Source organism: Zobellia sp. 1_MG-2023, assembly GCF_030549125.1.
GTDB lineage: Bacteria > Bacteroidota > Bacteroidia > Flavobacteriales > Flavobacteriaceae > Zobellia > Zobellia russellii.
Genome location: NZ_JAUOSY010000012.1, coordinates 57,672 through 115,342 on the forward strand (window position 1 = coordinate 57,672; position 57,671 = coordinate 115,342).

The following is a 57,671-nucleotide window of genomic DNA, read 5'->3' on the forward strand; positions in this document are numbered from 1 at the left end:
GTGCTTTAACTATATAAAAATATATTTTATTACTATTTATAATTAATCTAAATAAAAATACTACTTTTGAAATGAGACTTAAGGCACTAAAGTTTTGAATATTTTATCATAGAATTGTTTAACCCCAAATGAATTAGCACATATTATGGAAGACATTAACCCTATTTACCACAACCCTTTTGGCGTAGCTTTTCAATGGAAAAGAAACTCAACAAAAGATTTTAGAAAAATACAGATTGTTTTTAGGGATACCGGGTTGTTATTGTCCCAAAACGAACTGGAACAGTTTAAAAAGAATATTGAATGCACAAAGAACAGTAATGCCATGTGCAGCGAGTGTGGCCAACACGAAACCTGCAGGTCTTAACTCTTAGACACTCCGGCTCCGCAAATAACCCTTGCCATGAACAAAAAAGAATTGGATGCCGTACATGATTTGGTAGATGGCACCTTGTTTCAATTAAACTTGAACAACTATCTGGACAAAATGTGTGGTGGGCAATAGAATTAATGATAGGCAGTAAACAGTTCGGTAGCTTTGTTATAAGCAGCCTCGAACACCATCCAATTAACTCCTGAATCTGCCTTTTCCGCAGTAAAATAAGAGAGCATTTTTTCCGTAGGCATATTACCGGTCAACTCGTCTTTTGCCATAGGGCACCCCCCGAAACCTTGAACGGCCCCATCAAACCTACGGCAACCGGATTTGTATGCAGCATCTACCTTTTCGTGCCATTTGGTAGGTGTTGTATGCAAATGCGCTCCAAACTCTATTTCTGGGTACCTTGGTATTAATTGCGAGAAGAGATATTGAATAACTTCTGGTGTTGAAGACCCTACCGTATCCGATAGAGATAAAATTTTAGCTCCCATTGCACTCAATTTCTCTGTCCATTCACCTACAATATCCACATCCCAGGGGTCACCGTACGGGTTTCCGAAACCCATAGAAATATAGGTTACCACTTCCTTGCCCGAAGCATCCGCAATATTCAGTATTTCTTGAAGTATTCCTACGGATTGGTCTATGGTTTTATGTGTATTACGCATCTGAAAATTTTCGGAAATAGAAAAAGGATATCCCAGATACTGAATTTCAGGATGGCGAGAAGCATCTTCAGCCCCTCTAACATTGGCTACGATGCTCAAAAGTTTACTTGTTGTTTTTGACAGGTCAAGTTGTGAAAGCACTTCGGCAGTATCCACCATCTGCGGAATAGCCTTGGGAGAAACAAAACTTCCAAAATCTATGGTATCAAAACCACAACCCAATAAAGCCTGAATGTACCTTACCTTTTCCTTGGTTGGAATAAAAGGTTTGATGCCTTGCATGGCATCTCTGGGACATTCAATAACTTTCACCTTTTCCATCATGCGTATTCCTTTCTAATGGGCCGGCCATGCCAACCCTTAAACCTACTCAAAATTAGCATTAATTATCCGATACTAAAATATAGACGGCAATACCAATGAACACAATGATTTGAAGCCATTTTAGATACAGGCCCACTTTAGAATTTTCTGTAAAATAAGACGATATACTACCGGAAAGCACCGCTATTAAACTAAAAACGATAGAAGATATGAACATAAAAATAAGACCCAGCACATAAAACTGTACCGTAGTACTTATTTCTTCACTAAAGAGAAAACCAGGAAAAAACGCCAAAAAGAAAATTGTGACCTTAGGGTTTAACACATTCATTATAAACCCTTGCTTAAACAATTGCCAAAGTCCTTTTTTAGGTACGGAACCTTCCGTCAGCTCCAAGGTACTGCTGCTTTTAAATACTTTATAGGCCAAGTAAAATAGGTATATGGCCCCCAGTAATTTTATACCAAAAAACAGCGTTTCACTTTCTTTTATTAGAACAGATACTCCAAAGGCTAACAAACTTGTATGAATCAAACAACCGGAAATAAGCCCGGCCGTAGTTGCCAATCCATACTTTTTGCCGTTTACCAAACTCTGCATCAACACATAAATATTATCGGGCCCCGGCGAAACGGACAAGGCTGCCGTAGCCAACATAAACGCATAAAGAGTTTCGTAATTCATGGTAATCTAATTCCTGCTTAAATTTAATACAAATCTTAGCCATCCCAGTTTTAGACTGGAAACCTTGTTATTTACGCTAAAGTAACTACTCTTTTTTATATCTTGTGTGAAATCTGGAGTTCAAAAAAATGTGCTTGGATTGTATTTTTTTAGTTGGTCGCAATTCCCCTTATGCTGGACCATAACCGTTATTGCATCTTAAAACTAAGGCCATGAAACAAAGTCAGATTACCTTTACCCTAAGTTTAGTTCTAGTAGCGTTGCTTTTAGTGGCGTTTGAAATCAGGAACGAAGCAAAACCCGCAGCCGAAACCGTTATGCAAAAAGATAGTTTATTACGCCATGTAGTATTGTTTAAATTCAAACCCGAAACTTCTAAGGAAGATATTAAAAAAGTGGAGGACGCCTTTACCGCATTACCCTCAAAAATTCCACAAATTGTAGGCTACGAATGGGGGTTGAACAATAGCCCCGAAGGTCTGAACGACGGTTTTACCCATTGTTTTTTCTTAACTTTTAATAGCGAAGAAGACCGTGCCACTTATTTACCACACCCAGACCACAAAGCTTTTGCAGATGCTCTAGGCCCATACCTAGATGGTGTTTTAGTGGTTGATTATTGGACAAAGTAAAACCGAGGACAATCTAACTAAAACTATATCCTTAGGTTTTTAGGACTGCTTTAGTATAGCCTTATTAATGCGCTTTATCAATGCTGGGCCTTCGTATATAAAACCCGTGTACAGCTGAACCAAATCTGCACCGGCTTCCAATTTTTCCAAAGCATCTTTTTCGGAGTGAATTCCGCCTACACCAATTATAGGGAAAGCTTTATTGCTTTTTTCCGATAAGAAACGGATTACCTCGGTACTTCTTTGCGTTAGTGGTTTTCCGCTTAGTCCGCCCATTTCCTTCGTGAGCGATTCTTCGGATTTTAAATTTTTCCTTTCTATAGTCGTATTAGTAGCTATAACACCATCAATCTTTGTATCGGCCACAATAGCAATAATATCCAGCAATTGGTCGTCAGTTAGGTCTGGTGCTATTTTTAAAAGAATAGGTTTTTCTTTTTGCTGCTTCTGCGAAGCTAATTTTGAGTTTTCTTTTTTAAGTTCCAGTAAAAGAGCTGTTAAAGGTTCTTTATCCTGAAGCTCACGCAAGCCTGGCGTATTGGGAGAACTTACATTAACCACAAAATAATCTACATGGTCAAAAAGCGCATTAAAACAAATAAGATAATCTGAAACGGCGTCCTCATTAGGAGTTATTTTATTCTTACCTATGTTGCCCCCAATAAGAACTTTATGTTCTTTTTTTAATCGTTCTACAGCATCTACGACCCCCATATTATTGAACCCCATTCGGTTTACTATGGCTTGGTCCGGCTTTAACCTGAATAATCTTGTTTTAGGGTTTCCTTCCTGTGGTTTTGGAGTTAATGTACCTATTTCAACAAAACCAAAACCAAAGTTGGACAATTCATTGTAAAGTTTGGCGTCTTTATCAAAACCAGCGGCCAGTCCCACTGGGTTTTTAAACCTAATCCCAAAAACTTCCTTTTCCAAGCGCGGGTCCTCAATCTTATAAATAGCCCTGAACAAACCGGAAAAACCGATTTTACAAAGAAAACGAACTAATGAAAAGGTAACGTGATGGGCTTTTTCTGCATCTAGCGAGAAAAGTAACGGCTGAAGAAAGGTCTTATACATGAAGCTGTGTAGTGTTTGCGCAAAAATACAAACTTAGCCTAGTATAGACACAACTTATTACAATTTTAAAATCCTAAGTACTGAATTGAAATAGGTCATCACGGCCTAACCGGCAACTCTTTACTCCTCCTCTACAGGTATTTCGTAACTCTTTGGTACCACTTTTATAGGAAGCCTTATAGCTTCGTTACAGAGCTGAAGATAACGCTCATATTGTTTAGTGTTGAAAGCAGATAGCAATTTTTTATCACTATCATAAGCTGCCTGTACCAATTGCTGCTGCAGCCCTTTATATTTTTCGGCCAGTTTTATAAGATCTTCCTGCGTACTTTGCGGATGTTGCGCGAGTAGCTTTTCAATTTGCTCCTCAACACTTTTTGTAGTCACTGCCAATTCTCCTTGAAGCGCCTCCATGAGAACTATCTGCTCCTCGTTCAGTTGAAAAATCGTTTTAATGGTTTCACTGTTTTTTCCACCTATATCCAATGTACAACTTTGTGCATATCCCACAGAAAAAAACATCATGAATGCTATAAAACCATATATTTTATGATACATATAATCTTGATTAAAATTCAACTTCGTTTATATAAACAACTATTTAACCAAAAAATTATATTTCTCCTGTGTATGATTCATTTACATAAAAAAAGGCTGCCCCACTGGGGCAGCCTTTCCGAACTAATTTTTCTCTTTAAAGTCTTACTTTAATGTAAAGTTTACCCTAGCAAATAAGAAGCGACCTCCAATACCAAATTGTTGCGCTCTACGGGACCAATCAAAACGACCTGAACTACGGTTATTAAACTGCTCTTCCGCTCTATCTGGATAGATATCAAATAAATTGTTGGCTCCTACCGTAAGTGTTAAAGCATCCGTGGCTTTGTAACCAATGGAAAGATCGGTCACCAACTTGGTGCCAAAAACCTGCTGATTTTCCACAACCGTAGTGGCTTCCGTTACTTCTCCAAAATATACGTTTCTTAAGAACATAATCCATTTATCGGAAGTTAAACTATTAGATAGGTTGATTTTTGTACGTGGCACGGCCTCTTCCAAATACACCCTGCTATCCTCTGGAAAATACGTATCAACTAAACCAGCATCCTCTAGGACCTGCGATGCGTTAATATCACCTATTTGATTGGTTTTAGAAAAAGTACCGGCTAAATCCGATTTTAACCTCCAATTATCGCTTAAGTTAGCTTGATGAGTAAGTACTACATCCAACCCACGAGACTCTGTATTAATAGCGTTCGCAAAGAAGGAGGCTGCGGTAGCATTGGCCTGGCGGAGCAAATTGTCCAATTCAGTTCCTGTACCTGGACCGCTAAACTGCCCGGTATACACTACTCTGTCGTTAATTTCCACATAGTAACCATCTACCGTCAATGTAAGATTTGCATCTGGAATTTTCGCTGTGAATCCAACACTAACACTACTTGAAGTTTCTTCCTTTAACTCAGGAATTCCCAAAAGCTTTGCTGCTCTACTGTTATTTGCAAAAGTTCCCACTTCTTGCGGATCTCCGTTCTGATCAAAAATTGTAGACGTAGAATTAAAGTTTATCTGATGTAAAGAGGGCGCTCTAAAACCTGTATTGGCTGCTGCCCTAATATTTAAGTTGTCATTGATTTTGTAACGCGTGGCCAATTTAAAATTGATGGTAGAACCAAAATCGCTATAATTCTCAAAACGCGTGGCAAAACTGGCCAAGAATTTTTCAGAGAAATCTGCCTCTATATCTATATAACCTGCAACACTACTCCTACCTCTAGATAATTCATTATTAGGACTAAACCCAGGGAACACCTGAGAACCTCCCGGTCTTGCATTTCCAAAGAAATCCGTTGGTACACGTACATCAGAATTTGGATTTGGTATTGTATTTTCATCATCATCCAACAAAGGCACACCAGCAGCATCCCTAACAATATCATCATAAGGATTGTTTATATTTCCGGTACCATCATATTGTCCATACGAAGCTGGTTCCCCCGCGACTATATCATAATTTTCAACACGATATTCCGCTCCAAAAGCCACATTCAATCCAGACAACGCATCTTCAAAAAAACGAGAAACATCCAAATTGGCCGTATTCTGAGCAAATGAGAATCCACCTGCATCAAAAATTGTTGGCGAAGCATTTTGCATGGAAGCATTAAAAGTATTTCCTATAGTATATAGAAAAGAGTTTTTTCCATAGGTGTTACTTAAATCAACATCCCACTCATTAATTTTTCCTTTAATCCCTACAGATAAAGACCTGTCTTTAATCGTGGAATTAATTTCAGGTAAAAATCCGTTATTATATGCAGGTGTAAATGTCCTGCTTTGGTTGGGTAATCTGTAAAAACCTGCAGAATTACCAGTTCTAGAACTGATACCCGCAAAAGAATATACCTCCGTTCCATTATCATCTAAAGGCATAGAAAAGTTGGCAAAAATTCGACCACCACGTAATGCAGACTGACCTACTCTCATGTTATAATCGCTACGCTGCTGGTTTCTTTCGGTAAGTTCGGAATCGGTAACATCATTAGAAAGTGGATTATAAAATATAATATTATTATTTTCATCTCTCTTTGTTGGGGTATGCAATTCTGATGAAGAGAATCCACTTATGATATCTCTATCGTTTTGGTCAAAAAAAGGTAAGTTTTGAGATAATCTAACTACATCTGCATCTTGTAGATTAGCAATATCTAAATTTTCACCTAGCGCTAGCCTTTCTATTGAGTTATACGCATTAAAAATTCCACCATCCCACTCATTCATTCTACCATAAGGCTGACGAACATCAAAATCACCAGAAAGATTTAACAAACCTCCATCTTTACCTAGAGGAACACCGTAACTAGCCGCAATATTGGTTGTTGCTCCATCTACACCTCCTGTTTGATCATTGGCATTCTTAGAAAAATTAGCACCACTAGTAACGGACATATTCAATTCGTTTACACTCTTGTTCAAGACTATATTAATTACACCTGCTATGGCATCAGAGCCATACTGGGCAGCTGCACCGTCTCTTAAAACTTCTATACGTTGAATTGCTGCCGCTGGTATAGCATTTAAATCCGTACCAACACTACCTCGTCCAAAGGTACCGTTAACGTTTATAAGGGAAGAGGTGTGCCTTCTTTTACCATTGATCAACACCAAAACCTGATCAGGCCCTAAACCTCTTAAAGAAGCTGGATCAATGTGATCCGTACCATCTGAAATGGTCTGGGTATTTGAAGTAAACGAGGGAGCTACATAATTTAAAATTTGGTTCAGGTTTACCTGAGGCGCAACGCTATTCAGTTCCTTCATACTGATTACATCTACCGGAACCATACTCTCTGTAGCCGTCCTGTTAGGATTACGGGAACCAATAATCACAACTTCGGACAACGCTACTCCTGAAGATAATTGCACACTCATGCCACCGGCCGCAGCGGTTACTTCTTTGGTTTCATAACCAATGTAGGAAATGACCAGCTTGTCCCCCACTTCTGCATCAATAGAAAATAAACCATCAAAATCCGTAGTAGATCCTGTAGTTGTACCCTTCACAACTACCGAAGCTCCGGGCAGAGGTTCACCATCTTCGTCTAATACCGTACCCGTTATCTGGGCACTAGCAATTCCTATGATACTCATAAAGAGCACATAGCACATTAAATACTGCTTTTTCATAATTAGTTATTTGAGTTAATTCATTGAAAAGTTAAGTATTTTTTATTTTTAACGTAAGAAAAACACTAAAAACATAATCTTAAAAAAAGTTTCTATTGTTTCTAGTACCCCCAATTTTGTACTTTTGGTTTAAAAATATACCAATGCAAAATATCATTGATCGCTTTCTAAAGTATGTAAAAATAGATACCCAAAGCGACCCCAATTCCAGCACCACCCCAAGCACCGAAAAACAATGGTATTTAGCAGATTTGCTCGTTGAGGAGTTATTGGAAATTGGAATGGAGGAAGTCTCTATTGACAATAAGGCCTACATTACAGCTACCTTGCCCAGCAACCTTAATATAGAGGTACCCACTATTGGTTTTATTTCTCATTTTGACACATCTCCAGACTTTTCCGGAGCCAATGTGAACCCTCAAATTATTGAGAATTATGATGGAAAGGACATTGTTCTAAACCATATGGAAAACATTGTTCTTTCTCCTGATTATTTTGAAGATTTACTACAATATAAGGGCCAGACGTTGATTACTACAGATGGCACTACCCTACTTGGCGCAGATGACAAGGCCGGAATTACGGAAATAATCACCGCGATGGAATATCTTATTAATCATCCCGAAATAAAACACGGTAAGATTAGAATAGGTTTTACTCCTGACGAGGAAATAGGTAGAGGGGCACATCATTTTGATGTTGAAAAATTTGGCGCAGATTGGGCCTACACTATGGACGGAAGCCAAGTTGGTGAGTTGGAGTATGAAAATTTTAATGCAGCTAGCGCCAAAGTAATCATCAAAGGAAAAAGTGTTCACCCGGGATATGCCAAGAACAAAATGGTAAATGCCATAAGCATTGCCAGCGAATTTTTAGAAATCCTGCCCCCGGAAGAAACACCCCAGAATACCTCGGGTAGAGAAGGGTTCTTTCATGTACACCATATAAAGGGCGAAATAGAACATGCCGAATTTGAATTGATTGTAAGGGACCATGATAAAACGCACTTTGAAAACAGGAAGCAACTGCTTCGTGATATCACCGAAAAACTGAACCACATTCACGGCAATTGTATTAGCTTGGAAATTAAAGACCAGTATTTTAACATGCGCGAAAAGGTAGAACCTGTTTTTCATATTGTGGAACTGGCAAAAGAAGCTATGGAAGCCATGCGTGTTACCCCAATCATAAAACCCATACGTGGCGGAACAGATGGTTCGCAATTAAGCTATATGGGGCTACCATGTCCTAATATCTTTGCCGGAGGACATAATTTTCATGGTAAATACGAGTACGTTCCCGTGGAAAGTATGATAAAAGCTACTGAAGTCATTATTAAAATATGTGAGCTTGTAGCCAAAAAAGCGGTGTAAAGACAAATGCTTACCTTTAAGAGAGAATCTTAAAAGTCCATAAACACATGGATACATCCGAAAAAATTGAGGCCTATTTTGCCGAAGAACATCACTTTAAAAAAGCCATTGGCCAATTGCGAGATCTGGTTTTAAAAACCGATGTTGTTGAGACCTATAAGTGGAATTTTCCAACCTATACTATCACTAAGAAAAATGTATTGGCTATTTGTAAATTCAAGAATCATTTTGGTATTTGGTTCTTTAACGGTGTCTTTTTAAGCGACCCCGGAAACATTCTTGAAAATGCCCAAGAAGGAAAGACCCAAGCCATGCGCCACTGGAAATTTTTCTCAGAAAAAGATATTGACCCCATTAAAGTTTCGGCATATATAAACGAAGCTATTGAAAACCAAAAGAAAGGTATTGAACTGGCCAGAAGTCCTAAAAGCAAAATTACCCGCGTAACCGTTCCTCCTGAACTGGAAAATGTATTCAAAGCTCAGCCCAAAGTAAAGAGATGTTTTAAAAAACTATCGCCATATAAACAGAAAGAATATGCGGAATACATTGCAAACGCCAAGCGAGAACAAACGAAAGCAAGTAGAATGGAAAAGATTTTACCTATGATAATCGAAGGCAAAGGCCTTAACGATTTATACCGATAAATAATGCTCCCAAACCTAAATAGATGTTAGGTTTGGGAGCATTTTTCTCTACAACATTGGTAATTTCCAGCCGTTTTGATAATTGACGGTAATAAGTTTATTTGCCTCTTCTTCTTTAAATTTTCCGGAAGTACCGTCCCAATAGATACGGTTGCCCGTTTTAAATGCCACATTGCCCATGTGAGAAACCAAAGCGGCATCATACCCGACTTTAATGGGTGCATTTAGTTTAGAATTATCCCTGGTTTTTACCGCTTCAATAAAATTCTTGGTGTGTAAGTCCAATCCGCTTGCATTTCCTTTATCATACGAAACAGCTTCCATTTTAGGGGTTCCTTTTTTACCCCATCCGGCAAACTCTTCCTCAGGTATTACTTCCCACCCGTTCCGATCCACGACCAGTGTACCGTTATTACCTATAAAGGCTATGCCGTGGTTACGCCCATAATTACCGCCATCAATGCCAGTGGCATGTTCCCAAAGAATTGAAAAACCATCATATTCAAAAACGGTCTGTAACGTATCCGGTGTTTCGGAAGCATCTTCCGGGTAAGCAAACTTCCCCCCTAATGCCATAACCGATTTTGGAGTTCCCGCTTTCATTCCATACAAGGCATAATCCAATAAATGTACTCCCCAGTCCGTCATTAATCCGCCAGCATAATCCCAAAACCACCTAAAGTTAAAATGGAATCGGTTTGCATTAAAAGGACGTTCCGGAGCGGGACCTAGCCACATTTTATAATCTACACCTTCTGGAACAGCAGAATCCGAAACAACGGGAACAGGTTTCATCCAACCTTGATAAGCCCATGCTTTTGCCAGACGTATATTTCCTAATTTACCCGAATGCACAAAATTAATAGCATCCACAAAGTGCGGCTGACTACGTTGCCATTGGCCAATCTGTACCATGCGATCACTCGCACCTACATAATTAAGCATGATATTGGATTCCTGTATTGAATTTGCTATTGGTTTTTCACAATATACGTCCTTACCTGCCATAAGGGCATCTGTTAACTGAAGACAATGCCAATGATCGGGAGTACCAATAATGACCACATCAATATCTTTGTTTTCTAAAAGCTTCCGATAGTCACGATACCATAGCGGCTTCTTAATTCCCGCTTTTTCAAGGTCAGCAGTTCTAGTCTTTAGAACGGCTTCGTCTACATCGCAAAGTGCAATCACATTAATTTCGCTAATCTTCAGCATAGAGGTTAGGTCACTAAAACCCATACCCTTACAACCAATAAGCCCAACATTGATTTGGTCATTGGGCCCTACCTTTTTTCTTAAAGTAGCCAAAAGCTCCATTGGAAATAAAAATGCGGCACTAGAGCCTGCTAAGGCCAAAGTACTTTTTTTGATAAAGTTTCGTCTATTATGGTACATCATTCCGGTTTGTTTGTTCAGAACATGAATATACTAATTTACCTTAGCACAAGACCAAAAAAAACACCGCTACTAATAGCGGTGTTTCTTAACATACATTAAAGTGTACGCTTATTTCTTTTCGGGTGCGTTCAGTTTTTTGCTCATTTCCATAGAAATAGCAGAACGGTCAAATTTTAATTTACCGGCCATAGTTTCAAGAATGCAAGAAAAGTCATTGTCATTCAAATCCATGATTTTACCGTGTAAACCACTTTTAGTAATTACCCTATCGCCTCTTTTTAATTCAGCTGCGAATTTCTTTTCATCCTTTTGACGTTTCATTTGTGGGCGTATCATAAAGAAATACGCAACCACAAAAATCAAGATCATTGGAAGAAACTGTCCTATATCACCCATAATTTTATTATCTGATCTATTATTATTTTGTTGGTCCTACCGGAGCAGCTCCTTTAGGATTTACAAACGCTTTAATACGTAATTGCTCTGTACCTTTCTCGGTATTTGCGTTTACAGTAATGGTTTTAGTTACTTGGTTCTGTCCTGATCCATTAAACTTAACTACCAACTCACCTGTTTCTCCTGGTGCAATAGGGTCTTTTGGAGGATTAGGAACCGTACAACCACAAGAACTAGTTGCGTTTGTAATTATCAAAGGTGCGTTACCCGTGTTTTTAAAAGTAAAAACAGTTTCTTGGGGCGTACCTTGCTCAATAGTACCAAAGTCATGTTCTGCTTTTTCAAATTCCATTACCGGAATTTGCTTACCAGCCTCATCACGTTGTGCAGCTTCTACAACGTTATCCGTTTTTACTTTGCTCGACGCATTTTCTTTACAGGAAGCGAACGCGATAAGCGAACATAAACTCAGGGCAAAAAATGTTTTTCTCATATCTCTAACTTTAATTTGAGGTAAAATTAATCAATTATTTTAAATCAGCCCCCTACCTATTTTGTTAAGCTTTCCTTCCTTTTTGTATTCTTTTACAAGGTTATCCAAAATACCGTTAATGAAAATACTACTCTTTGGAGTAGAATACTCCTTGGCTATTTCCAAAAACTCATTAATGGTAACTTTTTCGGGTATTGACGGAAAGTTCAATAGTTCGCAAATGGCCATCTTTAAAAGAATTGCATCCATATCGGCAATCCGATCTTTGTCCCAATTAGGTGTTTTACCCTCTATTTCTTTGGTAAGCTCCCCATCTTTTAACAATGTTTTCCTAAGAAGTTTTTGGGCAAACTCCATATCTTCTTTATCCTTTAATAAACGAGGCAGAAAGAAAGATGTAGATTGATCGTTCTTTACCTTCTTGAACATTTTTAAGATATAGGTATTTACGATAGGAATATCATCTACCCAAGTAAGGTTATTATCTTCAAAATAATCGTAGATTTTTTCGTCTGGAGCAATGACCTCTTTGAACAACGTAATTATAAACTCTTTGTCCGCCGTATATGTGCTGCCCTCAGTGGACATATATTTTTGGTAAGCATCACTTGCAACAATGTTGTTGTAGATAATTTTTACATATTCTTCGTTCAAATACCAATTATCCAACTTTCGCTTCTTAAGCTCAGCTTTTAAAGGCTCATTGTGCACCAACTGAAGTAATAGTTTGTTGTTTACAAATTTTGCCTTATCCGGAAAATCATCCGATGCGTTAGCCAAATACTTTTTAGAGGAAATCCGTAATTGGTCCGATCCTCGTTGCTGAATTTCTATAATCAAGCTCAGCATTAAGAGGTAGAGCGTATACATATTGTCTATGCTAAACCGCAGAAATTTTTCTTGTTTCTCTAAAGATTCGTCTTTAGATTGGGTAATTGCATAAATACATTGCATTACTTTTACCCGTATATGTCTTCGTGTTAGCATTTTAAAGAACTTTTTTGGAATAGTATTGGTTTGACTTTCACGTGGCAAAAATAAGAATAAAGCCCAAAAGACTACTATACAAAACGATGAAACAACGGCTACTTTTTCCAATCCCCACCCACCAACAGGCCAAAGCCTTGTTTTTAAGCCTTTTGAGGCTTGATAAAATATAAAATGTTACCGTAAATTTAACTTTCGGAAATCGTTGAATCGAATTTAAGACTAATTAAGTCTCCTAACATCTTATGGTATTTATAACATATCGTTTATCACCAAACCCTTATCTTTGATTCATTAAAAATAGCTCTAGCCTAAACCTTTCATGAAGGAACTTGCACACCTAAACAAATACTTTAAAAAATATTGGTCTAAATTATTGATCGGGGTAGTCATAACCATTGTTGCGCGTGTGCTACAATTGGTAATGCCCAGATACGTAAAAGAATCTATCCAAGTCATTGAAAACTTTATGGATGGGCAGGTTGGTGAATCGGCAGCAAAAACACTACTGTTAGAGTACATTCTTATAATTGTTGGTGCCGCACTGCTTTCCGGATTTTTCACCTTCTTGATGCGCCAGACTATAATTAACGTATCTAGATATATTGAATACGACCTTAAGAATGAAATATTTGATCACTACCAGTTTTTAAGCCTCAATTTTTATAAAAAAAATAGGACCGGTGATTTAATGAACCGTATTAGCGAAGACGTAAATCAGGTTCGAATGTACACAGGCCCGGCGTTAATGTACGGTATAAACACTATTACACTGTTTGCCTGCATTATTCCTATTATGTTTATGACGGCCCCCACATTGGCCGCATATACACTAATTCCATTGCCTATTTTATCCGTACTTATTTATTACATAAGTAAAGTTATTCATGAACGCAGTACCATTGTTCAGCAATACCTCTCCAATTTATCAACCTTCACCCAAGAAATATTTTCCGGTGTTTCCGTAATAAAGGCATACGCTTTGGAACCGCAAACAAATAACGACCTAAGTGCCTTGGCAATTGAAGGAAAAGACAAAAGCATGGACCTAGCCAAAGTAAATGCATGGTTCTTTCCCCTAATGATCTTATTGATAGGTATTAGCAATATATTCGTTATTTATATAGGCGGAAAACAATATATAAATGGCGAAATAGCTTCCGCCGGTGTCATTGCCGAATTTGTTCTTTATGTGAATATGCTAACGTGGCCGGTAGCTATAATTGGTTGGTTAACCTCCATTGTACAGCGCGCCGAAGCTTCTCAAAAACGTATAAACGAATTCTTGAACGAAACACCGGATATTAGGAACACCGTTCTTGAAGAAACACCGATCAAGGGAAAAATAGAGTTCAGAAATGTAACCTTTACCTATGAGGATACAGAAATAACCGCCCTTAAGAACATTTCCTTTACTATTAATGAAGGGGAAACTGTGGCAATTCTGGGCAAAACCGGCTCCGGAAAATCTACAATCCTAGACCTTATTGCCAGATTGTACGATGTAACTTCCGGAGAAATCTTAATTGATGACATCCCCATAAAGCAATTGAACATTGACAGCCTCCGAAAATCTATTGGTGCCGTTCCTCAAGATGCTTTCTTGTTCTCGGACTCCATCAAGAACAACATAAAGTTCGGTAAGGAAAATGCTACTGAAGAAGAAGTTATGGAAGCTGCCAAAAATGCTGTAGTACACCAAAACATAAGTGGTTTTCAAAAAGGATATGAAACTGTTTTGGGAGAAAGGGGAATTACCTTAAGTGGAGGACAAAAACAGCGAGTTTCCATTGCAAGGGCCCTACTTAAAAAACCAGAGGTTTATTTATTTGATGATTGCCTATCTGCGGTAGATACCGAAACCGAAGAAGAAATCCTCAACAATCTTAAAAACGCCTCCAAAAACCGCACCACACTCATCGTTAGCCACAGGGTATCATCGGCTAAAAATGCAGACAAGGTACTGGTTCTCTCCAATGGAGAACTTCTTCAAGAAGGCAACCACACTGATTTAAACGGTGTTGAAGGGTATTACAAAGAGTTGTACTACACGCAACTGTCAGAGAAAGAAAACTAAAAAATTGTTGTCGTATTGGCTTTTTTTTTACATTTTTGAAAGATTAACAACTATTAACTAGACACTAAACGCGATGAACGAAAAAGATTCAATGGACCAGGAGGAAATTCATTCCAAAGTATTACGGGCAGGAAGACGAACCTATTTCTTTGATGTACGAAGTACAAAGGCAGGCGATTATTATTTGACTATTACCGAGAGCAAAAAATTTACACATGATGACGGCTCTTTTCATTACAAAAAACATAAAATTTACCTCTACAAAGAAGATTTTGAGGCTTTTAGGGAAAACGTAGAGGAAATGATGAACTTTATTATTGAGGAAAAAGGTTCTGAAGTTATCTCTGAACGTCACCAAAAAGATTTCAAGAAAGAAGAAGAAATCCCAACTAACGGAGAGTTGAAATCTACCGAAACAGGAAGCTTTACAGATGTTAGTTTTGACGATATCTAAAGCTCATAAAATTAATATAAAAACGACCCTTAAAGGGTCGTTTTTTATTTTATAAAGTCTTGTTCCGTCATCAAAAATCAGTTGTTACGAACATACGCCCAGTTGTAAATAAATAGGAACAATATTACCATTAGTCCTACAAGACCACTGCACAGTAAAGCAATTACGGTAAACAAAAGTGCATAGTATACCGGATAGGCCAATAGCGCAAATCCAAAACGTAACGTTCCCATAAATTCAGGTTCCCAAACTTTAGGCTTGGCCCATTTTCGCCATATAAAAAGTATGGGGAAATTTAGAATTGCAAAAAGAGCATTAGCCAAGATTCCTAGAATTCCTTTTTTCTTTTTTACAGGCTCCACAGATATAGAGCTATCTAAGGTTCCTACGACCTTATTGGTCTCAAAAGGATTCAAAAAATCTACATCCAAAGCATTTAGTTGCCCAGAAATGTTTTCATAGGCCTTTTCATCTTCAATATGTGTTGTAAGTTGCTTCAACCTATCGGATACCAGCCCTTTTACATTATTTACAGAACCTTGCACGTCATCAGCATCATACATGGTATTCACCAAAATACTTTTATCAAAGTATATGGCCACTTGATCCGGAAAGCCCGAATTGCTCTTATAATTAAGTCCTACGGGTACAATATGTATTTCCGTATCCGGCAATCTCTCTACGGCATTAAAAAGAATACGTGTAAAACCTTTACTCAAGGGGCGTACGCGGCGCTTAATATTATGATTGGCTTCGGGAAACATTACAATAGCATGCCCGTTCCCGAAAATTTCCGCACATTGATCAAAAACCGCTTGGTTGTTCTTTAAGGCTTCCCTCCCATCCCTAATCCTATAAATGGGAATCATTCGCAAATAGGCAAAAAATTTCTTCAGCGTAGGTTTTGTAAACACATCTGATCGCGTTAGAAAGAAAGGTTTCCTATTGCAATCTACCGCAATTAAGAGTACATCTAATAATGCGCTTTGGTGGTTTGGCAAAAAGAGTACTGGTTTATTTTTTGGCACATTTTCCAGTCCTGAGACCTGTATTTTACCGTAGTAGAGATACAATCCGGTCTTAATCCAGGTTTTCAATAGTTGATAGCCTATATTTTTCAAGTCAGTGTTTCTGTTTTAATTGGTTTATAGCTCCAAACTGCAGCAAGCACAAGACCTGAAATCAAGTGCCAAATTCCCCAAAATGCGGCCAATAAGGCCATTCCGCCCAGGCCGTCAAAAAAGGAAAAAATTAAAAGTAAGCCCAGTCCAGAATTTTGAATACCCGTTTCTATAGTTATTGAGCGTATATTTCTTTTGGATAGTCCCATAACTTTCGCAAACGAAAATCCCGTTACAAAGGCCAATATATTATGCAAAACTACAATCCAGAAAACATACATTACATAATCATAAAATACAGCCCTATTGTTATACAGTGCCAAAAATACCAATAGTATAAAAAACACCAATGAAACCACTTTAAGAACTTTACCCAAAGTCCTTGCTAATTTAGGTCTTAGGTGGTTTACCCAAATACCTAAAACCAATGGCAGTCCCAACAGCAATGAAACCAGTTGAATCATTTGCCAAGGAGACAGAGCTACTTCCTTTAGGATTTGATGGGTTGGTTCATACAGACTTCCCCAAAACTGGAGATTTAAAGGCGTAAAAATAACAGCCAACAAGGTTGCCGCAGCGGTAAGACTAACGGACAATGCCGTGTTTCCTCCAGCCAAATGCGATATGAAATTAGAAATATTACCACCAGGGCAAGCCGCCACCATAATCATACCCAAAGCAATACTGGGTATAGGCTCAATTAACCATACCAAGACAAAGGTTAATAGAGGAAGTAAAATAAATTGACTGATCAGTCCCGCAAAAATGGGCTTGGGATTTTGGAAAAGGCCCTTAAAATCGGAAACAGAAATTTCTAGTGCAATACCAAACATTACCAAAGCAAGGGAAATATTCAGTACCCATTGTGCTTGGGCATCAAAATTAAGTGGTACGTTATCTAGAAGGTTTTCGGTCAATCAGTTATGATATTTTCAATCCGTTGGCAACAACTGCTTTTGGTTCTAAAAGCTCTACATCTTTGCCGTTGACAGCACCCAATATAAGACATTCGCTCATAAAATTTGCAATTTGTTTTTTAGGAAAGTTAACTACCGCAACTACCTGTGAACCTAAGAGTTGTTCTTTGGTATAAAGTGTAGTGACCTGGGCAGATGTCTTTTTTACTCCAATTTCTTCACCAAAATCTATATGTAATTGATATGCCGGATTTCTGGCTTCCGGGAAATCTTCAGCTCTTACAACCGTTCCCACACGCATATCTATTTTTGCAAAATCTTCCCAATTTATCGTTTTCTCCATGTAATAAAAAAATTAATTCACTTATAGAAGATGAAGGTAAAAATAGATTACGGTTTGGCAAAGACACTCAAAATTCTTTTTATAACTTTAAGCTTTAAACATAACAAAAATGGCAAATACACCCAGTAACATGCTTCCGCTTGGCACTATAGCACCGGATTTTAACTTGTTGAATACCATAACCGATTCCCAAGCCGGCCTAACCGAACTAAAAGGTAGCAAAGGAACGGTTATTGCTTTTATATGCAACCATTGCCCTTTTGTTAAACATGTAAGCCCTGAACTGGCTAAAATGGCCAAAATCTATCAGACCAAAGGAATAGGTTTCATTGCCATCTCAAGTAACGATGTTATAAACTACCCACAGGATGCACCCCATCTCATGAAAAAAACAGCCCAGGAAGAAGGGTATACTTTTCCTTATTTGTATGATGAAACACAAGCTGTAGCTCAAGCTTACGATGCCGCCTGTACTCCTGATTTTTATGTATTTGACGCCGATTTAAAGTTGGTATATCGTGGGCAGTTTGATGATTCCAGACCTGGAAATGGAATACCTGTAACCGGGAATGACCTAAAAAATGCCCTTGATGCCTTAATAGATAATACGCCGGTAAACGCACACCAAAAACCAAGTATTGGCTGTAATATAAAATGGAAAAAATAGTCCCCAACTTTTGAATTATGGACTACCAGCCCTTTCTCTCTATTAAATTAAAAATTTGGGCAAAATGATGTCTTCCATGCCATGCATAATGACCAATATTAAGGTCTAGAGGTACTTGAACATTTCCGCTCGGATGGGTAAATGTTCTTTGGAGTTGTACATTTGAAAGTCCCTTTAACAAGTGAACCAGTTTACCGTGCACCGCCTTTAAATGATCAAGTGATAGTTGAATAGGTGCTGTTCTAGTATCAAAAAGTTCGGCCCAAGCTTTTTCATCGTAAGCTTTTATGACGGGATTATCCTCTGTTAGTGCCCATTTAAAACGAATATAGCTGTTGTGGTGACTGTCTGCAATATGATGCACCGTTTGTCTTACCGTCCACCCCTCGGGACGGTAGGGTGTCTCTAACTGTTCTTCGTTTAAATTCTTGACCAAATTCTCCAATTCTTGAGGAATCATCTCCAAAACATGAATCCATTCCTTTATGTGTTCATGGGTTATTTGTGCAGGCGCCTCAAATTTTCCTATTGGGTATTTTAACTGTTCCAACTTGTTCTTTTCCATGCTTTAAAAGTAAGAAACTTTAATACATTTTTAACCATAAAATTAAGGTTGTGCTTCATTAATCTACTAAATTTATAGGATTAAATTTCAACCCTAAAAACATATTATAATGGCAACAATACGATTGGGCGATAAAGCCCCTAACTTTACGGCAGACAGTTCCATAGGCGAAATTAACCTATACGATTATCTAGGTGATAGCTGGGGAATTCTATTTTCCCACCCTGCAGACTTTACACCGGTTTGTACTACGGAATTAGGTACCGCTGCACAATTTAAAGGTGAATTTGATAAACGTAACGTTAAAATGATTGCATTGAGTGTAGATGGTGCCGCATCTCATGTAGAGTGGATCAAAGACATTAATGAAGTTCAGAATACTAATGTAGAATTTCCGATTATAGCAGATGAAGACCGAAAGGTTTCCGATTTATATGACATGATTCACCCAAAAGCGGATAGTACCCTAACTGTACGTTCTGTATTTATTATTGCTCCGGACAGAACGGTTAAACTTATGTTGACCTACCCTGCTTCTACGGGTCGTAATTTTTATGAATTGTTACGGGTTATTGACTCATTACAACTTACTGCAAACCATAAGGTAGCAACACCTGCTAACTGGAAAAATGGTGAGGACGTTGTTGTTAGCCCAGCAATTTCTACAGAAGATGCCAAAACAATTTTCAGTAAGGGCGTTAATGAAGTAAAACCTTATTTGCGTATGACACCAGACCCAACTGCATAAAAAGGTCCTTTAATATTTTTACAGAGCCATCTACTTTTTAATTAAAATAGATGGCTTTATCATTTCTAAAATTCTTACATAAAAAAGTAGCTTAACTTACTAGGTCCAAACTAAAAAACTTTACTGGATACTTAACGATAGGATGTAAGAAACTCAAAGAAAAGCTATTAGGTAGGTTTTGGCAAAAACAGAAAGTTTAACCCTAACCCTCAGTTAAAGTAAAGATAACTTGGTAAAAATCATTGAATTAATTTTTTATAGTTATCTTTGCGGCATAATTTAATTTAATTTTTTTGTATTATGAGTAAAGGAACAGTAAAATTCTTCAATGATTCCAAAGGTTACGGATTTATCACTGAAGATGGTTCAAGCGAAGATCACTTTGTACACATTTCTGGTTTAATCGATGAAATTCGTGAAGGTGACGTTGTAGAATTTGAGCTACAACAAGGTAAAAAAGGACTGAACGCGGTAAATGTGAAAGTAGTTGACTAAGAAAGACGCAAAAACTTTTTTTATACAAAAGCCCTGTTACCAATGGTAACGGGGCTTTTTTCTTTCCCACATACAAGAAATTCTATTTTTGTCGTAATTTTCGTACATTTGTTTTTAAGTTTTTAACGCAACCCTTTTACTTATTGTGCGTCTAGTTAAAAACTAGGTTTTCCCCACTTAACCAAACAATAGAATATGCTTACTTTTTTTGGTATTATTTTCGTATTGCTTGTAGTAAATATTGTTTTACTCATATTAAGCACAAATAGAGCCAAGAACTCCCGATAATCATTATTGGCGGGGCATTGATTCTTTAGCAGAGCGACCTAAAAATTGCGCTGCCCTTCCTTCTTTTGTTTTTTTCCAGCATAAATTTCAGCGTTTATATAACTCCACCTGCTTTTACATAGGCTGACAAAGCTTAGAATAAACTCTTTATTCTAAGTACAGCTTCCACCTATAACATAAAAAAGCCCTGACATTTCTGCCAAGGCTTTGTATACTGTAACAAAGAATAAATTACTTTTCTTTATTTCACATCCATCAATTCTACATCAAATAATAATGTGGCATTAGGAGGAATAACCCCACCTGCACCAGCACTACCATATCCTAAACTAGACGGAATAACCAATCTTGCTTTGTCTCCTACTTGCAGAAGTTGAATACCTTCATCCCATCCTGGGATTACTTGGCCAACCCCTAATTGAAAATCAATAGGTTGATTACGCTTGTACGAAGAATCAAAAACTTGGCCGTTCACCAAAGAACCTTCATAGTGTACTGATACGGTTTTACCTTTTTCAGCTTGTGCACCACTCCCTTTTTGAATCATTTTGTAACGTAACCCACTTGCGGTTTCATCAAAACCTGCAGCTATTTTATCTAATTCAGCAGCTTGCTTTGCTTTCTCTTCCGCTAGGCGCTCTTCCTTGGAACTTTTAAATTTTTCAAAACTAGCCAGTGCATCCCAATTTTGGGCTTCATCACCTACACGAACAATCTCTAAACTATTTATTTTATCGCCTTGAGCAATAGCATCAACCACATCTTGACCACTTTCTACATGACCAAATACAGTATGTTTATTATCTAACCACGGTGTTGGCACATGCGTAATGAAAAACTGGCTACCGTTGGTTCCAGGACCGGCGTTAGCCATAGAAAGTACTCCTGGTGCAGAATGGGTTAAGTCCGGATGAAATTCGTCATCAAATTTATAACCGGCATCACCTGTACCTGTTCCTTGAGGGCATCCACCTTGTATCATAAAATCAGGAATTACCCTATGGAATTTTAATCCATCATAATAAGGTTCACCTGCTGCTTTTGCAGTATTTTCTTGTTTTCCTTCGGCAAGGGCAACAAAGTTACCTACCGTACCCGGAGTTTTATCATGGGTGAGTTTTACTACTACTTCACCTTTGTCCGTATTGAATTTTGCGTAGATTCCGTCTTGCATTTTTCATTTTTTTAATGAGCGGCAAAGATAAGCAAATTTGTTCGGAAAAATTGGAGGGAAAAGTCTCCTTACAACTATTCCGTTACGCTCCCAAATCAGTGAAAAAATTACTTTACAACGCCATATTTATCAAACAAATACACTAAACTGGCCATACTGGCGGCACCTAGTTCCAGCTCACGTTTATTAACATGCTCAAAAGTATCGTTCTCTGCATGGTGATGCACAAAATAGCGTTGTGAATCCGGTCTTAAGCCGGCCAATACCATTTGGTCATCTTTTAACGGGCGAATATCCGCACCGCTATAGCCTTTCTCAAAAAGGTGAATATAATACGGTTCAAACAAAGTTTTCCAACTTTGAACCTGTTTTAGGTTTTCATCGGAACAATCAAAAGAAAATCCGCGAGGGGTAAAACCACCTGCATCACTCTCTAAAGCAAAAACGTGTTTTTCTTTTTTATTGCTGGCTACCTCGGCATACTTATTACCGCCTCTTAATCCGTTTTCCTCGTTCATGAACAAAACCACCCTTATAGTTCTTTTAGGCTTATAACCCGTAGTTTTCAACAAGCGTAATACATCCATACTCTGTACACATCCCGCTCCGTCATCATGAGAACCGTCTCCAAGGTCCCAAGAATCCAAATGTCCTCCTACGACCATAATTTCGTTTGGGAACTCGCTTCCTTTAATCTCCCCAATTACATTAAACGACTCCACATCATCAAACTGTTTGCAGTTCTGTTTAAAATAAAATTGAGTATCCTCACTCAACTTTAAGGTTGTACTCAACAGCTCTGCTCCCTTTGTGCTAATGGCCGCAGCCGGAATCCTTTTTGACACAGGTGTGTCTCCATACCCCATAGATCCTGTATGTGGGTAATCATCCAACCTCAAATTCATTGATCTTACGATTACGCCAACCGCTCCATACTTAGCGGCTTCCTCCGCTCCGGAATAACGTTGATCTACGCAACCCGTATATGCGGCAAACGTGCTGATCAGCGTTGGGTCCATAGGACGGTTATAAAAAACAATTTTGCCCTCTATTTTTGATTTGCCCAACTTTTCCAAGTCTTCTATTCCTTGTACTTCTACCACCCCGGCTTTTAGTCCGCCCAATGGAGTAGCCACAGAACCTCCCAAGGCACAAATTGACACGTTTGTAGATAAACCCGGACTGGTTTCAAAATATGCGAATTCAGGAGTGCCCCGTACCCATTTTGGCACTTTTACCGGCTGAAGCCATACTCTATCAAGACCCAAGGAATCTAACTGTGCCTTAGTATAATCTACTGCCAATTGCGCCTGCACACTGCCGGATAACCTACCTCCTATCTGATTGGAAAGGTAATTGAGCCAATCATAAGCCTTCCCTTTAGTAAGCGCTTGATTATATATTTTTTTTATTTGTTTCTCATCATCGTTCTGAGCGTATCCATAGGTACTAAAGATTAAGCCCAACAAGAGAACTATAACTTTCTTCATTCTGCTTCTTTTTCCAATTGTTCTTTATAGAGTGCCAAATTGGCCTTTATCTTATCGTCTAGCTCCGGTTCCTTAATATCCTTATACTTTTTAAGTTCTTCCAGTAAAACGGATGCTACAATAACCCGTGCCGCTTTTTTATTGTCCGCAGGTACAATGTACCAAGGCGCATGGGCTTTGGATGTTTCATTAATAGCTTCTTCGTAACAGTTCCGGTACGTATCCCAAAGTTTGCGTTCTTTAAGATCTCCCGGGGAAAATTTCCAATTTTTACGTTTTAAAGCTAGCCTTCTAAGTAATCTTAAGCACTGTTCCTCTTTAGATAGGTGCAGGTAAAATTTAAAGATAATCGTACCATTTTCGGCAATGTGGCGCTCAAAATTATTGATTTGTTCAAAACGTTTATCCCAAAATTTTTGATCTATATCTGCTACCGAATGAATCCCAGGAATGTGCTCTCCCATAATATATTCAGGATGTACACGGGTTACCAGGACATTCTCATAATGTGTTCTATTAAAAACCCCAAATTTACCTTTGGCAGGCAAAGCTATGTAATGCCTCCACAAATAATCATGGCCCAGCTCCAACTCCGTAGGCACTTTAAAACTGTGTACCACAACACCGCGTGCATTAAAGTCCTTGAACACCTCACGAATCAAACTGTCCTTACCAGCGGTATCCATACCCTGTAGACAGATAAGAACACTATATTTCGCATGAGCATATAGTGTGTCTTGAAAATCACCTAGCTCTTCACGGATGTTTTCTAAATCCTTTTTTAATTCTTTATCGGTCTTACCGAAATCCTCTCTCGTGGGCCGCTCTAGAAGTTTAACCTTCCCGTCCACTCTAAATGAAGTAATTTTTGACTCGTACATAGGTTGAATATAAAACTATTTTACCGTTGAACGGTATCAAATGTTAAAAAAAATGACCGTTTAACAACAGAACTGCCCGGTTTATCCAAAATACCATGCACAGTAGGTTGTCCATCGAAAAAACTACAGGTTAACAAGCTGGCGTGCTTAACTTTACACCGTAAATAACCCCAAATTTTACAGCAGAAAAAGCCTAGCCTATGAAGTTATACTACTTTATATTATTTCTTTTCATGTTTTCATTTTCGCACTCTTTTGGAGCCACCCAAGATTGCGATTATGCCAATTCTAACTTGGGCTACGTAAAAAACCAGACCAAAAAAGCACTTTCTATGAAAGATTTGCAAATGGCCAGATTCTATACATTTAAGGCCCTGAATGCACTTGAAAAATCGAAAAATCAAATAGCGGATTGCGGTTGTGAATATGCTTCGGACAGTGTCATAGAGAATATTGAATATCTAAAAAATGCCACCAGAGCCACCTCTCTTGCCGGTACCCGCATATTACTTAACAAAGCGCTTGAATTCAGTAAAGAAAGTTTAGAAGCCATTGCCAATCATGATGAGCATGGCAGCATATATGGTTCCAATAATCTGGTCATGAATGTAGAAAATCCTGAGGAAGAAGTTACTATGTCCTTCCTTGATAATACCAAAATACAACAAAAGATAGATACCTCTTTATTGAAGTACAAAGCTTCATTGGACAAGGTTATAAATACAGTAGATTGTGCCGAAGCCAGAGCCTTTGCACAAAACATCTATGAAAACTGTGAGCAAGAACTTCTTAAGCCGCACCTGTCCGAAAGTAAGAAATACTACAATCTAAAGACAAAAGAGATAACTGCACAAGCTTTGGAGCGTTTGGGTAAATGTGAAAGATAGAATTGTTCCTAACCTTTGCTTATTTCCATACCCACTCTTGCTACTTGCTTGCAAAGAGTTTTACATCCTCTTCCGTAACTTCTTTCCCTCCCAAGATAATTAAACGTTCAACTACGTTTCTAAGCTCTCTTATATTCCCGGTCCAATCGTAACTTTTTAAAAGTTTTATGGCTTTCGCCGAAAACGTTTTGGAAGCACTGCCCTGTTCCGAAGCTATTTTTTTCGCAAAATGTTCAATAAGCAAAGGAATATCATCACGCCTATCGTTCAAAGCTGGAACCTGAATTAATATAACCGCCAATCTATGGTATAAATCTTCACGGAAATTACCTTCTTCTATTTCCTTTTTAAGATTTTTGTTGGTTGCCGCTATAACGCGTACATCTACTTTTATATCCTTATCCGTTCCTACACGAGATATTTTACTTTCCTGTAGTGCTCTCAACACCTTAGCCTGAGCAGATAAACTCATATCACCAATTTCATCTAGAAAAATGGTTCCTTTATTTGCCGCTTCAAATTTACCGGCACGATCGCGAACGGCAGATGTAAAGGCACCTTTTACATGGCCAAAGAGTTCGCTCTCTATTAATTCCGAAGGTATGGCCGCACAGTTCACCTCAACAAAAGGGGCTGAGCTACGTTCGCTCTTTTCATGCACCCAATGCGCAACCAATTCCTTACCGGTACCATTTGAACCTGTAATAAGTACACGTGCATCCGTAGGTGCTACTTTTTCAATCATATCTTTAATGACGGTGATTTCTTTACTCTCACCTATCATCTCATAATTCTTGCTAACCTTTTTCTTTAACTTCTTATTCTCTACTACCAATACTTTTCTATCCACCGCATTACGAACGGTAGTCAGAAGCCTATTAAGGTCCGGTGGTTTTGAAATGTAATCAAACGCTCCTAGCCTCATTGTATTGACCGCAGTATCCAAATCTCCGTGCCCGGAAATCATGATAAATGGTGTTTCCGGTTTTATCTTACGAGCTGCCTCCAACACTTCTACCCCATCCATTTTAGGCATTTTTATATCACAAAGCACAAGATCATAATCATTGTTCTTTACTGCCTCTAGACCTTTAACTCCATCTTCCGCCTCTTCTAACTGATAGCTATCGCTCTCTTCTGAGAGAATCTTGACCAATACACGTCTAATTGCGGCTTCGTCTTCAATTATTAAAATTTTGGGCATAGTATCTTAATTTTAAAGTCCTATTCTAAATCCTGTTCTAAAATAAAAACTAGGGTTATCGTTTAACGTAAAAATATCATTTCTTTCTTCATCTCTCAAAACACCGTCTTGAAATACCGTATGACCAGCGTAGGCGTAAACGAACGTACTCGCCGCCAACTTAAACTGATAACCTACCGTTACCAAGGCCGCAGACGAGGATACGGAAGAAGCACTTATCGTATTTGGCAGCACTATATTATTCTGCAAATTCACATAATACCCATCAAATATAAACTCAGTTTGAAATTGGTGTCTTTCTTTTAAATGGTATTTCATTCCCGTTTTGGGTATCCCAACTACAAAACTCCAGTTTTTATGAAAACGCTGTTCGTAATAAAAAATAGGAATGGGGACACGAAGTGCTACCGTAGAATTATAGGCAAGACCTAACACCATTATACTTGGTTTGTCTATATTTTTCTTCTCTTTTAAAAAACCGATTGTTGAGTTCACTGAAAAATCCCCATTCTCAATTGGGTTTGTTAAGGTAGATGACAAACGGGGCGTGACCACCCCAATAAAGCGCCAATTTGGATTGAATTTCCAAACATAGGCCATATTAAAATCCACTACATGAAACTGTTTTAACCCTGCATTACTGAACGGAAGCTCTCGCGCGAGATTATAGGCTAGACGGTTATACTCCGCTCCAATAACAAGGTTATTGGAATCCTTAACTTTTATTGGCACGTTTACCAAAAGCTTCATTCGGGACAACTCCGCATCGGAATTGTTCCTTGGCATCATCATGTACTCTAATCTTACTACGTCCGGGGTTTGTCCGAACCCCACAAAAGACCATAAAAGAAAAAAGATAATACGGGCACTAAACTTGCTACTATTCACCCTGTTTTGGTTCAATATTACTTGTATTACTATATTGAAACGGCTTTTGCTGAATAATATGTATATCTCTTTGCGGAAAAGGTATAGAAATATTGTTACTTCTAAATTCCGCGTCTAACTTATAACGCATTTCACTTTTTATTTTGGGGACACTAAAACTATCGTTCGTATAGAAATTAAGGGAAAACATTAAGGCCGAATCGCCAAAATCTTCAAAAATTACAAATGGTTTGGGGCTTTTTAACAGCCCTTTTTGCTTTGCAGCAATTCCTTCTAAAATACTGGTGGCCAAATTAACATCACTACCATAGGCAATTCCTATTTTAATCTGCTCCCTAGTGGTTTTATGGTTTTGGGTGTAATTGTAAATTATATCACTAATGAACTTGTGGTTGGGAATAATAATAACCTTATCATCTCTTGTAATGGCGCGGGTGGTTCTCAATTTTATTTCGAACACCTTACCTACCTTACTGTCTACCTCTATAATATCCCCAACATGGAGAGACTTGTCAATTATTATAAAAATACCACCTATTACATCTTGAAAAAGCTCCTGTAATGCCAACCCCAAACCTACAAAAAGTGCCGCCGAAGCCGTAAGAAGCAGTGTTATATCTATTCCTGCCGCACTCATGGTCAAAAGTATGACCACCATATAGACAACGTACCTAATAAACTTAAAAACGCTAATAAACTTAAGCTTATCATCTCCGGACATACGTCTGGTTAAAAGGGTTCGCAACCATTTTAAAACCACTCCGGTAATCAAAAATGCAGCAACTAGCAAAAGTAGAAGACCAATGGTTATGTTAATGGTGTTCTCGCCTTCGCCATATTTGAGGCCTAGATTAAGAAAGTCTTTAATGGCTCCCCAAATATCTTCTTCTATTATTTCCTCTACTTTACTTTGTGTGTCCTGAATCATGATCAATATCTTAACCACTTGAACAATTCTTTGTAGGTTGGCTTTTTACCGTACATAAGGATACCTACTCTATATATTTTTGCCGCCAACCAAACGATACCTATAAATGTAACGATTAAAAGAATAATAGATGTTATCAACTCCCAAACAGGCACACCTCCTTCTCCAATTCCTCTAGGTAAGCGCATGAGCATAACAATTGGAGATGTTAATGGAAATAACGAAAAACCAACTGCTATGGGGCCATGAGGATTACTAAAAACCGAAAAGAAACCCACGTAAATGGCCAACATTAGAGGAAGAATAATAGGAAATATAAATTGCTGAGTATCCGTTTCATTGTCTACCGCAGCACCAATAGCTGCATAAATTGAACTGTAGATCAAGTATCCCAAAACAAAATAGATAAGAAAGAAGGTAATGAGCATTACCCATGGAATCTTGAACAGTTCCTGAGCGTACAGTTGCATGGTATGATCCACGGAAGGTAACCCGCCCCCCATACTGGAAGCTATAGTAGCCCCAGTATTTAGAGCCACAGGATCAATATCAAAAACTGCAAATGATATTAATAAAAGAATACCTGCGGAGATGATCCATATGGCAAACTGAGTGATTCCCGCCAAGGAAGTACCTATAATTTTACCCAGCATAAGTTGAAAAGGCTTAACTGAAGAGATAATTACCTCAATAATACGGCTGGTCTTTTCCTCTATTACACTACGCATTACAAAACCACCATAAATGATTATAAACATCATGATGAGATAACCAAAACCTCCACCAATAAAAGCTTTTATTTCATTGATTCCCTTAAGATTGGTTTCCCCCGTAAAGGTTGCGGTGTTCATCTCAAAATTTGCATCCATCTTGGCAAAATCTGCTGCCGAGATACCCATTTCGTGTAACCGTTCTTGCCGCAATCGTTCTTGGATGGTATTCTCCAAACGTTCTACCACCTGTGTAGGTGGAGCGTCTTTGGTATAAAAAAACGAATTTTCAGTTACCTCTCTTAAACTAGAGTCCTTAGGAAGGTATAGCAGCCCATCAAAGCCTAAACTGGCAACGGAATCTTTTGCTTCCTCTAAGGTTACATCACTAAACTCTACAAATGAAGTAGTCTCACTAGGAACAAAATCATTTGAAAAATAATCGCTTTGGTTCAATATACCGATAATCCTAGATTCATTATCGTTCACTTTGGCCAGATATGCAACAAGCACCACCATGGCAACCATAAGAATGGGACTTAAAAATGTCATTATTACAAAGGACTTATTCCGCACCTTTGCCAAATACTCCCTTTTTATAATAAGTGATAGCTTATTCATTTAGACCTTTACTTTTGCTTTGTACGGTTTGTATAAAAATTTCGCTTGTAGACGGAATGGTCTCTACAAAGTGATTGATGTTTGCTTTGGACGATAAATAGGTGAGCACCTCACGAGAATCATTAGTGGGTAATTGCAGTGTAAGATCCAACTGATTTTCTTCGGCGTCAAATTGGGAGGTGTTAATGGTAAATTTATCCGTTAGTTCTTTTAAGAGCATATCTGCATGCTGGGTCTGTAAGCCCACTTTAAAAACATTGTTTTTATATGCTTTTTTAATGTCCGATAGCTTACCGTCCAATATTTTTTCGGAACGATGGATCAGTGCAATGTACTCGCAAAGTTCCTCTACAGATTCCATCCTATGCGTAGAAAAAATAATTGATGTACCCTTCTCCTTCAGCTTAAGAATTTCATCCTTTATAATATTGGCATTAATAGGATCAAACCCGCTAAAGGGCTCGTCAAAAATCAATAATTTGGGTTCATGTAATACGGTTACAATAAACTGTATTTTTTGAGCCATCCCTTTAGAAAGTTCCTGGATTTTTTTGTTCCACCAATCCCCAATTTCTAAACGCTCAAACCAAAATTTAAGCCTTTTTTTGGCTTCAGCTTTAGATAAGCCTTTTAATTGTGCCAAGTAGAGTGCTTGCTCGCCCACTTTCATGCTCTTGTAAAGACCGCGCTCTTCCGGCAGGTATCCTATTTGTGCTACGTGTTCCGCCTTTAAGGGTTTTCCATCAAACAAAACCTCACCACTGTCCGGATACGTAATCTGATTTATAATACGAATAAGGGTAGTCTTCCCAGCACCGTTTGGACCTAGGAGTCCGTAAATACTATTTTTGGGAATCTCTAACGATACATTATTTAGAGCGGTATATTCCCCAAATTGTTTGGTGACCTCTTTAGTGACCAAAATATTATCCATGTAAGCAATTTTGTCAAAGATAGTTTTTTGTCCTCACAAGACATTGCCAATATATTCCTAAAAACAAAACCCACCCTTAAGCAAATAAGGATGGGAAAAAAATTGCTATGAAAAAGAAAATTAATATTGGAATACCAATATTAAATCAAATATACGTTTTTTATTTAAAACGCAATTCATATGAATTATGAGAACATATCTTTTACTTTTTCAAAGAAAGATTTGTCAGATTTCTCAGGTTTTGGCAAAAAGTTTTCATTGTTCTGCATTCGCTCAAAGAACTCTTTTTGCTCTTTGTTCAACTCTTTTGGAGTCCAAACATTAACATGAACCAATAAATCACCGCTACCATAACCATTAATACTAGAGATACCCTTACCTCTTAAACGTAATATTTTACCGGACTGGATACCTGACTCTAATTTTATACGCACCTTTCCACCAACGGCATCAATTTCTTTGGAAGTACCTAAAACGGCTTCTGAAAAACTAATATATAAGTCATAGTGAAGGTTGTCTCCCTCGCGCTTTAAAGTCTCATGATCAACCGTTTCAATAGCTACCAACAAATCTCCCGGAACGCCATTGCCCGGAGCATCGTTACCTTTATTGGGCACCTTTAACTGCATACCGTCCTCAACCCCTGCAGGAATATTTATTGATACGGTTTCCTCTGCCACCTTAAGCCCTTGTGCATCTGCATCACTAGGCTTTTTATACAAAACCTGACCGCTACCACCACATGTGCTGCAAGTAGCTGCGGTCTGCATACGTCCAAGAATTGTATTGGTGATTTTGGTAACCTGTCCCCTACCACCACATGTTGCACATGTTTTGTAGGTTACACCACTTGCCTGGATTTTTCTTTTAACCTTTATTTTTTTCTCTACGCCGTTGGCAACTTCCTCAAGCGTTAACTTTACACGGATGCGAAGGTTACTTCCTTTAACCCTACGTTGACCACCGCCACCAAAGCCGCCGCCGCCAAAACCACCAAAACCACCTCCGCCACCGCCAAAAGCGCTACCGAAAATGTCTCCAAATTGGCTGAAGATATCATCCATATTCATTCCGCCACCGCCAAAGCCGCCAGAACCGTCAAAAGCACCATGCCCAAACTGATCGTAACGTGCTCTTTTGTCAGGGTCGCTCAACACTTCATATGCTTCCGCAGACTTTTTGAACATTTCCTCAGCCTTGGTATCTCCCGGATTTTTATCCGGATGATGCTGCAACGCCTTTTTTCTATAGGCTTTCTTTATCTCTGCTGCGCTGGCACTTTTACTTATGCCAAGTACGTCATAATAATCTTCCTTCATCCTTGCTTTTTAATTTCCTACTACCACTTTTGGGTGACGAATGATTCTATCACCAAGCTTAAACCCTTTCTCAACCACATCAACAATCTTTCCTTTAAGTTTTTTGTTAGGGGCAGGTATTTGTGTAATAGCCTCATGCACATCTGCATCAAAAGCATCGCCTATTTCGGCACTTACCTCTTCTAGTCCTTTAGATTTTAAAGTCTCACGGAACTTTACTCTAATAAGTTCTACACCTTTAAACATCTCTTTATCCTCAGATTTGGCCATCTCTTTTAAAGCGCGTTCAAAATCATCTAAAACCGGCAACATAGAAACCATAATTTCCTGTCCAGCGGTCTTAAATAAATCCATTCGCTCTTTTGAAGTTCGTTTCTTGAAGTTTTCAAACTCAGCAAACAACCGTAGAAATTTATCTTTTTCCTTCGCAAGGTCCTCTCTTAATTGTTCTTCCACACTTTGTTCTTCTTGCTCTATATTATTTTCAGACGTTGTTTCTGCTTGGTCTTTGTCCAATACCTGATCAAGGTCTTCTGTATTTTGTTTATCGCTCATTGTGATACAATTTGAATTCTCGCTTTTAGGTTGGCAAAAGTACTGCCATTTCTTTAAAAATGTCAAAATGTCACTAAAAAAAGAAATCAAAAAAATATCTCTAAAGTTTCTACAACCCCAACAAACCACACCGTTAAATATTAAAGCAAAAAAATACCTGCCTAAGCAGGTATCCTATACTTTATTATAACCCAAATAATTTACTAGGGAATATATTCTTTTGATAAAGTTTTAATATTAGATGTTTTAGTGCATTCCTTACTATTATATATAGCTTCCAAGGCAACACAAACATTAGGATAGATAAAATTGAACCCCTCTTCCTCTATTTTCTTGCAACTTACGCGCTGACTAGCAAAGAGTAGATAAGACATTTTACCCAAAATAATTCTCATAGCCATTCTTGGAATATTAGGAAGTATAACTGGCTTTTCTAGAACCTTAGCTATCTCTTTTACCAATTTATTATTGGTAACAGGGTTTGGCCCTACCCCATTAAACACGCCATCCAGACCATATTCTACAACAAACAAAAACATTCTTGCCAAATCCGAAATATGAACCCAAGACTGCCACTGCTCTCCACTACCAAATGCAGCTCCCACATAATTCTTAATTGGTTTTGCCATTTCCGGAAGCGCTCCTCCCTTACATGACATTACCAAACCTATTCTTACCTTGGCAACATTAAAACCAAAGGTATTGAAGCGATCTATTTCATTTTCCCACAATGCTACAACCTCACCTAAAAAACTATCATCAACCTCTGTATCTTCTTCGGTATAAAATTTACTTAAAGAATCTGGGTATCTACCAATTGCAGATGCCGATACAAAAGATGATATTTTACTGGTATCTACCTTTTCTAATGCCGTATATAAAGTCCTTAAGGAATTGACCCTGCTGGATATTATCTTTTTTTTATTGCTAGATGTCCATCTTTTAGAAATGGAAGACCCCGCCAAATTTATAATAGCAGAAACCCCAGTTAGACAATCCAAATCGATTTCGCCTTTATCAGGGTTCCAATAATACCCCTTGTATTCCGGCTTTGAAGAAATTTTACTTTTACTTGTAGTAAGGTAATTTACGGCAATATCTTTCCTTTGACATTGCTCCACAATCGCACTGCCCACTAGACCTGTTGCCCCTGTAATCAGTATTCTCATGATTCAAAGGTATAGCTTTTGCAAACTAGCTGACTATCATTTAATTCGGATTTAACACTAATACGTGCCAATATGTTAAGAAATGCCGATAACCCGTTTATAATTAACCTTTTGTTAGTACAAACAGTTACTTTTTAGCCCTTAACATTTCTCTTTTTCCCGGGGGACCAGGCAGGCGTTCTACCTCAAAACCAACCGCTAACATTGCCCTTCTAACACTGCCTTTGGCAGCATATGTAACTAACACTCCGTCTTTTTTCATAGCACAGTACATCTTGGAAAAAATATCCTCTGTCCAAAGTTCAGGTTGCACCCTTGCGCCAAAGGCATCAAAATAAACCAGGTCAAAAACATTTTCATCATCAATATCCGCAAAAAACTTCTGTTCCTTTTTCAAGAGAAAATTTTCCGAAATCCGAACATCATTTTCCCATGGAGCGGTATGCATTTTCTCAAAATCCGACCTGAATTCTTCGGCTTTTAACTCGGATATATAATTGAGTTGTTCCAATTCTTCTGGTGAGACCGGATATGCCTCTACCCCCCTATAAGTAATTTCAGTGGGATTTTTCTTTGATTCTATTCGAGTAATAAGCGCATTGAGTCCCGTCCCGAAGCCTATTTCAAGAATATGTATGTTTTTTCCAAAAAAAAGAGATAAACCATGTTTTATAAAAACGTGATACGCCTCTTGAACCGCCCCGTGTTTTGAATGGTACTGTTCGTCCCAATCAGAAATCTGAATGGTCTTTGACCCATCGCCCGTTGTGATAATTTTTCTTTCCAAACTATTTATTTTCTATCAAAACACCATCTGCCTCAAAACCTAGAGTTTTCTTTGGCTCCTTGATTTTTGCGATTTCAGACTCAGACTTCCCCCCGTCTTTTGCGTAATGTTTTTGGTCCTCTACGCTCATAGACTCTACATATGCATAACCATTAACGATTACTTCCTTACCCGTAATATCACTTGGCATAAAAAAGCCATAATCCTTAAAGCGGACCATAGTTTCCCGTCCGTCGTTCAATTGCAACTTCATCCAACAGCCCTTAACCTTACAAACATCTGTTATCGTAGCTTTAAATTTTGTGTGTAATGTATCCTGCACGGACATACCGCTAAATTTTCGGGCCATTTCGGCACTGGTCAATGCATTGGAGGCTTCCAAATTCTCGCCAATCATTTTATAGTTGACGCCATTGTAAGTTATCTCTTTGGTTTCTTGCCCACTACAGGCCAAAACCACCATAAAAACCGCAAGTAAATTGTTAAATACACGCATTTCCTATAAAAATTAGATAAGTACCGCAAAACTGGGCATTTTTCAACGAAAAAAGAAGAACAGGTAAGGATAAATCGTTAATTTTAATCCTTTAATTTAAAAAGTTATGAACTCGACCATGCAAAAAATCAGCATTGAAAAGGTAAAAGAATCAAAGATTGAACAAGTAGATTTCAACAATCTCGCTTTTGGGAGTGTATTTACTGATCACATGCTGGTCTGCGATTATAAAAATGGTGCTTGGGAAACTCCAAAAATAACTCCCTACCAGCCCATTAGCCTTGACCCGTCTGCAAAAATTTTCCATTACGGGCAGTCTATTTTTGAAGGAATGAAAGCCTACAAAGATGATAATAACAAAACGTGGCTTTTTAGACCGTTGGAGAACTTTAAAAGATTGAACATCTCCGCAAAACGTATGGCCATTCCGGAATTGCCCGAAGAATTTTTCATGGAAGGCCTAAAGGCGCTATTGGAATTGGAAGAAAAATGGATTCCGCAGACCGAAGGGAGCTCTATGTACATAAGACCTTTTATGTTTGCTTCCGGGAACGGTTTTCACGCTTCTCCTGCAAATGCTTATAAATTTATAATATGTCTTGCACCATCTGGATCCTATTTTTCCGGAAAAGTCAAAGTACTTATTGAAGAAAAATATTCGCGTTCCGCGAACGGAGGTGTAGGTTATGCTAAAACTGGTGGCAATTATGCCGGACAGTTCTACCCAACCCAATTAGCGGTTGAAAAAGGATACAATCAAGTTATTTGGACCGATGACCACAATCATGAATATATTGAGGAAGCCGGTGCCATGAACATTTTTGTTCGTATTGACGATACTTTAATTACAGGCCCAACAAGTGACCGTATATTAGACGGTATAACACGAAAAAGTATTTTGCAACTGGCAGAACAAAAAGGTATTAAAACCGAAGTAAGAAAGATTACAGTTGCCGAAGTTGTTGAAGCCGCCAAGAACGGAAGACTTAAAGAAATGTTCGGAGCGGGAACTGCTGCCGTAGTTTCACCAATTTCCGCATTTGGCTACAGAGGTGTAGATTATGATTTACCGGAATTGGAAAACAGTTTTGCCTCTCAAATAAAGAAAGACATTACGGATATACAATACAACCGTGCCGAAGACCCATTTGGTTGGAGAGTAGGGCTTTAAAATAAGACCGTTTACATAAAGTGAACATCTTATTATATAGGATAAAAAACGGGTGCTAAAACTAGCACCCGTTTTTCATTCTCTTAAACGTAGAATTATTTCTCCAAAATTTCCGCAATATTAGGTTTAAAATAGTTGGGCCCTTTTAACACCTTACCATCTTCGCGGTAGATAGGCTTACCGTCTTGCCCCAATTTACTCATATTACTACGTTGTATTTCATTGAACACTTCTTCTATTTTATGTTGCATACCGTGCTCAAGAATAGTCCCGCACAAGATGTAGAGCATATCACCAAGGGCATCTGCAACTTCTACCAGGTCATTATTTCTTGCCGCCTCCAGATATTCTTGATTCTCCTCATCCATCAAATTAAACCTGAGCAGGTTCTTGGCTTCCCCTAAATCTGCACGCATGGTTTCTGAGACTCCCAACCCAAACGAGTTGTGGAAAAGCGCTACCGCACTAATTTTGTTTTTCATATATAGTTGTATTGATTTAAAAATAGTTTCTGCCAATAATAGCGTAATTTTGCATAAAAATAAAGAATATGTTCACCACCGGACAAATCGTTTTTGCCGCGCTTTTTGCCATCTGTTTTATCGTAATTATCTTTTTGTCCTACAAAAAAGACAAAAAACTACACGCAAAAAACTACAAAGGGGTTAAATGGGTGGGACTTTTATTCATATCCTTCGTAATAATCCTACTTTTTATTAAGCATTTCCTTAAAAATTAGGACAATATTTATAGTCTCGATAAAAACACCGCTTTTCACGACTAAAAGTTATTTCTTCTCGTATAACATAACAAATAGCGTAATTTTGCGTTATGTATTCCAAAGGGGTAAAAAAATGATGACTTTCTTCACAATACTTTTAGTTTTAATCGGGGCAAATGCTTTGTTTATGGTATTTAGCTTAAGTGGAATATCTAATGGAGCAAAAAAGACGGAAGAGAATGCATCCAAATCTGCATCATCTAAAGTTTATACGCTTAACAATCTTTCTTCCAAGTTTAAGAAAGCCGTTTAAAACTATCCACAAAAAGCATTACCAAGCTGACAAATTATTTACGTAATTTGCGCAGATGAAACAATTGTTACTTGTATTCTTTGGAGGTGGCATAGGTAGTATACTTCGCTATCTGGTTTCCAAATCACTCAACAATCACTTTCAACATTTCTTTCTAGGTACTTTTATTGTAAACGTTCTAGGCTGTTTACTAATAGGTCTTATTTTAGGTCTTTCTGTTAAGACAAATTATTTAACCTCTAACCAGACACTTTTGTTCGCTACCGGTTTCTGCGGAGGCTTTACTACATTTTCCACCTTTGCTTTTGAAAAGCACTCACTTTTAACGTCAGGAGAATTTATAGGTTTCTTTACCTATCTTATTTCTAGTGTTATTGTTGGCATTTTGGCCGTTGCACTGGGCCTTTGGTTGTCTAAATTGGTCTAAAGGCCTTTATCCTCCCTTTTTCTACCCTATCAAAAATTCAAAGTTTTAGGTAATCAGCTTATGATTATCTAACCTTATGACATTTTTTGTCCATTTTTTTCAATATTCCATCAGATTCTCTGATTTTACGTCAGCAAAAATACATTTTGAACAAATTTTATTAAGATACCCCAAAAAAATAGGGGTATAATTTCACATAAACATAAAAATAAAGCATAACACCCCAAAATTTATGGGGTGTTAATTATTTTAACATACATTTGTTTCTCTAATTAATACAATTATTATGAAACAAATCGAGGCAATCATTAGAAAATCGAAGTTTGATGACGTAAAAAAAGCGCTTCATCAAATAGAGGTGAACTTCTTCAGTTACTGGGATGTAACAGGGGTAGGAAACGAAAAACAAGGTCATGTCTATAGAGGAATCTCTTATAGTACGAGCGACATTCAAAGAAGATACCTTTCTATAGTAGTATCCGATGAATTTGTTGAGCGTACGGTTGATACCATTCTTGAAGCAGCTTATACCGGTAATGTTGGAGATGGAAAAATATTTGTTTCCGAGGTTCTTGAAGCTTACAGAATACGAACCAAAGAAAGCGGGCAAGCTGGAATCAACTAAAAAAAACCAATAACTAAACTTTAAAGAAAATGGACGCAGGATTATTTACAGCAAATAACGTTTGGATGATGTTGGCTACCGCTTTGGTATTCTTCATGCACACCGGATTCGCCTTTTTAGAAATAGGCCTTACCAGACAAAAAAATACAATAAACATATTATTTAAGAACATCTTTATTATTACAGGTGGACTTTTACTTTACTACGCATGGGGCTTTAACATGATGTACCCAGGCTTTGAAGAAGGTTCTTCAGGTATATTCGGATTTGCAGGCTTTGGTATTGCAGCTCCAGAAAACGGAATGACTCCTGAATACGCAGATGGCGGTTACACTTGGTGGACAGACTTCTTGTTTCAAGGTATGTTTGCAGCTACAGCAGCAACTATCGTATCCGGTGCCGTTGCAGAACGTATGAAAATTGGTGCCTTTATGATCTTTACCGTAATCTACGTAGGTCTTGTTTACCCAATAGTAGGTGCTTGGAAATGGGGTGGTGGTTTCTTGGATTCATGGGGTTTCTATGATTTTGCAGGTTCTACTTTGGTTCACTCTGTAGGTGGTTGGGCAGCATTGGTTGCTATCTTCTTACTAGGATCACGAATTGGCAAATTTGACGAAAACGGTAAGCCTAAGGCCATACCAGGCCATAACATACCATTAGCAACCGCAGGTGTACTTATCCTTTGGTTAGGATGGTTCGGGTTTAACGGTGGATCTGTACTTTCAGCCGACCCAGAATTAACTTCACTTGTATTGGTAACTACAAGTTTAGCAGCAGCTGCAGGTGGTTTTGGAGCCTTTATCCTATCTACCATACTATATAAGAACTTAGATTTAACCATGTTCCTTAACGGTATTCTTGGTGGCCTTGTAGGTATTACCGCTGGCGCGGACCTTATGTCTCCTAACGAAGCAATCATGATTGGATTCTTGGCCGGTCTTATCATTGTCTTAGGCGTTGCTCTAGTAGATAAATTAAAACTAGATGATCCTGTTGGTGCCGTTGCAGTTCACTTGATCTGTGGTATCTGGGGAACATTAGCAGTAGGAATCTTTGGAGCAAAAGCAGGTGTTGAACAATTCATGACCCAATTGTACGGAGTATTGATCGTAGGTGTCTTCTGTGTAGTTTGCACATTCATTATCCTTGGAACCCTAAAAGCAGTAATGGGACTTAGAGTGAGCAAAGAAGAAGAGATCGAAGGTCTTGACATTCACGAGCACGGTATGGATGCTTACCCAGATTTCATAAACGACTAATAACCATATTAATTAGAAACGGAGCGTTTTGCAGAACGCTCCGTTATATAACCCTTTCAAAATCTTTACAGATTAAAATAATCATTCCACACAGGGATAACTAAACAAAATTCAGATGAAAGCGATTACAAATACAAAATACGTAAAAAATCTATTTTTCCTAGCAATACTACTTTTCTCTGCAACAGCGGTTGTTGCACAAGAGGAAGAAGAATCAAAGCCGAAATTTTCTTTCAGTGGTTCTGTTGATGCGTATTATAGAGCAAATTTAAATGCACCTAACGGAGAAGATGCTCAAGCTCCAGGAAGCTCATTCGCTAACCTACCAGGATTCGCCTTAGGTATGGCCAATGTTATTGGTGCTTACGAAGGTGAAAAAGTAGGTTTTGTAGCTGATTTAGTTTTCGGCCCTAGAGGAACGGATGCCATTTTTGCTTCTCCAATGTATTCTGCTACAGGAAACATTGTTAACCAATTGTATGCTTACTGGAATGTAAGTGATGCCGTAACATTAACCTTTGGTAACTTTAACACCTTCTTAGGTTACGAGGTTATCTCTCCGGTTGCCAACTTTAACTACAGCACATCTTACTTGTTCTCTTACGGTCCGTTTTCACATACCGGTCTTAAAGCAGATTTTGCTTTATCTGATGATTTCAGCTTAATGTTAGCGGTAATGAACCCAACTGACCTTACAGAGTTCAACCCAACAGGACAGTATGCTTGGGGAGCTCAATTAGGCTACAGCGGTCAATATTTGAACCTTTTAATTGACAACGGTTCTTACGAAGTAGATTTCACAGGTGGTTTTGACCTTTCTGATACTTTCTTCCTAGGACTGAACGCTGCTTATTTTGATGGTGACGAAGATGACGGTGTTGGTAGCTTTGCAGGTTTGGCAGTTTACCCACAGTTGGCCACTTCTGACAATTTCTCTATAGGCTTAAGAGGTGAATATTTTGCTGAAACCGATTTCTTTGGAGCAGTTGGTGGATCAGATGCTGATGGTGACGCAAGTGTATTTGCTGTAACCCTTACCGGTAGCGCAACTATTGGTGACTTGATCATCAAGCCAGAATTAAGATTAGACAGTGCTTCAGAAGAAGTATTCATTGACAATGACGGAAACCCAATTGGAGGCCTTTCTTCTTTTGTGTTGGCTGCGGTCTACTCTTTCTAAAAAAGAATTATAATGGTTAAGTGTTTATAATTTAAAGCTAATTCAAGTAAAGGCCCTGACGTTTAACGTTGGGGTCTTTATTTTTTATTAGGTTCGAAAGCTTTTACCCCGGCACGAATCTCGGTATCCAAATTATTCACACTGGGTACAATAGGGCAAGAAAACTTTTTATTATAGGCACAATACGGATTGTAAGCTTTATTGAAATCTATAACAATGGTATCGCCATCAGGTATTGAAAGATCTATATATCTCCCGCCTGTGTACGTCTGCTCTCCATTAGTATTATCTGTAAAAGGCAAAAAGAGATAATCCCTATACTTTTCCTGCTGCATTAGTTCTTTGTTTTGATACACCTCTAACTGTCGGTTCTTTCCATTTAATGTAAAATGGGCAATACCGTAAACGGTTTCTTCAGATGCCTCACCAGTAGTGCTGGGCATTAAAAATGGCAACGCCTCAGGTGTACGTACAAACTTGGCGGTTACTACATAATTGGTGTCGGGAGCAAAGAAATCCAATGCTTCAAAGTCTTTTCGGTAACGGTCTGGCAAGGGCGATGTTTCTGGATCTTTAAATTCCTCATTCAATTTTTTCTGATGATCCAAAATAGCCTGCAATGCATCGGTTTCAAGAACCACCTCTTTTTCCTCAGGTGCATCATGATACTTTTTATCAGTCTTGCAACCTATAATCATAAAGAAAAAAAATAAAACAAGAATTCTCATAAACTTAATTTTTGCAACAAAAATACAACATTAAGTAATTAACCTAATCGAACCGGTTGTACATTGCAACCCAAATGAATAAAATGAAAGCACTTTACACCATCCTACTCGCCCTAACCTTGTTTTTCTCGTGCAACTCACCCAAAAAAGAAGTCAAAATAAAAGTCGAAACAGAAAGAGTTATGCCCGAAATATTACCCGATCGCTATAACGTAGCTTTTCTAATCATGAACGGCACTTTCAACACTGAATTAACCGCTCCGTTCGATATTTTTCAGCATACCAAATTCAGAAAAAATATAAAAGCTATGAACACTTTTACCGTAGCCAACACCTTAGAACCCGTTACCACTTTTGAAGGTATACGCCTACTACCGGATTTTGACTATACCACGGATCAACTGCCCCCAATAGATATTTTGGTAGTTCCTAGCGCAGAACACCATTTAGATACGGACCTAAGAGATAGCATAATGTTGAATTTTGTACGAAAAATAGATAGCTCTGCTTTATTCATGACCAGCCATTGCGATGGCGCTTTTGTTTTAGCCAAAGCCGGAGTATTGAAAGGAAAAACCTCAACCACCTTTCCTAGTGATATTAAAGCTTACAAAGAAATGTTTCCCTCTCTTAAAGTTGCGGACAGTGTTCTATTTGTTCATGATGGAAAGTACATTACTTCTGCAGGAGGCGCAAAAAGCTTTGAAGCCGCACTTTATTTATGCGAGTATTTATACGGAAAAGAGGTTACGGATGCTTTAGCTCAAGGCTTGGTCATAGATTGGGATTTAAACGAGGTTCCTCATCTTAAAATAACCCCATAAGGTTACTCTTCAAAAATAGAATACCTAGCTTCTTTTAAATACTTCTCTACCAACTCATTAAACTCTGGCGTTATACGTAATAAGGCCGTATTTTCCAGAGCGTAGAGCTCACCACGGTTGGTATACCCTCTTTTTAAAAGTTCTTCCAAATAGAAAAGCGCCGTTCCATAATCATCGGTTTTAGCTGTATAGGATATAATTTTCAAGTAGCTCTCAAAATTATCCGGCTCAATTACGGTCTTTAACATCCATAAAAAGTTAAGTGCTTCGCCATCAATAGGACTCTCCGCACTTAATATATCTACATTATCGGAAACCAACGCTTTTACATAGCCTTCCAATCGTTTCCCCATTTTTTGCTGCAGTATATTTGGGTTTTTCTGAAATTTCTGAAGTTCTTCCATCTGATACTTCCACCACCCCAAATTATTGTAGTTATATGTTAGGATATCTTCTTCAAGGTAATAGTTAAACTCGTCCTTAAGAAAACTTTCCTTTAAAAAAATTGAATTCTGCGCCCTATTTTGATTTCTGAACAGCCTGCTTTTTCTAAGCGTCTTTCTACTGTTCTTTATAGAATCTAAAGAGACAAAAGGTTGGTACATTTCCGTCATTTCCTCTAACCAACCATCTGCTAACAAAGGTTTATTAGTAGTATATAATTTATTTACCTTTAGTAAATCCGCATTATAACTCTCATCTATATAAGCTTCATCTTTAGGAGCCCTACCTTTTGCCATAGCCGCCAAGGTCAGAATTTTGAGAGCAGAACCAAGTTCTTTTGTACTTGGCCATTGGTGGCCTCCCTCAAAAACCAATACCTGATTAGGAAACTTCATCTTACTCAAGATTTTTTCTACGGATAGCATTTCAGAATAACTGAAATCCTCATCCCCCACTATACCTATAAAATGAAACGGATTTCTACTGGTAAGCACCTCAACGTTAGCTACTGCAGCTCCACAAGCAATTACTCCCTCAACACCTTTTATGAACGTGGGAACCAAAGTAGAAAAACGGCCACCCGCGGAGAAACCGCCTGTATATATACCATTCTTTCTAATGGGCAACATAGTGGCTACCGTATTGAACATTCTACTGGTAACCAAAATGTTCTTTGAAATAGATAAGGTATCACTAACATTATTAGACGCCGCAAGAACATAACCTTGTTCTTCCGCAGCTGCACTGAACATGGCCAAGGCCTGTCTACCCCTGCCGTTCATATCAAAAACAAACACCACTGGCCATGTTTTTGAAACGTCAAACTTTTTTGGCAGGTACAAAGAGAAGGTTTCCGGAATTGTATCATTAACTGCCAGGGAATCTATTACCACGCCTTTTTTTAAGGTGATATTTTGGGCAGAACCAATAAACATAGCACTAAAGGCCAGTAACAATAGTATTCTTTTCATAAAAATTGAATCATCAAAAATCTAGCCAAAAGACAGACATTCATAGATTTTTGCTTAACGTGAGCGGACAGTAAAAAATTAATTCAAGACTACTCCCCTATTTTTCCTATTTCCACACCTTCTGAGTAAGCCACTTTAACATCATGTTCGCTAAAGGCCTTTTTAATGGCTTTATTGGCATTAAACGTTACTTCCCAAAAATCATCTGGCAACACAAACGGCCTTACGATCAATTGCACATTGTGCGAATCAAAATCCAAAATTCCTATTTCCGGCGCAGGTTCAGGTAGAATTTTCGAAACTTCTTTTAGGGCATTCTCCAAAACCTTTTTTACTTTAGGAAAGCTCTCTTCATAAGGCATGGTAACCTCTAACTCCAACCTGATCATTCCCTTTTCCGAATAATTGGTCACTACGGATTCAGTAATCATAGAGTTGGGAATAATCAATATTTTATTACCGGGAGTGAGCACATCCGTACTAAAAATACCTATCTCCACCACCCGGCCAAACTTATCGTCTACTTGAATCCAATCCGATACCTTAAAAGGCTTAAGCGTTAAAATTAAAATACCGGAAGCAAAGTTGCCTAAGCTCCCCTGCAATGCCATCCCTACCGCAAAAGCCGCTGCGGCCAATATGGCAAAAAGACCTGTAAGGTCCGCTCCTAGAACGGTTGCTATAATAAACAGAACCGTACCTTTTAGCAGCACCCCTACAATTGAAGACAAAAATGGACGGAGGGTTTCCGAAAACCCAGTTTTTTCCAGGGCTTTCCTTACGAGCTCTACTACTTTCTTGGCTATCTTAAAACCAATCCATAAAATCAGCCCTGCTAAGAAAATGCGAGGTATATAAAAAACCGCTTTATCTATTGCAATTTGAGCGTACTCATTAAGTTTATCCAAATCCATGAATTAAAATTAACAATAAGAGAGCGTTCTTCTATAGAAAGTTTGTGTTTTTTATACACTTGATACTGAAAAAGTTTAAAAAATAGCACCCAAAAGGAAGTATCCATACCTAGCAAAGGGTCACCCTATTACCTTTTTAAAGAAAAGTGACTCTTAAATTCTTTCCGAACCCCATCTTTTGTGTATTCCACTTTAAACCAATAATCGCTAGACGGAACCGCCTGCCCATTAAAAGTCCCATCCCAGCCCACGTTTCCGTTTAACTGATACAACAACCTACCGTACTGGTTGAAAATACTAACATCCGGATTCTCTATTTGAGAAAAACCTGTAATGGTCCAAACATCACTAACACCGTCTCCATTTGGGGTGAAAAATCTAGGAAAATCTACTAAAGTGAATTCTTCGGACAACGTACTGCAATTATGAATGTCCGTAACATAGGCCGTATGCTCTCCTGGACTTAGGTTTTCAAACCTATTATCCGACACAAAATCAAAACCATCAACACTGTAAAGGTAATTTCCGTTTCCTTCCGCCATGAGGTCTACCGTATTATTATCTGTAAAAGGATCTGAAACAAAGACCACTTCAAAAACTTCGGGTTGTTGGGAGCTAACTACCTGAGTAGCTATAGAAAACTCACAACCCAATTCAATATTTTGAAGCTGCACCACATAATTTCCTTCCTCATTTGCTGTGTAAAAAGCATCCGTTGCCCCGGTTATTAAATTATCGGCAGAAATAGTTTCTTTATACCAGGTGAAGCTATAGGCCGAAACAGAAAGCCCTGTATTTAAAACAGGTAACGGGTCTAATGTTTCACCTTCGGCATCCAAACAAAGAACATACTCTTCCTCAAGTTCCGATTGAAAATTAAGTCCGAGTAAATTAATCTCAAAAGAGGCAATTTTATAACAACTGTTCCCGGAAGATATTCTTGCAAAAATAGTCTGGGACTCGCTTACCAACTCATAGGTTTCTGGGGTTTCAATAGCATTTTTAAACTCCTCTGCATCCTTTAGAGTTGAATAATATGTAACCTGATAAATGTTGGCATCTTGCCCACCTAACATAGGCTGACTATTAACTGTAAGATCTATCACCTCTCCAGAAGTATCATCAATATCGCAAAAAACTAAATCCGCTGGTGCTTCCGTAATAACGGGAGCCGGAATAAACTCCGCTTTTAAGGTTCCAGAAGCCACGCAAGATTCAGAAAAAACCAGTTCCACACGGTAATCTCCACTCTCGGTTACATTAACAGTAGCAGTTCCTGACCAATCCACAATTTCAACATCATCTTTATACCATTTGTAATCCGTAACCCCTTCTACAGTGGCGTCTAATTCAATAACCTCATCTATACATGCAGGATTACCACTTTCTACGGTCCTGTCCCCGCCTAAATCATACCCCAATGAAAAACTACCTGCCTCCAAAAAAACGGCCGAGTCTACTTTAGAATCCCTATTATCAGCAATTACCAACTTAATAGTATACGAACTCCCGGGAACTACGGGAGATTCTGCGGTTAAACTTGTAGTTTGGCCATGAAAGGAAATAGCTGAATCTTCGCCATTTATTTTATCAAAGTAGGCGATGTTTTTTCCTCCGCACTCCCCTTCAACACCAGGACGTATAGAAGTTACACTTACCGGCAGTTTATTTGTGGGCAATACTGCCAAATTTGTAGACACCCCTTTTGAATCCGTTAGGATAAAAGCAAAAACATCTCCAAAAGTACATTGATAGTTTTCTTGATATTCTTCCGAAGCGAATAAAAAATTAAAGCTGATATGATTGGTATGCGGAACAAAATCGAACTGTAGGTAAGAAGCATTGAAAAGTATATCGGAGCCCGTTATGGATTTCAAATCGGCATCACCAGGCCACTGCTCGCTACCAGCATCATGAATGTTGTCATTAGGACCCTCGGCAAACTTGGCCTGCCCCGTACTTAATACAATACCCTCTTCATACGGAAAATCGGAACCATTTGCCTCAAAATATCCTATACCATTTAGACCCTCGGCTAGACCTGTCTTTGACGTGTAATTACCCGTTTCCGCACAATTGCTGTTAATCAGTACGTTTTTCACCAATTCTTCTACCGAATAACCGGTATCATCTACCTTAATCTGGCCCATTAGCCCACAAGATGATAGTAGCACTAGCAAAAATCCTAATGTTTTCATTTTCTATAGCGTAATTCCGAAAAAACCGGAATGCTAAATATAAGAAACTCTTTACTAGTTCTAGGCACTTATTTTTAATATAGCTGTTAGGTAATAGTTAATTGCTTAAACTATATTAAAATGTATTCTTGCCTATGGGAGCACTGGACACCACGTTAGACAAAATAATATGGGTACGTGTTTCTCCATATTGAATAAGTTTATCTATGAACCGCTCTAAATGAAATTGGTCCTTTAAAACCACCTCCATAACTATATTCTCGTTTCCGGTTATGCGATAACAGTTTACCACCTCTTTGTAAGTTTTTACCGTTTCCAAAAAAGGTTTTAGTTTCCCCATAAAAGCCCGCAAGGTTATAATAGCTTTTAGATGATGACCTGTCTTTGCATGCGAGACTTTGGTGTTATAGCCTTCAATAATTCCAAGGTCCTCCATTTTTTTTATCCGCTCAGCCACAGCGGGTGCCGTAAGCCCTACATGCCTACCAATATCCGCAAAGGTTTCGCGAGCGTTTGCCTGAAGTCTTTTGAGTATTTTCCAGTTTAAATCATCTATATTCATTATCGAAACTAAAATTTAAAAATAGATTGTTATCCAAAGCTAAATTACAAAATAGCTTTTGATTCTAAAGACAAAACTTGAAATCTGGCCGTAACTTTATTAATCCAAATTAGTAGTTAAAGAAAAAATGTCTTACAAGAACCTTCGTGCCTTACCGGTCTATAAAAAAGCTTTGGAACTCTGTCATATGAGCAGGGAAATTGCTTCGTACGTTTCTTTGAACAAAGACCTTCTTAACCTCTACCAATCTAATAGCCATAGAGATAGCATTGCAGATTCCCTATTAACGGATGCTATTCTTATTCCTAAAAAAATTGCTTCCGCAGAAATTAGCGGTTGTCATATAGAGCGTATGAAAAGTGCCAGTTTCATTAATATAATGATACGCAACATTAACTCATATTGCAATGGCCTGGAAAAAGATGGCGTAAAAGAAAAAGAGTACCTGAACCTCTTAAGAACCGAAATAAAGAGCTTTAGACGGTCATTTAAAAAATGGCGCAGTTCTTTTCCGGACGGAGGTGCCAATTATTTTAATTGAACACCTTACCCTCATTTTTGTTTTAAATTTTATAACATACTAAAATTGTAAGTTTAAAGTTCTAATTTTGGATTTTAAATTATCGATTTTGAAAACAACTATTCTTATTCATTGTCCTGACCAAGCAGGGATTATAAGTACCTCCACCAACTTTATCCACCAACATAAAGGGAACATTGTTTATCTTGATCAGCATGTTGACAAGGAGGCCAACGTATTTTTCATGCGTTTGGACAGTGATTTTGAATACCCCTCATTTGCTGCCGAAACCTTTAAACAAGAGTTTCAGAAAGAACTAGCAGATAGATACCATATGCAATGGAGCATGCATGAAGGTGGGGTAAAACCAAGGATGGCCATTTTTGTTTCCAAATACAACCATTGTCTTTATGACCTTTTAAGTAGATTTAACTCTAGTGAGCTAGAAGTTGAAATTCCCTTCATTATTAGTAACCATCCAGACCTTAAACCTATTGCTGACCAGTTTAACATTCCCTATTACCACATACCGGTAACCAAGGAAACCAAGGAACAGGCAGAAACAAAGCAACTGGAACTATTGAAGGAGCATCAAGTAGATTTTATAGTTCTAGCTAGGTACATGCAGATTGTAAGTCCTAAAATCATAAGCAATTTCCCCAACCGCATCATTAACATTCACCATTCGTTCCTACCTGCGTTTGCCGGTGCCAAACCGTATCATGCCGCTTTTAAACGGGGTGTAAAGATTATTGGAGCCACAAGCCATTATGTTACGGAAGAACTGGATGCCGGCCCAATAATAGAACAAGACGTTACCACGGTAACCCATGCGCACAGCATTAAAGATTTCATTGCCAAAGGGCGTGATTTAGAAAAAATTGTGCTTTCTAGAGCTGTTAAACTACATATTCTTAGAAAGACTATGGTCTACAACAATAAGACCGTAATTTTTTCGTAGTATATATTTAAAGAACATCTTATAACAAATCTATAACAGCCATTACTATAAAGGGTTGTGTTTCCTCTATTTCTTTACTGAAGCAAAAATCAAAATTAAAGCTATGAAAAAACTAATTATACTATTTTTTGCCCTGAGCCTAACCTCATGTCATGAACTACAACAGGTGGTAAACCAACTACCTCAGGGTGAAACGGCATTAGGTAACGACCAAATTGCCGCTGGCCTTAGACAAGCTTTAGACAAAGGTATTCAAAGTCAAGTAAGCAAACTAACCCAAGAAGATGGTTTTTTAAAAAATGAAGCTGTAAAAATTCTGTTACCCGAAGAACTTCAAAAAGTAGATAAGACGTTACGTGATATTGGACTAGGAAGTCTGGCAGATGAAGGGTTAAAGGTGTTGAACAGAGCCGCAGAAGATGCGGTTGGTGAAGCCACCCCTATTTTTGTTGATGCCGTAAAAGGCATAACTTTTAGCGATGCAAAAAACATTTTATTGGGAAGCGACAATGCAGCCACACAATATTTAACCTCAGCTACGCAAACACAACTTTACGCTAAATTTAATCCCGTTATCAAGAATTCCTTTAGCAAAGTAGGGGCCGATAAAATTTGGAGCAACCTTATTACTAAATACAACAACATACCGTTAACAAAGAAAGTAAATCCTGACCTAACGGATTATGTTACCCAAGAAGCACTTAATGGTGTTTATACCATGATAGCTGTAGAAGAAAAGGAAATAAGGAACAATGCCACCTCTAGAACAACAGACCTTTTAAGGCGTGTTTTTAGCCTCCAAGATTAAAGCAAAATATTTTACATAAACCCTACAATAACTTGAAAATTAACCCGTTAAATTCATAAGTAGTCTTTACAGATTACAATTTTACCAACCTTGTTGATTGTAAAAATTATATATTAAAATACTGAATTTTTTGAGTTAGTAATTTTTGAGTTAGTTAGTTTAAAACCGGTGGGAGCACCGGTTTTTTTTATTCTATTAATCAAAATACTATCAGCAAATTCTTATAGTTCCTAATGACAGTATTGAACTACAATTTGCTAAACTAACCTCTATTTACGTCTGCAACAAAGTCTATTACAAAACGATTGAAAAGTTGTGGCTGCTCCACGTTTACCACATGACCACAGTGCTCAATAGTCAACAAACTGGATTGAGATTGTTTTTGAACCATTTTCTTAACGGAAGGAAGAAAAAGATAATCTTCACCTCCCATAACATATAATGTAGGGATATTGATATCACCAGCTCTAAAAAAGCGTAAGAGTCTATTGATTTGCGAGCCCATTTTGTACCATCTTACAAATTCCTTTTGGTACATTCGTTTGGCCTCCCTAACAAAAAGCAACCTAGACTCTTTATGATTGCCATCTGGCATAATCGCAAAAGTAAAAAGCTTGTACAACCATATATAAGGCACCAGTGATTTAAATAAGCCTCCAAAGCCCATTAGAAGCCTAAAGCGCATATCTAATCGAATAATTGCACCGCCCAACACCATACTATCTACACGTCCCGGATACTTTTCGGCCAAGTTCCTTATCAATACCGTACCTAGGGAAATACCAATGAAATGCGATTTTTGGATTTCAAGAAAATCAAGCACCTCCAATATATCTTCCGTAATGTAATCAAAAGTATACTTATCGTTAAAGGCGTCCTTAAGACCAGGTTGGGAATCACCATGCCCCCTAAGGTCCAAAAGCAATACATTAAAGTGCTTTTTAAACTCCCTTAACTGTTTGTACCAAATAGAAGAACTGCCCCCAGCTCCGTGTACAAAGGTTACCCAAGAATCCGATTCTTGGTTTAGATATGTTACATAATTCAACAAAGTGTTCTCTCGTTTTCTCCCATTAGGGAATCTTGCAATGTATTAAATCTTTTGATCCATTTTAGAATTGAGCGAAAAATATAATTCACAAAGACATGAAAAAACGAAAAATTCAAGAAAAATGTAAAAAACTTAAGAATCTGGTTTACAAGCTCCTCCAAACCCTAATGCTCATTGTTAATATCTTATCGTTTTAACGAAAAAATAAGTAACACATCCGCAAGGAAAAATGAGTTATTAACAAGACTTAAAACAGATTCGCAACCATTGTATTTGGTAACTGTTAATAAATCATCAATTCAACTTAATTTTTGCTATCTACAGCGATTATCGAGATCCAAAGATGATTTACGTGCGTATATTTGTAATAAAGGAATTTAAGACTATGGAAAATCAATATTGCAAAGTAGGAACAGTTACTCCAATCGCTTCAAACAGAAACGCGATTTCACTTTTAGAGTACCAGTATCAGACCTTTTTGAACAAGGCTAGCGACATGAAGTATACCGATGCCAAATTGGTAGAATTTTTTGAGCAAAAAGCTGAAAAAATCCAAAGGGTTCTAGAAAATATGATGAAGTAATTTCTTCGTAAATTATAAAAGTTCGGCCATTTGGCGTTGTAGCTCCAAAGCTTTCTGCCTTGCTGCGTCCGCAAAATCCGAACCCGTTGAGGCATATATTATACCTCTTGAAGAATTTATTAGAAGACCTACATTTTTACTCATTCCATTTTCACAGACCTCCTTTAGACTGCCCCCTTGTGCGCCAACACCTGGCACCAACAAAAAGCTTTCAGGAATAATTTTTCGGATATCTTTCAAGTATTCGGCTTTGGTAGCCCCTACTACGTACATCAAATTTTCAGCATTGCTGTACGATTTTGAGGTTTCAAGTACGGTTTTATACAATTCCTTACCCTCTACCAGCTTCGTTTGAAAATCAAAAGCGCCCACATTAGAGGTCAACGCCAATAGTATGGTATGCTTATCCTTAAAAGCCAAAAATGGCTCAACGGAATCCTTTCCCATATACGGAGCTATAGTAACCGAATCAAACTCCAAGTCCTCAAAAAATGCCTTGGCATAACGTGTTGATGTGTTTCCTATATCCCCTCTTTTAGCATCTGCTATGGTAAATATTTCCGGATAATTGGTATTGATATAAGTTATTGTTTTCTCTAACGCCTGCCACCCCTTTATACCATAGGCTTCATAAAAAGCAATGTTAGGTTTATAGGAAACACAAATATCATGCGTAGCATCTATAATCGCCTTGTTAAAAGCAAATATCGGGTCTTCTTCTTCAAGTAAATGAGGCGGAATTTTTTCTAGATCGGTATCAAGACCAATACATAAAAACGACTTTTTTTTTCTAATCTGGGCAACAAGTTGTTCTGTAGTCATAGAAACGCTACGCTATTATATTAGAGTTTTCAAGAATAAAGAGGCTTAGAAAATTTCGGAAGCTTCTTTTAGTTTTTCGGTATTTTCTACAAAACTAAGTTCATCAATGATTTTCTGGATATCACCATCAATTATATTTTGCAGATCATAGAGGGTTAAACCAATACGGTGATCAGTAACCCGTCCTTGCGGATAGTTATATGTTCTAATCTTTGCTGAACGGTCTCCACTACTTACCTGGGAATTACGTTTTGCTGCATCTTCCTCTTGCTTTTTGGCCAATTCAAGGTCATAAAGACGTGAACGCAGTACCCTAAAAGCTTTATCCTTGTTTTTATGCTGCGATTTCTGATCTTGACATTGCGCTACCAATCCGGTAGGAATGTGTGTTAAACGCACCGCCGAATATGTGGTGTTTACAGACTGCCCACCAGGCCCTGAAGAACAGAAAAAATCTATCCGTACATCCTTAGGATCTATTTGTACATCAAAATCTTCTGCCTCTGGCAAAACCATTACCGTTGCGGCACTGGTATGCACCCTACCCTGGGTCTCGGTCTGGGGCACACGTTGTACACGGTGAACGCCCGCCTCAAACTTAAGTGTCCCGTAAACATCTTTCCCGGTTACCTCAAACTGAATTTCCTTATAACCGCCGCTTGTACCTTCACTTAAATCAATAACATTGGTCTTCCAACCCCTGTTCTCACAATATTTGGTGTACATACGGAACAAATCTCCAGCAAAGATACTGGCTTCATCGCCACCGGTTCCAGCCCTTATCTCCACTACCACATCTTTGGCGTCCTCCGGATCCTTAGGTATAAGCATCAATTTTATTTCCTCCTCTAGCTGGGGCAGGTTTCCTTTTGCTTCTTCTAGCTGCATTTTGGCCATTTCCACCATTTCCGCATCACTACCGTCCGCTATTATTTCCTCAGCCTCCTGAATATTGTCCATAAGCTCTACGTACTGCTCCCGCTTACCGACCAGTTCCTTCAGGTCTGAATATTCTTTAGTCAATTCTACATAGCGCTTCTGATCGGAAATAATATCCGGTTGAATAATTAGGTCAGAAACCTCATCAAAACGCTGTTTAACAATATTGAGTTTATCTATCATTATCTTACATCACTTGTGCTGCGAATTTACGACAAATTTGTACATTTATTGATATCCCTTTATTTTGATGAAAAGCAATAGTTAGAAGCCCCAAATCATAAGAGGTTTGTTTACTTTTTATTTAACGGAAGATTTAGTAGTTCGCTAAGGCTTGTCATTCAACAAAATACCACTGCTATTATATCTCTCATTATTGGCATCTACCAGAATAACCTCGGTACCGCCCAATTGATTTATTAGCGCAAGACCATCTTCTTTACCCATAATATACACAGCGGTTGCCAGTGCATCACATAATTCTGCGCTTTTGGCGAAAATGGAAACACTATTGACCCCTGTTGTAGGATAACCGGTTCTAGGGTCTATAATATGTGAGTATTTAACCTCATCAAAAAGAACATATTTTTCAGAATTCCCCGATGTGGCTACGGAGGACTCAACAATGGGCAGCCAAGAAAATATTTTTTCATCACTTAATGGGTTGGCTATACCTATTAGCCATTTTTCTCCAGTTGCTTTTGTACCCCACGTAGTAAGGTCTCCAGCGGCATTGATGATACCACCCAACACTTGTTTGGACACTAAAAGCTCCTTGGCCTTATCCGCCGCATACCCTTTACCAATAGCCCCAAAAGATATCTTCATACCTTTTTGACTTAGATATACGGTATGGTCTACAGGATTCAATATTATTTTTTCATAGCCTACATTCTTCACGGAAGCGCTAACTTCTTCCGGAGTAGGAATTTTTGCCATTGACCCATCAAACTTCCAAACGACATCCATAGAAGCGAAAGAAATATCAAAAGCACCATCCGTTATTTCAGAAATCTGTTTGGCCCGCTCTATCAACATAAATAATTCCAGACTTACTTTTACCGGTTTTATTCCTGCATTTGAATTGATCAATGAAGTTTCTGATTCCGGGTTCCATGCAGAGATCATATTCTCAATACGCTTAATTTCCGCAGTAGCCTCTTCTATATTTATATAACCTAAATCCTCATTGGTGGAAACAACGGTTATATCAAACCGGGTACCCATAAGCTCCATGGCCTTATGTACGGTAACCAGTTTTTTCTCCTGAGCAAAATTGCTCAAAAGACAAAAAAAAGATATTATGCATAGTAGTTTCCTCACTTTAAAAAAGTCTTTAAGTGATTTACATACGCTTCCGGAGTAAGTTTAAGATACCCTGTATTTCCTAAAACCTTACCGTCTTCATTTAAAAGAACAACCAAAGGAAAGTGCCCTTGAGGGTTATATTGTTCTGCCAAATCTGCATTTTGAATAACTAAATCCTTACTAAGCTTATTGGCTTTCTTTCTTGGAAAATCCGCTTTGTAGAGCACCAAATCCGTCTTTGCAAACTGTTTAAAATTTGCAGATTCCCAAATAGTCTTTTCCAGTTTTATGCAAGGCGCACACCAATCTGACCCAGCAAAAACCAATAATAGGTTTTTGTTGGTTTCTTTTGCCAGAGCTTGGGCTTCTGTATAGTTCTCTTGCCAATTTTGGGCAAAAAGAGAACTAACAAAACTCATGCATAGTAAGAATACGACCTTTTTCATATCTGGGTTAAAACAAATTCAATGCCATTTATTCAAATACGCGTAGCATATTATCCGTTAATTCGGTTTTAAAAATTTTCAATGCCTTGGGTGTAGCACTGTCTACCTTGTTCTTTGGAGTACCATCTTGCTCAAATTGCGAACCATGCACATCACAATAAAAAATACCTCCATGCAAATTGGCAAAACGCACTTCTTCATATCCCTGATGACTACAAACTTGACTAGCAGCAACAAATTCTCCTTCCAAATTTTTAGCCACCACCACTAAATTTTTCAAAACAAAACCGCCATTACTGGCTAGTTTCGCATTTTCCGGAGCATCTAAATCAAGAGTAAAATCTATTCCAGTAGGTATTGGGGTGTTTCCTTCCGCTTCTCCATCATCACCACTGTCACTAGAGCAGCCGTGTAAACATGGAAAAGCCAAGGCAAAGGCTGCACTGGCCCCTAGGGTTTTTAAGAACTGTTTTCTCTCCATAGTACTACTGTTTACTATAGAAAACGAAGTATTGAAACGATTCGTATGCTTTAATAGACAAACTTGCCATAAGTACTCTCTATGGTCAGTTTTTTAGAAGGACTTGCCTCTACCCTACCTACAATTTGAGCGTCTACACCAAAGCTTTCAGAAATTGCTATAAGATCTTTGGCTACGGCTTCACTGGTATAAATTTCAAGACGATGACCACAGTTGAACACCTGGTACATTTCTTTCCAGTCCGTACCGGATTGTTCTTGAATTAATTTAAACAGAGGTGGCACAGGAAAAAGATTGTCCTTTATAATATGAAGCTCATCTACAAAGTGTAGAATTTTAGTTTGCGCACCACCACTACAGTGTACCATACCATGAATATCCTGGGAAGAATATTTGCTTAAAATTTTCTTTACGATAGGTGCATACGTTCGGGTAGGTGACAAGACTAATTTACCCGCATCCAATGGAACATTTTCATCAACTTTATCCGTTAATTTTGTACTCCCTGAATACACCAAATCATCTGGTACGGAAGCATCAAAACTCTCCGGATATTTCTCAGCAAGATATTTAGAGAAAACATCGTGCCTAGCAGAAGTCAATCCGTTACTGCCCATACCCCCGTTGTACTCCTTTTCATAGGTTGCTTGACCAAAGGAGGCCAAACCAACAATAACATCTCCTGCCTTTATATTGGCATTATCTATAACATCTGTTTTCTTTAGACGCGCCGTAACCGTAGAATCTACAATAATAGTCCGAACCAAATCACCCACATCTGCCGTTTCTCCCCCCGTAGAACGAATGGTCAGCCCATGGGATGCCAAATCTTTTATAAGTTCTTCGGTGCCGTTTATGATTTCAGATATAACTTCTCCCGGAATCAAGTTTTTATTACGCCCAATAGTAGAGGAAAGCATAATGTTATCCGTAGCTCCCACACAGATAAGATCATCTATGTTCATGATAAGGGCATCTTGTGCTATACCTTTCCAAACGGATAAGTCTCCGGTCTCTTTCCAGTACATATAGGCCAACGAAGATTTTGTTCCTGCCCCATCTGCGTGCATTACCAAACAATATTCTTCATCATTGGTTAAATAATCCGGAACAATTTTACAGAACGCCTTTGGAAAGAGTCCCTTATCAATGTTTTTTATGGCATTGTGCACATCTTCTTTTGAGGCCGAAACCCCTCTTTGGCTATATCTTTCACTAGTAGACGAACTCATTATTACGGCTTTTTGGCAAAAATAAGGTATTCACCGAATAATCCTTGCTTGACAAAAAAAACTTTCCAAAAGTTCTTAAATACAGAAGAATTTTCACTGAATACCTATACCATGGCTTTATTTAATAGACAATAATTCCCTGTACTTGGTTAATGGCCAAAAGCGGTTATCTACCAACCTTTCCAGCTTATCACAGTGCATCCTTATCTCATCAAAATAAGGTTTTACATTATCACTGTATGCAAAAGCTTTTTTATGGGTGTCCGTATATTTATTGGCTTTTCTTCGAGCATCGGTCATAGCATCCGTTTGTTTTTTTAGCTCGGCAATATGTTCCGCTATTTGCTCAATAATTCCGGACTGTCCGTCTGTTAACTTACGGTGTGCCGCACCATAGATTTCCTTTAGGCCCAAAACATTTTTAATCAACATATTCTGATACTCAACAACCGATGGAATTATATGATTGTACACCAATTCATTAAAAACCCTACCTTCTATCTGAATATGTAATATATAGGCCTCCAACTCTACTTCCTGTCTGGCAGCAACCTCTTTTTCACTCATAACGCCCATAGACTCAAAAAGGTCTAGACTTTCCTTTGAGGTGAGAACCTGTAAGGCTTGCGGCGTATTTTTATTGTTACTTAATTTTCTTCGTTTTGCTTCCTTTTCCCACTCATCGCTATAGCCATCGCCATCAAAACGAATGCGCTTAGAGGTTTTAATATACTCACGCAGCACATTAAAAACAGCCTCATCTTTCTTCAGGCTCTTTTTGTCTACCAATGCATCTACCTCCTTTTTAAAGTCCTGTAGTTGCTTAGCGACTATGGTGTTCAGAATAGTCATAGGCTTGGCGCAATTGGTCTTTGAACCAACGCCTCGCATTTCAAATTTATTTCCGGTGAACGCAAAGGGCGATGTACGGTTACGATCTGTATTATCCAGTAATATTTCCGGTATTTTCCCAACAACATTAAGTTTAAGTTCTGTTTTTTCCTCCGGTGATAATTTACCTTTGGAGACTCCCTCCAACTCATCTAAAACACTACCTAACTGCTTACCTACGAATATGGATAGAATTGCCGGTGGTGCTTCATTTGCCCCCAACCTATGATCGTTACTAGCCGATGCAATGGAAGACCTCAACAACTCCTCATACGTATCAACCGCCTTTATCGTGTTTATAAAAAAGGTCAAAAATTGAAGGTTTTTCATGGGTGTAGAACCCGGACTTAAAAGGTTTACTCCCGTATCTGTGGCCAATGACCAATTATTATGTTTACCGGATCCGTTAATCTCGGCAAACGGCTTTTCGTGAAAAAGTACCTTTAGATGATGTTTATCCGCAATACGATCCATCACATCCATTAAAAGAAGGTTGTGATCCACCGCTAAATTGGCTTCCTCAAAAACTGGGGCCAACTCAAACTGATTGGGAGCCACCTCGTTATGTCTTGTTTTAACCGGAATACCAAGGCGCATACACTCCACCTCTAATTCTTTCATAAAATTAATGGCCCGTAGCGGTATTACACCAAAATAATGATCATCTAACTGCTGACCTTTAGCCGCAGAATGCCCTACCAAAGTGCGACCCGTTAAGTTTATATCTACGCGAGAAAAAGCAAGTTCTTTGTCTATTAGGAAATATTCCTGTTCCCATCCCAATGTTGCATTTACCTTAACCACGGTTTTATCAAAGTA

Annotated in this window: 60 protein-coding genes (1 of these 60 only partly in view); 20 read left to right on the forward strand and 40 right to left on the reverse strand. The window is 38.3% G+C overall.

The genetic code is table 11. The features are described 5' to 3' along the window. The first annotated feature begins 145 nt into the window (after positions 1 to 145). A complete protein-coding gene (locus Q4597_RS18265; protein ID WP_303407529.1) occupies positions 146 to 367 on the forward strand; it encodes a hypothetical protein in 222 nt (73 codons plus the stop codon). A gap of 140 nt (positions 368 to 507) precedes the next feature. On the opposite strand, the gene Q4597_RS18270 is transcribed toward Q4597_RS18265, so the two are convergent. Both Q4597_RS18270 and Q4597_RS18275 read right to left on the reverse strand, forming a co-directional pair. Further along, entirely contained in the window at positions 508 to 1,374 is an 867-nt protein-coding gene (locus tag Q4597_RS18270; protein ID WP_215912647.1) for a hydroxymethylglutaryl-CoA lyase, read from the reverse strand. A 58-nt stretch (positions 1,375 to 1,432) separates the two neighbouring features. Further along, positions 1,433 to 2,059 carry a LysE family translocator gene (locus tag Q4597_RS18275; protein ID WP_215441502.1) on the reverse strand — a complete coding sequence of 209 codons (627 nt, stop codon included), beginning with the start codon at positions 2,057 to 2,059 and terminating at the stop codon, positions 1,433 to 1,435. A gap of 212 nt (positions 2,060 to 2,271) precedes the next feature. On the opposite strand from Q4597_RS18275, the gene Q4597_RS18280 reads away from it, so the two are divergent. Then, a complete protein-coding gene (locus Q4597_RS18280) occupies positions 2,272 to 2,691 on the forward strand; it encodes a Dabb family protein (RefSeq protein WP_289063208.1) in 420 nt (139 codons plus the stop codon). A 39-nt stretch (positions 2,692 to 2,730) separates the two neighbouring features. On the opposite strand, the gene Q4597_RS18285 is transcribed toward Q4597_RS18280, so the two are convergent. The 3 genes from Q4597_RS18285 to Q4597_RS18295 form a co-directional block, all read right to left on the reverse strand. Continuing rightward, on the reverse strand, positions 2,731 to 3,768 hold the full coding sequence (locus Q4597_RS18285) for a quinone-dependent dihydroorotate dehydrogenase (protein ID WP_303407533.1): 1,038 nt from the start codon (positions 3,766 to 3,768) through the stop codon (positions 2,731 to 2,733). A 120-nt stretch (positions 3,769 to 3,888) separates the two neighbouring features. Then, positions 3,889 to 4,326, reverse strand: coding sequence for a hypothetical protein (locus tag Q4597_RS18290; RefSeq protein ID WP_303407535.1), 438 nt, complete (start codon positions 4,324 to 4,326; stop codon positions 3,889 to 3,891). A gap of 144 nt (positions 4,327 to 4,470) precedes the next feature. Continuing rightward, positions 4,471 to 7,455, reverse strand: coding sequence for a TonB-dependent receptor (locus Q4597_RS18295; protein WP_303407537.1), 2,985 nt, complete (start codon positions 7,453 to 7,455; stop codon positions 4,471 to 4,473). Between the two features lie 143 nt (positions 7,456 to 7,598). On the opposite strand from Q4597_RS18295, the gene pepT reads away from it, so the two are divergent. Together pepT and Q4597_RS18305 are read left to right on the forward strand one after the other, a co-directional pair. After that, positions 7,599 to 8,828: a peptidase T gene (gene pepT / locus Q4597_RS18300; RefSeq protein ID WP_303407539.1), complete on the forward strand. Its 1,230-nt coding sequence runs from the start codon at positions 7,599 to 7,601 to the stop codon at positions 8,826 to 8,828. Positions 8,829 to 8,875: 47 nt separating this feature from the next. Then, complete coding sequence (locus Q4597_RS18305) at positions 8,876 to 9,475, forward strand: YdeI family protein (protein WP_303407540.1); 600 nt, start codon at positions 8,876 to 8,878, stop codon at positions 9,473 to 9,475. A gap of 48 nt (positions 9,476 to 9,523) precedes the next feature. Here Q4597_RS18305 and Q4597_RS18310 read toward each other — a convergent pair whose 3' ends face one another. The 4 genes from Q4597_RS18310 to nusB all read right to left on the reverse strand — a co-directional run bounded on the left by Q4597_RS18310 (position 9,524) and on the right by nusB (position 12,752). Beyond that, positions 9,524 to 10,873, reverse strand: coding sequence for a Gfo/Idh/MocA family protein (locus Q4597_RS18310; RefSeq protein WP_303407614.1), 1,350 nt, complete (start codon positions 10,871 to 10,873; stop codon positions 9,524 to 9,526). A gap of 111 nt (positions 10,874 to 10,984) precedes the next feature. After that, positions 10,985 to 11,272 (reverse strand): preprotein translocase subunit YajC, encoded by a 288-nt coding sequence (gene yajC, locus Q4597_RS18315; RefSeq protein WP_215441488.1) that lies wholly within the window; start codon positions 11,270 to 11,272, stop codon positions 10,985 to 10,987. Positions 11,273 to 11,294: 22 nt separating this feature from the next. Beyond that, positions 11,295 to 11,765, reverse strand: a complete 471-nt coding sequence (locus Q4597_RS18320) for a DUF1573 domain-containing protein (protein ID WP_215441486.1) — start codon at positions 11,763 to 11,765, stop codon at positions 11,295 to 11,297. A 39-nt stretch (positions 11,766 to 11,804) separates the two neighbouring features. Then, on the reverse strand, positions 11,805 to 12,752 hold the full coding sequence (nusB, locus tag Q4597_RS18325) for a transcription antitermination factor NusB (RefSeq protein ID WP_289041389.1): 948 nt from the start codon (positions 12,750 to 12,752) through the stop codon (positions 11,805 to 11,807). Between the two features lie 322 nt (positions 12,753 to 13,074). Here nusB and Q4597_RS18330 point away from each other — a divergent pair, with 322 nt between their 5' ends. Together Q4597_RS18330 and Q4597_RS18335 are read left to right on the forward strand one after the other, a co-directional pair. Next, positions 13,075 to 14,829, forward strand: a complete 1,755-nt coding sequence (locus Q4597_RS18330) for an ABC transporter ATP-binding protein (RefSeq protein WP_303407542.1) — start codon at positions 13,075 to 13,077, stop codon at positions 14,827 to 14,829. 73 nt (positions 14,830 to 14,902) lie between these two features. Continuing rightward, a complete protein-coding gene (locus Q4597_RS18335) occupies positions 14,903 to 15,283 on the forward strand; it encodes a PUR family DNA/RNA-binding protein (RefSeq protein ID WP_215441480.1) in 381 nt (126 codons plus the stop codon). A gap of 77 nt (positions 15,284 to 15,360) precedes the next feature. On the opposite strand, the gene Q4597_RS18340 is transcribed toward Q4597_RS18335, so the two are convergent. The 3 genes from Q4597_RS18340 to Q4597_RS18350 are packed head-to-tail and all read right to left on the reverse strand — an operon-like array spanning position 15,361 to position 17,664. Continuing rightward, positions 15,361 to 16,404 (reverse strand): 1-acyl-sn-glycerol-3-phosphate acyltransferase, encoded by a 1,044-nt coding sequence (locus Q4597_RS18340; protein WP_303407544.1) that lies wholly within the window; start codon positions 16,402 to 16,404, stop codon positions 15,361 to 15,363. Then, complete coding sequence (locus tag Q4597_RS18345; RefSeq protein WP_215912639.1) at positions 16,401 to 17,321, reverse strand: bile acid:sodium symporter family protein; 921 nt, start codon at positions 17,319 to 17,321, stop codon at positions 16,401 to 16,403. The genes Q4597_RS18340 and Q4597_RS18345 overlap by 4 nt, the downstream gene beginning before the upstream one ends. A 4-nt stretch (positions 17,322 to 17,325) precedes the next feature. Then, the gene (locus tag Q4597_RS18350) at positions 17,326 to 17,664 is read right to left on the reverse strand and encodes a tRNA-binding protein (RefSeq protein ID WP_215441474.1); all 339 of its coding nucleotides are present in this window, start codon (positions 17,662 to 17,664) and stop codon (positions 17,326 to 17,328) included. A 109-nt stretch (positions 17,665 to 17,773) separates the two neighbouring features. Between Q4597_RS18350 and Q4597_RS18355 the strand changes: the two genes are divergently transcribed. After that, positions 17,774 to 18,331 (forward strand): thioredoxin family protein, encoded by a 558-nt coding sequence (locus Q4597_RS18355; RefSeq protein WP_303407545.1) that lies wholly within the window; start codon positions 17,774 to 17,776, stop codon positions 18,329 to 18,331. Positions 18,332 to 18,353: 22 nt separating this feature from the next. On the opposite strand, the gene Q4597_RS18360 is transcribed toward Q4597_RS18355, so the two are convergent. Beyond that, a complete protein-coding gene (locus tag Q4597_RS18360; RefSeq protein WP_303407547.1) occupies positions 18,354 to 18,896 on the reverse strand; it encodes a YfiT family bacillithiol transferase in 543 nt (180 codons plus the stop codon). A 109-nt stretch (positions 18,897 to 19,005) separates the two neighbouring features. Between Q4597_RS18360 and Q4597_RS18365 the strand changes: the two genes are divergently transcribed. Next, the gene (locus Q4597_RS18365) at positions 19,006 to 19,644 is read left to right on the forward strand and encodes a peroxiredoxin (RefSeq protein ID WP_215441468.1); all 639 of its coding nucleotides are present in this window, start codon (positions 19,006 to 19,008) and stop codon (positions 19,642 to 19,644) included. Between the two features lie 300 nt (positions 19,645 to 19,944). Beyond that, complete coding sequence (locus Q4597_RS18370) at positions 19,945 to 20,139, forward strand: cold-shock protein (protein WP_013994176.1); 195 nt, start codon at positions 19,945 to 19,947, stop codon at positions 20,137 to 20,139. A 529-nt stretch (positions 20,140 to 20,668) separates the two neighbouring features. On the opposite strand, the gene Q4597_RS18375 is transcribed toward Q4597_RS18370, so the two are convergent. The 3 genes from Q4597_RS18375 to Q4597_RS18385 form a co-directional block, all read right to left on the reverse strand. Next, positions 20,669 to 21,601: a peptidylprolyl isomerase gene (locus Q4597_RS18375; RefSeq protein ID WP_303407550.1), complete on the reverse strand. Its 933-nt coding sequence runs from the start codon at positions 21,599 to 21,601 to the stop codon at positions 20,669 to 20,671. A 107-nt stretch (positions 21,602 to 21,708) separates the two neighbouring features. Further along, positions 21,709 to 23,091 carry a M20/M25/M40 family metallo-hydrolase gene (locus Q4597_RS18380; protein WP_303407552.1) on the reverse strand — a complete coding sequence of 461 codons (1,383 nt, stop codon included), beginning with the start codon at positions 23,089 to 23,091 and terminating at the stop codon, positions 21,709 to 21,711. Next, positions 23,088 to 23,972 (reverse strand): PPK2 family polyphosphate kinase, encoded by an 885-nt coding sequence (locus Q4597_RS18385; RefSeq protein ID WP_303407553.1) that lies wholly within the window; start codon positions 23,970 to 23,972, stop codon positions 23,088 to 23,090. The genes Q4597_RS18380 and Q4597_RS18385 overlap by 4 nt, the downstream gene beginning before the upstream one ends. A 200-nt stretch (positions 23,973 to 24,172) precedes the next feature. On the opposite strand from Q4597_RS18385, the gene Q4597_RS18390 reads away from it, so the two are divergent. Next, positions 24,173 to 24,859: a hypothetical protein gene (locus tag Q4597_RS18390; protein ID WP_303407554.1), complete on the forward strand. Its 687-nt coding sequence runs from the start codon at positions 24,173 to 24,175 to the stop codon at positions 24,857 to 24,859. Positions 24,860 to 24,899: 40 nt separating this feature from the next. Here Q4597_RS18390 and Q4597_RS18395 read toward each other — a convergent pair whose 3' ends face one another. From Q4597_RS18395 to Q4597_RS18440, 10 genes are all read right to left on the reverse strand, one after another. After that, positions 24,900 to 26,063 (reverse strand): sigma-54 dependent transcriptional regulator, encoded by a 1,164-nt coding sequence (locus Q4597_RS18395; RefSeq protein ID WP_215441459.1) that lies wholly within the window; start codon positions 26,061 to 26,063, stop codon positions 24,900 to 24,902. Between the two features lie 12 nt (positions 26,064 to 26,075). After that, positions 26,076 to 26,951, reverse strand: coding sequence for a DUF6268 family outer membrane beta-barrel protein (locus Q4597_RS18400; RefSeq protein ID WP_215441457.1), 876 nt, complete (start codon positions 26,949 to 26,951; stop codon positions 26,076 to 26,078). Further along, positions 26,944 to 27,879 carry a mechanosensitive ion channel family protein gene (locus tag Q4597_RS18405; protein ID WP_215441455.1) on the reverse strand — a complete coding sequence of 312 codons (936 nt, stop codon included), beginning with the start codon at positions 27,877 to 27,879 and terminating at the stop codon, positions 26,944 to 26,946. Before Q4597_RS18405 ends, Q4597_RS18400 begins: the two co-directional genes overlap by 8 nt. A gap of 2 nt (positions 27,880 to 27,881) precedes the next feature. Continuing rightward, positions 27,882 to 29,210, reverse strand: coding sequence for an ABC transporter permease (locus Q4597_RS18410; RefSeq protein ID WP_303407556.1), 1,329 nt, complete (start codon positions 29,208 to 29,210; stop codon positions 27,882 to 27,884). Continuing rightward, positions 29,203 to 30,144: an ABC transporter ATP-binding protein gene (locus Q4597_RS18415; RefSeq protein WP_215441451.1), complete on the reverse strand. Its 942-nt coding sequence runs from the start codon at positions 30,142 to 30,144 to the stop codon at positions 29,203 to 29,205. The genes Q4597_RS18410 and Q4597_RS18415 overlap by 8 nt, the downstream gene beginning before the upstream one ends. Positions 30,145 to 30,329: 185 nt before the next feature. Further along, a complete protein-coding gene (gene dnaJ, locus Q4597_RS18420) occupies positions 30,330 to 31,463 on the reverse strand; it encodes a molecular chaperone DnaJ (RefSeq protein ID WP_303407558.1) in 1,134 nt (377 codons plus the stop codon). Positions 31,464 to 31,472: 9 nt separating this feature from the next. Beyond that, positions 31,473 to 32,018: a nucleotide exchange factor GrpE gene (locus Q4597_RS18425; protein ID WP_303407560.1), complete on the reverse strand. Its 546-nt coding sequence runs from the start codon at positions 32,016 to 32,018 to the stop codon at positions 31,473 to 31,475. 203 nt (positions 32,019 to 32,221) lie between these two features. After that, positions 32,222 to 33,187 carry a TIGR01777 family oxidoreductase gene (locus Q4597_RS18430; protein WP_303407562.1) on the reverse strand — a complete coding sequence of 322 codons (966 nt, stop codon included), beginning with the start codon at positions 33,185 to 33,187 and terminating at the stop codon, positions 32,222 to 32,224. Between the two features lie 127 nt (positions 33,188 to 33,314). Continuing rightward, positions 33,315 to 33,974, reverse strand: a complete 660-nt coding sequence (gene mnmD, locus Q4597_RS18435) for a tRNA (5-methylaminomethyl-2-thiouridine)(34)-methyltransferase MnmD (RefSeq protein ID WP_303407564.1) — start codon at positions 33,972 to 33,974, stop codon at positions 33,315 to 33,317. A gap of 1 nt (position 33,975) precedes the next feature. Beyond that, positions 33,976 to 34,470 (reverse strand): DUF4920 domain-containing protein, encoded by a 495-nt coding sequence (locus Q4597_RS18440; RefSeq protein ID WP_303407566.1) that lies wholly within the window; start codon positions 34,468 to 34,470, stop codon positions 33,976 to 33,978. Between the two features lie 106 nt (positions 34,471 to 34,576). Here Q4597_RS18440 and Q4597_RS18445 point away from each other — a divergent pair, with 106 nt between their 5' ends. Next, entirely contained in the window at positions 34,577 to 35,641 is a 1,065-nt protein-coding gene (locus Q4597_RS18445; protein ID WP_215912624.1) for a branched-chain amino acid aminotransferase, read from the forward strand. Between the two features lie 95 nt (positions 35,642 to 35,736). Here Q4597_RS18445 and Q4597_RS18450 read toward each other — a convergent pair whose 3' ends face one another. After that, positions 35,737 to 36,123, reverse strand: a complete 387-nt coding sequence (locus Q4597_RS18450) for a nucleoside triphosphate pyrophosphohydrolase family protein (protein ID WP_215441437.1) — start codon at positions 36,121 to 36,123, stop codon at positions 35,737 to 35,739. A 607-nt stretch (positions 36,124 to 36,730) separates the two neighbouring features. Here Q4597_RS18450 and crcB point away from each other — a divergent pair. From crcB to Q4597_RS18475, 4 genes are all read left to right on the forward strand, one after another. Beyond that, the gene (gene crcB / locus Q4597_RS18460; RefSeq protein WP_215912623.1) at positions 36,731 to 37,102 is read left to right on the forward strand and encodes a fluoride efflux transporter CrcB; all 372 of its coding nucleotides are present in this window, start codon (positions 36,731 to 36,733) and stop codon (positions 37,100 to 37,102) included. A gap of 286 nt (positions 37,103 to 37,388) precedes the next feature. Continuing rightward, complete coding sequence (locus tag Q4597_RS18465; RefSeq protein WP_215441431.1) at positions 37,389 to 37,727, forward strand: P-II family nitrogen regulator; 339 nt, start codon at positions 37,389 to 37,391, stop codon at positions 37,725 to 37,727. 29 nt (positions 37,728 to 37,756) lie between these two features. Continuing rightward, positions 37,757 to 38,989, forward strand: coding sequence for an ammonium transporter (locus tag Q4597_RS18470; RefSeq protein WP_303407570.1), 1,233 nt, complete (start codon positions 37,757 to 37,759; stop codon positions 38,987 to 38,989). Between the two features lie 115 nt (positions 38,990 to 39,104). Next, the gene (locus Q4597_RS18475; RefSeq protein WP_303407571.1) at positions 39,105 to 40,169 is read left to right on the forward strand and encodes a porin; all 1,065 of its coding nucleotides are present in this window, start codon (positions 39,105 to 39,107) and stop codon (positions 40,167 to 40,169) included. Between the two features lie 77 nt (positions 40,170 to 40,246). On the opposite strand, the gene Q4597_RS18480 is transcribed toward Q4597_RS18475, so the two are convergent. Next, positions 40,247 to 40,897, reverse strand: coding sequence for a DUF1684 domain-containing protein (locus Q4597_RS18480; RefSeq protein WP_303407573.1), 651 nt, complete (start codon positions 40,895 to 40,897; stop codon positions 40,247 to 40,249). Positions 40,898 to 40,980: 83 nt separating this feature from the next. On the opposite strand from Q4597_RS18480, the gene Q4597_RS18485 reads away from it, so the two are divergent. Continuing rightward, positions 40,981 to 41,721 (forward strand): DJ-1/PfpI family protein, encoded by a 741-nt coding sequence (locus Q4597_RS18485; protein ID WP_303407575.1) that lies wholly within the window; start codon positions 40,981 to 40,983, stop codon positions 41,719 to 41,721. 2 nt (positions 41,722 to 41,723) lie between these two features. Here the strand turns inward: Q4597_RS18485 and Q4597_RS18490 are convergent, their stop codons facing one another. The 4 genes from Q4597_RS18490 to Q4597_RS18505 form a co-directional block, all read right to left on the reverse strand. After that, positions 41,724 to 43,136 carry an alpha/beta hydrolase gene (locus Q4597_RS18490; RefSeq protein ID WP_303407577.1) on the reverse strand — a complete coding sequence of 471 codons (1,413 nt, stop codon included), beginning with the start codon at positions 43,134 to 43,136 and terminating at the stop codon, positions 41,724 to 41,726. 89 nt (positions 43,137 to 43,225) lie between these two features. Further along, complete coding sequence (locus Q4597_RS18495) at positions 43,226 to 44,050, reverse strand: mechanosensitive ion channel family protein (RefSeq protein WP_303407580.1); 825 nt, start codon at positions 44,048 to 44,050, stop codon at positions 43,226 to 43,228. Positions 44,051 to 44,178: 128 nt separating this feature from the next. Next, a complete protein-coding gene (locus Q4597_RS18500; protein ID WP_303407582.1) occupies positions 44,179 to 46,248 on the reverse strand; it encodes a T9SS type B sorting domain-containing protein in 2,070 nt (689 codons plus the stop codon). A gap of 115 nt (positions 46,249 to 46,363) precedes the next feature. Next, positions 46,364 to 46,810 (reverse strand): Lrp/AsnC family transcriptional regulator, encoded by a 447-nt coding sequence (locus tag Q4597_RS18505; protein WP_215441416.1) that lies wholly within the window; start codon positions 46,808 to 46,810, stop codon positions 46,364 to 46,366. A 127-nt stretch (positions 46,811 to 46,937) separates the two neighbouring features. On the opposite strand from Q4597_RS18505, the gene Q4597_RS18510 reads away from it, so the two are divergent. The 3 genes from Q4597_RS18510 (at position 46,938) to Q4597_RS18520 (ending at position 49,099) form a co-directional block, all read left to right on the forward strand. Beyond that, on the forward strand, positions 46,938 to 47,351 hold the full coding sequence (locus Q4597_RS18510) for a hypothetical protein (protein ID WP_215441414.1): 414 nt from the start codon (positions 46,938 to 46,940) through the stop codon (positions 47,349 to 47,351). 88 nt (positions 47,352 to 47,439) lie between these two features. Beyond that, entirely contained in the window at positions 47,440 to 48,291 is an 852-nt protein-coding gene (gene purU, locus Q4597_RS18515; RefSeq protein ID WP_303407585.1) for a formyltetrahydrofolate deformylase, read from the forward strand. A 103-nt stretch (positions 48,292 to 48,394) separates the two neighbouring features. Continuing rightward, positions 48,395 to 49,099 (forward strand): DUF4197 domain-containing protein, encoded by a 705-nt coding sequence (locus Q4597_RS18520; RefSeq protein ID WP_215441410.1) that lies wholly within the window; start codon positions 48,395 to 48,397, stop codon positions 49,097 to 49,099. Positions 49,100 to 49,361: 262 nt separating this feature from the next. Here Q4597_RS18520 and Q4597_RS18525 read toward each other — a convergent pair whose 3' ends face one another. After that, a complete protein-coding gene (locus tag Q4597_RS18525) occupies positions 49,362 to 50,150 on the reverse strand; it encodes an alpha/beta fold hydrolase (protein ID WP_303407587.1) in 789 nt (262 codons plus the stop codon). A gap of 352 nt (positions 50,151 to 50,502) precedes the next feature. Between Q4597_RS18525 and Q4597_RS18530 the strand changes: the two genes are divergently transcribed. Next, positions 50,503 to 50,733, forward strand: a complete 231-nt coding sequence (locus Q4597_RS18530; RefSeq protein WP_289041435.1) for a hypothetical protein — start codon at positions 50,503 to 50,505, stop codon at positions 50,731 to 50,733. 12 nt (positions 50,734 to 50,745) lie between these two features. On the opposite strand, the gene pyrF is transcribed toward Q4597_RS18530, so the two are convergent. From pyrF to Q4597_RS18565, 7 genes are all read right to left on the reverse strand, one after another. Next, positions 50,746 to 51,555, reverse strand: coding sequence for an orotidine-5'-phosphate decarboxylase (pyrF, locus tag Q4597_RS18535; protein WP_303407591.1), 810 nt, complete (start codon positions 51,553 to 51,555; stop codon positions 50,746 to 50,748). Positions 51,556 to 51,600: 45 nt separating this feature from the next. Then, entirely contained in the window at positions 51,601 to 52,677 is a 1,077-nt protein-coding gene (gene prfA, locus Q4597_RS18540) for a peptide chain release factor 1 (protein ID WP_215441404.1), read from the reverse strand. A gap of 144 nt (positions 52,678 to 52,821) precedes the next feature. After that, entirely contained in the window at positions 52,822 to 53,778 is a 957-nt protein-coding gene (locus Q4597_RS18545; RefSeq protein WP_289041439.1) for an FAD:protein FMN transferase, read from the reverse strand. Between the two features lie 35 nt (positions 53,779 to 53,813). Continuing rightward, a complete protein-coding gene (locus Q4597_RS18550; protein ID WP_303407594.1) occupies positions 53,814 to 54,248 on the reverse strand; it encodes a thioredoxin family protein in 435 nt (144 codons plus the stop codon). Positions 54,249 to 54,276: 28 nt separating this feature from the next. Then, positions 54,277 to 54,729 (reverse strand): ubiquinol-cytochrome c reductase iron-sulfur subunit, encoded by a 453-nt coding sequence (locus Q4597_RS18555; protein WP_215441398.1) that lies wholly within the window; start codon positions 54,727 to 54,729, stop codon positions 54,277 to 54,279. Between the two features lie 50 nt (positions 54,730 to 54,779). Next, on the reverse strand, positions 54,780 to 55,961 hold the full coding sequence (locus Q4597_RS18560) for an AIR synthase related protein (RefSeq protein WP_303407596.1): 1,182 nt from the start codon (positions 55,959 to 55,961) through the stop codon (positions 54,780 to 54,782). A gap of 117 nt (positions 55,962 to 56,078) precedes the next feature. Then, a protein-coding gene (locus tag Q4597_RS18565; protein WP_215441396.1) for a glutamine synthetase III crosses the window boundary here: on the reverse strand, positions 56,079 to 57,671 show its 3' portion. The gene runs 594 nt beyond the window's last position; the window shows 1,593 of its 2,187 coding nt (coding positions 595-2,187); the start codon falls outside the window, past its right edge — the gene reads right to left on this strand; its stop codon occupies positions 56,079 to 56,081.

Coding starts and splice junctions, on each gene's coding strand:
- Q4597_RS18555 (WP_215441398.1), bottom strand. CDS start 54,729: ATGGAGAGAAAACAGTTCTTAAAAACCCTAGGGGCCAGTGCAGCCTTT.
- Q4597_RS18500 (WP_303407582.1), bottom strand. CDS start 46,248: ATGAAAACATTAGGATTTTTGCTAGTGCTACTATCATCTTGTGGGCTA.
- Q4597_RS18305 (WP_303407540.1), top strand. CDS start 8,876: ATGGATACATCCGAAAAAATTGAGGCCTATTTTGCCGAAGAACATCAC.
- Q4597_RS18480 (WP_303407573.1), bottom strand. CDS start 40,897: ATGAGAATTCTTGTTTTATTTTTTTTCTTTATGATTATAGGTTGCAAG.
- Q4597_RS18490 (WP_303407577.1), bottom strand. CDS start 43,136: ATGAAAAGAATACTATTGTTACTGGCCTTTAGTGCTATGTTTATTGGT.
- Q4597_RS18470 (WP_303407570.1), top strand. CDS start 37,757: ATGGACGCAGGATTATTTACAGCAAATAACGTTTGGATGATGTTGGCT.
- Q4597_RS18320 (WP_215441486.1), bottom strand. CDS start 11,765: ATGAGAAAAACATTTTTTGCCCTGAGTTTATGTTCGCTTATCGCGTTC.
- Q4597_RS18355 (WP_303407545.1), top strand. CDS start 17,774: ATGGCAAATACACCCAGTAACATGCTTCCGCTTGGCACTATAGCACCG.
- Q4597_RS18440 (WP_303407566.1), bottom strand. CDS start 34,470: ATGCGTGTATTTAACAATTTACTTGCGGTTTTTATGGTGGTTTTGGCC.
- Q4597_RS18410 (WP_303407556.1), bottom strand. CDS start 29,210: ATGAATAAGCTATCACTTATTATAAAAAGGGAGTATTTGGCAAAGGTG.
- Q4597_RS18425 (WP_303407560.1), bottom strand. CDS start 32,018: ATGAGCGATAAACAAAATACAGAAGACCTTGATCAGGTATTGGACAAA.
- Q4597_RS18360 (WP_303407547.1), bottom strand. CDS start 18,896: ATGGAAAAGAACAAGTTGGAACAGTTAAAATACCCAATAGGAAAATTT.
- dnaJ (WP_303407558.1), bottom strand. CDS start 31,463: ATGAAGGAAGATTATTATGACGTACTTGGCATAAGTAAAAGTGCCAGC.
- Q4597_RS18485 (WP_303407575.1), top strand. CDS start 40,981: ATGAAAGCACTTTACACCATCCTACTCGCCCTAACCTTGTTTTTCTCG.
- Q4597_RS18365 (WP_215441468.1), top strand. CDS start 19,006: ATGGCAACAATACGATTGGGCGATAAAGCCCCTAACTTTACGGCAGAC.
- Q4597_RS18310 (WP_303407614.1), bottom strand. CDS start 10,873: ATGTACCATAATAGACGAAACTTTATCAAAAAAAGTACTTTGGCCTTA.
- Q4597_RS18390 (WP_303407554.1), top strand. CDS start 24,173: ATGAAGTTATACTACTTTATATTATTTCTTTTCATGTTTTCATTTTCG.
- Q4597_RS18265 (WP_303407529.1), top strand. CDS start 146: ATGGAAGACATTAACCCTATTTACCACAACCCTTTTGGCGTAGCTTTT.
- Q4597_RS18450 (WP_215441437.1), bottom strand. CDS start 36,123: ATGAAAAACAAAATTAGTGCGGTAGCGCTTTTCCACAACTCGTTTGGG.
- Q4597_RS18520 (WP_215441410.1), top strand. CDS start 48,395: ATGAAAAAACTAATTATACTATTTTTTGCCCTGAGCCTAACCTCATGT.
- Q4597_RS18505 (WP_215441416.1), bottom strand. CDS start 46,810: ATGAATATAGATGATTTAAACTGGAAAATACTCAAAAGACTTCAGGCA.
- Q4597_RS18375 (WP_303407550.1), bottom strand. CDS start 21,601: ATGCAAGACGGAATCTACGCAAAATTCAATACGGACAAAGGTGAAGTA.
- Q4597_RS18550 (WP_303407594.1), bottom strand. CDS start 54,248: ATGAAAAAGGTCGTATTCTTACTATGCATGAGTTTTGTTAGTTCTCTT.
- Q4597_RS18295 (WP_303407537.1), bottom strand. CDS start 7,455: ATGAAAAAGCAGTATTTAATGTGCTATGTGCTCTTTATGAGTATCATA.
- Q4597_RS18285 (WP_303407533.1), bottom strand. CDS start 3,768: ATGTATAAGACCTTTCTTCAGCCGTTACTTTTCTCGCTAGATGCAGAA.
- Q4597_RS18495 (WP_303407580.1), bottom strand. CDS start 44,050: ATGGATTTGGATAAACTTAATGAGTACGCTCAAATTGCAATAGATAAA.
- Q4597_RS18510 (WP_215441414.1), top strand. CDS start 46,938: ATGTCTTACAAGAACCTTCGTGCCTTACCGGTCTATAAAAAAGCTTTG.
- Q4597_RS18290 (WP_303407535.1), bottom strand. CDS start 4,326: ATGTATCATAAAATATATGGTTTTATAGCATTCATGATGTTTTTTTCT.
- Q4597_RS18430 (WP_303407562.1), bottom strand. CDS start 33,187: ATGAGAATACTGATTACAGGGGCAACAGGTCTAGTGGGCAGTGCGATT.
- Q4597_RS18350 (WP_215441474.1), bottom strand. CDS start 17,664: ATGGAGAAAACGATAAATTGGGAAGATTTTGCAAAAATAGATATGCGT.
- Q4597_RS18280 (WP_289063208.1), top strand. CDS start 2,272: ATGAAACAAAGTCAGATTACCTTTACCCTAAGTTTAGTTCTAGTAGCG.
- Q4597_RS18335 (WP_215441480.1), top strand. CDS start 14,903: ATGAACGAAAAAGATTCAATGGACCAGGAGGAAATTCATTCCAAAGTA.
- Q4597_RS18330 (WP_303407542.1), top strand. CDS start 13,075: ATGAAGGAACTTGCACACCTAAACAAATACTTTAAAAAATATTGGTCT.
- Q4597_RS18275 (WP_215441502.1), bottom strand. CDS start 2,059: ATGAATTACGAAACTCTTTATGCGTTTATGTTGGCTACGGCAGCCTTG.
- prfA (WP_215441404.1), bottom strand. CDS start 52,677: ATGATAGATAAACTCAATATTGTTAAACAGCGTTTTGATGAGGTTTCT.
- yajC (WP_215441488.1), bottom strand. CDS start 11,272: ATGGGTGATATAGGACAGTTTCTTCCAATGATCTTGATTTTTGTGGTT.
- nusB (WP_289041389.1), bottom strand. CDS start 12,752: ATGCTAACACGAAGACATATACGGGTAAAAGTAATGCAATGTATTTAT.
- Q4597_RS18270 (WP_215912647.1), bottom strand. CDS start 1,374: ATGATGGAAAAGGTGAAAGTTATTGAATGTCCCAGAGATGCCATGCAA.
- Q4597_RS18370 (WP_013994176.1), top strand. CDS start 19,945: ATGAGTAAAGGAACAGTAAAATTCTTCAATGATTCCAAAGGTTACGGA.
- Q4597_RS18475 (WP_303407571.1), top strand. CDS start 39,105: ATGAAAGCGATTACAAATACAAAATACGTAAAAAATCTATTTTTCCTA.
- pepT (WP_303407539.1), top strand. CDS start 7,599: ATGCAAAATATCATTGATCGCTTTCTAAAGTATGTAAAAATAGATACC.
- Q4597_RS18445 (WP_215912624.1), top strand. CDS start 34,577: ATGAACTCGACCATGCAAAAAATCAGCATTGAAAAGGTAAAAGAATCA.
- Q4597_RS18385 (WP_303407553.1), bottom strand. CDS start 23,972: ATGTACGAGTCAAAAATTACTTCATTTAGAGTGGACGGGAAGGTTAAA.
- Q4597_RS18560 (WP_303407596.1), bottom strand. CDS start 55,961: ATGAGTTCGTCTACTAGTGAAAGATATAGCCAAAGAGGGGTTTCGGCC.
- Q4597_RS18395 (WP_215441459.1), bottom strand. CDS start 26,063: ATGCCCAAAATTTTAATAATTGAAGACGAAGCCGCAATTAGACGTGTA.
- Q4597_RS18465 (WP_215441431.1), top strand. CDS start 37,389: ATGAAACAAATCGAGGCAATCATTAGAAAATCGAAGTTTGATGACGTA.
- pyrF (WP_303407591.1), bottom strand. CDS start 51,555: ATGACTACAGAACAACTTGTTGCCCAGATTAGAAAAAAAAAGTCGTTT.
- Q4597_RS18380 (WP_303407552.1), bottom strand. CDS start 23,091: ATGAAGAAAGTTATAGTTCTCTTGTTGGGCTTAATCTTTAGTACCTAT.
- Q4597_RS18405 (WP_215441455.1), bottom strand. CDS start 27,879: ATGATTCAGGACACACAAAGTAAAGTAGAGGAAATAATAGAAGAAGAT.
- Q4597_RS18415 (WP_215441451.1), bottom strand. CDS start 30,144: ATGGATAATATTTTGGTCACTAAAGAGGTCACCAAACAATTTGGGGAA.
- crcB (WP_215912623.1), top strand. CDS start 36,731: ATGAAACAATTGTTACTTGTATTCTTTGGAGGTGGCATAGGTAGTATA.